The sequence below is a fragment of the Pseudomonas sp. ArH3a genome, from assembly GCF_022648765.1.
Taxonomy (GTDB): Bacteria; Pseudomonadota; Gammaproteobacteria; order Pseudomonadales; family Pseudomonadaceae; genus Aquipseudomonas.
Genome location: NZ_CP080330.1, coordinates 977887 through 1035557, shown reverse-complemented (window position 1 = coordinate 1035557; position 57671 = coordinate 977887). Strand labels below are relative to the sequence as shown.

Genomic DNA, 57671 nt, shown 5'->3' with positions numbered 1-57671 from the left:
GAGGTGTTGGGCAAAATGCAGCCTAAGCTCGCGATGCAGATAAACAGCGGCACCAGCAACGGCCACAGGGCTTCGGTGCGCAAGGCAGCAATGCCCAACAGCGACAACGCCGCCGCTACGTAGACCCACACGGTGCGCGACAGCAAAAACGCCGGGCCACGTTTGGCCAGCAACCGCGCATTGAGCTGTGCCACCAGGATAAAGCCGGCCGCGTTGGAGCCGAACAGCCAGCCATAATGCTCCGCAGGCACGCCGTAGAGCTTGATAAACACGAAAGGTGAACCGGCGATGTAGGCAAACATCCCGGCAATCGAAATGCCGCCGGTCAAGGCGTAGCCGAGGTAAACCCGGTCAGACAGCAGCGCGCCATAGCGGCGCAGCGAGCCGGACAGTGGCTGGCGCGGCTGATGGGCCGGAAAGGTTTCCGGCAAGCCGACCGCCACCGCGATGGCCGCCATCACGCTGAAGATCGACAGCGCCAGGAAAATCGACTGCCAGCCCCACAACCCGACCATCACCCCACCCGCCAACGGCGCGAGGATCGGCGCCAGGCCAGTCACCAGCATCAGTTGCGAATACACCTTGGCCGAACCCACGGCGTCGCATTTATCGCTGACCACTGCGCGCGAAATCACCATGCCCGCGCAGCCGCCGAGGGCTTGCACGAAGCGCGCGCCGATCAGCCAATCCAGCGACGGCGCATAGGCGCAGGCAAAGGATGCCACCGTAAACAGGGTCACGCCGCTGAGCAGCGGCACACGCCGACCAAAGCGGTCGGCCAGCGGGCCGTAGATCAGTTGGCCGATGGCCAGACCGCCGAAATACACCGCTAGGGTCAGCTGGATATGTTTTTCGTCGGTGGCGAACGCCGTGGCCATGGCGGGGAAGCCCGGCAGGTAGAAGTCGATCGCCAACGGCGCGAAGGCGCTCAAGGCGCCCAGAATCAGGATTATGCGGAGGTTCATCAGACACCCAAGTGAGTCGGCAGCTCGACAGTCTAGCCGCGCTTGGGTGCCATGAACATTACGTTAGCTCGCTAACTATCAGAAAACTTACGCGAGCTTGGCGCTGTAGCCTTCTTCGGTGATCAGCTCGATGACCTGCTCGGCCGACAAGTGGCTTTCAACGCCCACTTCTTTGGCCGCCAGGTTGACGTTGACGCTCGCCGCCGGGTCCTGGCTTTGCACGGCCTGGGTTACCGCTCGAACGCAATGGCCGCAGGTCATTCCTTCAACGCTGAATATTTGCATGATATGACTCCTGTATTGAGAGTGAATTGAGTCTCGACCTTGCCACGATGGCAAGGTCAAGTTTCATAAATACCGGCCGGGCTGGTATTCGGCCGCCGCGTCGGCCAAGCTTCATGCATCTTAGCTATGAACCACGGAGCATTCGCCATGCGCTGGTCGCTTTTTGCCCTTGTCAGCCTGTTGAGCTTGTCTGCCGTTGCGCCCCAGGCCAGCGCCGATCAAGACTACGCCGTGCTGATCATTTCCCGCGAACGCTTGGAAGTGCTGACCAATTGCGAGATTGGCCTGTACATTCAGGACCAGTTGGCCGGGCGCCTGTTCCAGGAACAAGCCACCTCGTTCAACTTGCCGGCAGGCAATGTGTCGCTGCGCCTGAAGCTGTTGCCGGGCCAAGCCGCCGGTTGCCTGCCGGGCATGCTGGCGCCGCCGGCGCAGAACATCACACTGAAGGCCGGTGACGTGCGCAAATTGCGTATCGCCCAGGGCCCGGATGGCATGTACCTGAAACCTGCCGCATTGGAATATTAAACCCGCGCCTGATCGTTCCCACGCTCCGCGTGGGAACGCATCCCGTGACGCGCCGCGTCACAAACCTTAAGAGCGGCATTGCGACGCAGGGCGTGGGAACGATCGCGCTTGACCTTCCCCACAGGTCAAGGTTGATTCTAGGGGCAACGTCTCCTGGAGGACTGCCCCATGAATGGATCCACCACGTTTGACCTGCCCATCAGCGGCATGACCTGCGCCAGCTGTGCCGGCCGTGTCGAGCGCGCGCTGGGCAAGGTGCCGGGGGTGCAAAGCGTCAGCGTCAACCTGGCCAACGAACGTGCCCATGTCGAAGTGCTGGGCCAGATGGACCCCGGCGTCTTGATCGCCGCCGTCGACAAAGCTGGCTACACCGCCACCCTGCCGCAAAGTGAAACCGTCACCGATGCCAACCAAGCCCAGCGCCTGCACCACGAGCGTTGGTCGCTGCTGCTGGCGATCTTGCTGGCGCTGCCCCTGGTGCTGCCGATGCTGGTGGAACCCTTCGGCCTGCACTGGATGCTCCCCGCCTGGGTGCAGTTCGCCCTGGCCACCCCCGTGCAGTTCATCTTTGGCGCGCGCTTCTATATAGCCGCGTGGAAAGCCGTCCGCGCCGGCGCCGGCAACATGGACCTGCTGGTAGCTATCGGCACCAGCGCCGGTTACGGCCTGAGTATCTACGAATGGCTCACCGCGCCCGCAGGCAGCATGCCGCACTTGTATTTCGAAGCCTCAGCGGTGGTGATCGCCCTGGTGCTGCTGGGTAAATACCTGGAAAGCCGCGCCAAGCGCCAGACCGCCAGCGCCATTCGTGCCTTGGAAGCCTTGCGCCCGGAGCGCGCGATTCGCGTGTTTGATGGCCGCGAAGAAGACGTTGCCATCAGCGCGTTGAAGCTCGATGACCTGGTGCTGGTCAAACCCGGCGAACGCTTCCCGGTCGACGGTGAAGTGGTGGACGGCCAAAGCCATGCCGACGAAGCCTTGATCAGCGGCGAAAGCCTGCCGGTGCCGAAACAACCGGGGGATAAGGTCACCGGCGGCGCCATCAACGGTGAAGGCCGCTTGCTGGTGCGCACCCAGGCCTTGGGCGCCGAAAGTGTGTTGGCGCGCATCATCCGCCTGGTGGAAGACGCCCAGGCGGCGAAAGCACCGATCCAGAAACTGGTGGATAAAGTCAGCCAGGTATTTGTGCCCGCCGTGCTGGTGCTGGCGTTGATCACGCTGGTGGGCTGGTGGCTGTACGGTGCATCGCTGGAAACCGCGATCATCAATGCGGTCGCGGTGCTGGTGATTGCTTGCCCCTGTGCCTTGGGCCTGGCCACGCCGACCGCGATCATGGCCGGCACCGGCGTCGCCGCGCGCTACGGCATCCTGATCAAAGACGCTGAAGCCTTGGAACGCGCCCATGCCGTCAGCGCCGTGGTGTTCGACAAGACCGGCACCCTCACCTCCGGCGCGCCAAAAATTGCGCACTTGGCGGCAGTGGATGGCAATGAAGCCCTACTGTTACAACAGGCCGGTGCACTGCAACGCGGCAGCGAACACCCGTTGGCCAAGGCGGTGCTGGATGCCTGCAGCGAACAAGGCCTAAACGTGGCGGATGTGACTGCTAGCCAATCCCTGACCGGGCGCGGCATCGCGGGCACGCTCGATGGCCGGCAACTGGCTTTGGGCAACCGTCGCATGCTGGAAGAGAACGGCTTGAGCGTGGGTGACTTGGCTGATTCCGCCAACGCCTGGGAAGCCGAAGGCCGCACCTTGTCCTGGCTGATCGAACAAGGTGCGCAACCGCGTGTGCTGGGGTTATTTGCCTTTGGCGACACGCTTAAACCCGGCGCACTGGAGGCCGTGGAACGGCTCAAGGCCCAGCACATCAGCAGCCACTTGCTCACCGGCGACAATCGCGGCAGCGCCCGCGTGGTGGCCGAGGCGCTGGGCATTGACGATGTACACGCCGAAGTACTGCCGGCCGACAAAGCCGCCACCGTCGCCGAGTTGAAAAAGACCGGGGTGGTGGCGATGGTCGGCGACGGTATCAACGACGCCCCGGCCCTGGCCGCCGCCGATATCGGCATCGCCATGGGCGGCGGCACCGATGTGGCAATGCACGCCGCCGGTATCACCCTGATGCGCGGCGATCCACGTTTGGTGCCGGCGGCGCTGGAGATCAGCCGCAAGACCTACGCCAAAATCCGCCAGAACCTGTTCTGGGCCTTTGTGTATAACTTGATCGGTATTCCCCTGGCGGCGTTCGGCCTGCTCAACCCGGTATTGGCGGGCGCCGCCATGGCGTTGTCCAGCGTCAGTGTGGTGAGCAATGCGTTACTGTTAAAAACCTGGAAGCCGAGCACTTGGAAACCGGAGCATTTGGAGGATAAACGCCCATGAACATCGGCCAAGCCGCCCGCCAGAGCGGGCTGAGCGCGAAGATGATTCGTTACTACGAGTCCATCAGCCTGCTCAAAGCCGCCCATCGCACCAACAGCGGCTACCGCGTGTATGGCGCCGACGACTTGCACACGCTGGCGTTTATCAAGCGCTCGCGGGATCTGGGGTTTTCCCTGGAGGAAGTCGGCAAGTTGCTGACACTGTGGCAAGACCGGCAGCGAGCCAGCGCCGACGTAAAAGCCTTGGCGCGCCAGCACATCGATGAGCTGAATCAGAAAATCCTGGAGCTTGGGCAACTGCGCGATACGTTGCAGGACTTGGTGGAACACTGCCAAGGCGATCATCGGCCGGATTGCCCGATTCTCAAGGAGTTGGCGTCGGGCAGCTGTTGCGCCTGACGCTTAAACTGATTCAACCCCAAACCAACTGTGGGAGCTGGCTTGCCTGCGATAGCATCAACGGGTGATGCCTGATACACCGAGGTGTCTGTATCGCAGCCAAGCCAACTCCCACAGGAAGCCAGCTCCTATATTTTTAGCGCTTCATGGGCCTGAAGATCATTGCATCCAAGGCGGCGGCGGAGGTTCTTCCGACGCTTTACTCGGTGGCGCATCATCCGCGGCCCGAATCGCTTGCTTACGCTCTTCATCCAACCGCGCCGCTTCGATCTCGCGGATCACACCGCCCACATCCGCCAACTCTTCCGGTTCGTCAAACTCACCAGTCAATGCACTGGCCGGATGCAGCGTGCCGGCTTCGTACAAAGCCCACATTTCCTTAGCGTACTTGGTCTTCTTCAACTCCGGAGCAAAGCGCCCGAAGTAGGAAGCCATGTTGCCCACATCCCGTTCCAACATGCTGAACGCATGGTTGTTACCTGCCGCATCCACCGCCTGAGGCAGGTCGATAATCACCGGGCCGGTCGGCGTAAGCAGCACGTTGAACTCGGACAAGTCACCGTGCACCAGACCGGTACACAGCATCAGCACGATCTGGGAAATCAGGAAGGCGTGATATTCACGTGCCTGGTCCGGGTCCAGCGTTACGTCATTCAGACGCGGCGCCGCATCGCCGTACTCGTCGGCCACCAGTTCCATCAACAGCACGCCTTCGAGGAAGTCGTACGGCTTAGGCACGCGAACGCCTGCACCGGCCAAGCGGAACAACGCCGCTACTTCGGCGTTCTGCCAGGCATCTTCGGTTTCTTTCTTACCGAATTTGGAACCCTTGGCCATGGCCCGGGCCTGGCGGCTGTTACGGACCTTACGGCCTTCCTGGTACTCGGCCGCCTGACGAAAACTTCGTTTATTCGCCTCCTTGTAAACCTTGGCGCAACGCAATTCGTTGCCGCAGCGCACCACATAAACAGCTGCTTCTTTACCACTCATAAGTGGGCGCAGCACTTCGTCGACCAGACCGTCTTCGATCAGGGGTTCAATGCGTTTAGGAGTCTTCATCAGCTTTTATTGTGGGTCCTTTATTACCAAACACGCGTATGGCACTCGTTATACGGCAATCGGCTCGCCTCGGGGAGAGGCTACCGACCTTTGGCACTTAAGAATGCATCCAATATGCCAATTTTTTTGTACATTTTTAACGTTCGATAATCGCCGTCACACCTTGGCCGCCGGCGGCGCAGATCGAAATCAGCCCACGGCCCTTGCCCGCCGCGTCCAACAGCTTGGCCAAGTTGGCGACAATACGCCCACCGGTGGCCGCAAACGGATGCCCGGCGGCCAATGAACTGCCCTTGACGTTGAGCCGGCTGCGGTCGATGGAGCCCAGCGGCGCGTCCAGCCCCAGGCGGGTCTTGCAGTATTGCGGGTCTTCCCAGGCTTTGAGCGTGCACAACACTTGGGCAGCGAAGGCTTCGTGAATCTCGTAGTAATCGAAGTCCTGCAGCGTCAGACCATTCCTAGCCAACAAGCGCGGCACTGCGTATACCGGCGCCATCAACAGGCCTTCGGCGCCGTTGACGAAATCCACCGCCGCCGCTTCGCCATCGCGCAGGTACGCCAGGATCGGCAAGCCGCGTTCCTTGGCCCAGGCTTCACTGCCCAGCAGTACCAGCGATGCACCATCGGTGAGCGGCGTGGAGTTGCCGGCGGTGAGGGTGCCCTTTTCGCTGCGCTCGAACGCCGGCTTGAGGCTGGCGAGTTTTTCCAGGGTCAGGTCGGGGCGCAGGTTGTTGTCGCGGGTCAGGCCGAGAAACGGCGTAAGCAAATCGTTGTGCCAGCCTTCGGCGTAGGACGCGGCCATTTTCTGATGGCTTTCCAGCGCCAACTGATCCTGCTCGGCGCGGGGAATCTGCCAGGTCTGCGCCATCAACTCGCAGTGCTGGCCCATGGACAGACCGGTGCGCGGCTCGCCATTGCGCGGCAGCTCCGGCTTAAGATGATGGGGACGAAGTTGTAACAGGACTTTTAATTTATCCGCCATGGATTTGCTGCGATTGGCTTGCAACAAGATCTTACGCAGCCCTTCGTTCACACCGATAGGCGCGTCAGAGGTGGTGTCGACGCCCCCGGCAATGCCGCAGTCAATCTGCCCCAAGGCAATTTTATTCGCCACCAGCAACGCCGCCTCAAGCCCAGTGCCGCACGCCTGCTGAATATCGTAAGCCGGGGTTTGCGGCGACAGCCGCGAGCCCAGCACACATTCGCGGGTGAGGTTGAAGTCGCGGGAATGCTTGAGCACGGCCCCCGCCGCCACCTCGCCAATGCGCAGGCCGTGCAGATTGTAGCGTTCGATCAGGCCCTCCAGGGCAGCGGTCAACATCGCCTGGTTACTCGCCGTAGCATAAGGACCGTTGGATCGGGCGAAGGGGATGCGATTACCGCCAATGATCGCTACACGGCGCAATTGAGTCATGGAAAGCTCCCTGATAGTTGTGGGTGGAATCATCAAGCCTAGCCTAGGCTGATCGAACGACTACCACACCGGGGTGGTCAACCGTTTGAACCCCAGCCTTTGGAGAGCGTTCCATGTCTGACCGTTATATCGACTTCGCCAACTCAAGCCTCGGCCATCGCCTGGTCGCCGCCATTGGCCTGCCGTCACCGGTACGCCTGGAGCGCTGGCAGGCCGGGCGCCTGCGCCCGGTGGAGGGTGCGCTGCTGCTAGGCGGCGGCGCCCTGGCCGCCAAGGTGCTGGCGTTTGCCAACAAGCTCACCGATGCCACTTACAGCTACGGCGCTGAGCCATTGGGGGCAGCAGCGTGGATTCCCGGGCATGGCCCCAAGCTCAAGGCCGTGGTGTTCGATGCCAGCGACTTGCAGCACACCGACCAACTCAAGCAGCTGCGCGAATTCTTTCAGCCATTGCTGAAAAATCTCGACCACAGCGCGCATTTGGTGATTCTTGGCTGGGCGCCGGAAAGCCTCAGCGACCCCTTCGCCGCCAGTGCGCAGCGAGCCCTGGAAGGTTTCAGTCGCTCCCTGGCAAAAGAGCTGCGCAGCGGCGGTGTGTTGCAATTGTTGTACGTGGGCGAAGGCGCCGAAGACCAGCTGGAGGGTGCGCTGCGGTTTTTCCTGTCGCCTAAAAGCGCCTACATCTCAGGCCAGGTGATTCGCCTGCAAGCCTGCGCCACACCGGTTGAGGATTGGACCCGCCCATTGGCCGGGCGCAAAGCGTTGGTCACTGGCGCCGCCCGTGGCATTGGCGCCTCCATCGCCGAAACCCTGGCGCGCGACGGTGCCGAGGTGATCGTGCTCGACGTGCCCCAGGCCAAGGCCGATCTCGAAGCCTTGGCGGCACGCTTGGGCGCACGCACCGTGGTGCTGGACATCTGCGCCGAAGACGCTGCCGCGCAGTTGATCGAGCACTTGCCAGACGGCATCGACATCGTGGTGCACAACGCCGGCATCACCCGCGACAAAACCTTGGCCAATATGACCCCGGAATACTGGGACGCGGTGCTGGCGGTCAACCTCAACGCGCCGCAAGTGCTGACCAAGGCGCTGCTCGACAGCGGCACCCTGCACGACAACGGCCGTGTGGTGTTGCTGGCGTCCATCAGCGGCATCGCCGGCAATCGCGGGCAAACCAACTATGCCGCGAGCAAGGCCGGGCTGATCGGCCTGGCCCAGGCCTGGGCGCCGTTGCTGGGTGAGCGTGGGATCAGCATCAACGCCGTGGCGCCGGGGTTTATCGAAACCCAGATGACCGCGCACATTCCTTTCGCCCTGCGTGAAGCTGGGCGGCGCATGAGTTCGCTGGGCCAGGGCGGCCTGCCGCAGGACGTCGCCGAGGCGGTGGCCTGGCTCGGCCAGCCGGGCTCCGGCGCGGTCAGCGGCCAAGCACTGCGGGTCTGTGGGCAAAGCCTGCTGGGAGCATAAACATGGAGTGGCTGACCTTAGGCAATACCCCGTTTCTGCCGCCGCTGTATTGGCATGCGGCGCTCAAACGCAAGATCACCGGCAGCACCTTGCCCGAGCAGGGGCTGCGCTGCCGGGTGAGCGTCAACCCCAAGGCCGTGGCCGCTTATCGCAACGTCTGCGGTTTTGCCGACAGCCTCATCCTGCCGGCGACTTACCCGCATATCCTGGCGTTCGGCCTGCAGATGCAATTGCTGACGGCGAAAAACTTTCCGTTTCCGTTGCTGGGGCTGATTCACCTGAGCAACCGTATCCGCATTCACCGCCCACTGGGCGCTGTCAGTGAGCTGACGGTGGCCGTGCACGCGCAAAATCTCAAGCCGCACGCCAAGGGCGCAACCTTTGATGTGATCACCACCGTCGAGGACTCCCTCGGCCTGCTGTGGGAAGCCGAAAGCCAATTGCTCTGCCGGGGCGTGAAGCTTGAAGGCGAGCCGGCGGATGACACCTTGCCCAGCCCCACGCAGGTCAACGAGCTGACTCGCTGGAAAGCCCCCGCCGATATCGGCCGCCGCTATGCCAGGGTGTCCGGGGACTACAACCCGATCCACTTGAGCGCGCTGACCGCCAAGTTATTCGGTTTTCCCCAGGCCATCGCCCACGGGTTATGGAATAAGGCGCATACCCTCGCCGCGCTGTGCGACCACTTGCCGGCCGCCAACATTGAAATACACGTCGAGTTCAAGAAGCCGGTACGCCTGCCCAGTGAAGTTACGTTGCTGGCCAGTGCGCCGGGTTCGAGCGGTGAGTTTCTGTTAAAGGGCTCGAGTGACATTGAACATATGGTAGGGAAGTGGCAACCCATCACCTGAAAAACACTGATTAATTGTATATATACACCTTAAGTTATAGCGGACCTGAGCAGTCCGCTTTATTTTATTTAAGTCACTGATATAAAACATATATATATTCTGACACACCCTCTCTTTATACCCTTGGCATTAGTCGCTAAGCGCTGCCAAGCGGCCAGTATATAAATCGTTAATACCAAGTTGAGCGTTGCGCGAAAGAGTGCCCGGGTCTGTGATAGCCAAACGGACAAACGTATCGCTACTACTAGAAATAGCGAGCGTTTGAAACAACCAAGGTTGTACAGGTGCAAGGGAACTGAATCATGAAAACTCAAACTCAAGTAGTGCTATGGAAAGCAAGTACCGCGCTGGCTCTGATCATGGCGATGAGCCTCGGCGGCTGCAGCAGCGGTGGTGGCGGACATCACAGTAGCGTGGCGGCATCTTCCCCTGACTCAGGGGCAGGGACCGGTGGTGGTACTGGCGGTGGAACAGGTGGCGGTACTGGCGGCGGCACCGGCGGTGGAACAGGTGGCGGCACTGGCGGCGGCACCGGTGGTGGAACAGGTGGCGGTACTGGCGGTGGCACCGGCGGTGGAACAGGTGGCGGTACTGGCGGCGGCACCGGCGGTGGAACAGGTGGCGGCACTGGCGGCGGCACCGGTGGTGGAACAGGTGGCGGCACCGGCTCGACCACTACGCCTCTGGTCACAGGCCAAATTGTCGGCACCGTGGGCACCACCGTGGGTAATGTCGGCGCAGCAGTGGGCGACCTGGGTTCGACCCTGACCACCGTGCCCATCGTCGGCGTAACCGCTGGAGGCTTGGTCACTGCGACCGGCAAAGCCGTTACCAGCATTGGCACCGGCGTCACCGCGGGCCTGGGCTCGCTGGGCACCAACAGCAATTCACTGGGCATCACCGTCGCTGGCGTAGGTGACGGCGTCTCCGACCTGGGCACCGGCGTATCGAACACCGGCAAGTCCTTGGGCACTACATTAGGCGGCATTCCGGTCGTCGGCGGGTTGACCGGCGGCGTAGGCGGTGCAGCGGGCGGCCTGGTGGACAAGGTCGGCCAAACCGTGACTATGCTCGGTGACACCCTCAGCACCGCCAGTACCACTGGCCCGCTGGGCTCCGTGACCAACACCCTCGGCGGCAAGGTGCTGGTGCCTGTGGTGTCCCTGGTGGAAAACACCACCGGCAACCTCGGCAAAGCCACGGGCCTTGGCAACCCAGTCAATGGCCTGCTGGATAAAGTCGGCTCCACCGTTACCGGCCTGGGCGGTCAAGTGGCTGGCGCCGGCGGCACCGGCAACCCTGTCACTGGTATTGTCGGCGGTGCATTGGCTGGCGTCGGCGGCGCGCTCGACAAGTCGGGCGGCTATGTCGCACCTGCCGGCGGCGCTTCGGCTTCCGGCCTGCCGGAACTGGTGGGTGGCCTGGTGGCCAATGTGGGTAACGGCTTGAACGCCGGCAACACCAACGGCACTGTCAGTGCAGCAGGTGTCACCGGTGGCGCACTGGGCAACACCGTCGCCTCCCTCGGCACTATCATCGGCGGCACCGGCGTTGCCAACACCGCCGCCACAGCACCGGTGGCAGGCTTGGCCACTAACGTCGGCGCAGCGCTGAACCCTGTGACCTCCGGTGTCAGCAGCCTGACACAAAACATCGGCACCACCACCGGTATCGGTGCGCCGGTCAACGGCCTGGTGACACAAGTGGGTGGCGCTGTCAGCGGCTTGGGTACCAACCTGACCGCCGCCAACGCCAACCCGATCACTAACACCTTGGGCACCACCGTAACGGCAGTTGGCAATACCGTGGGCGCAGTCGGTGGTTTGGTCACCGGCGGTACCAGCAGCGGTGGTGGCTTGCTCGGCGGCTTGAACGTAGGCGCCAGTGCCTCGGCCAGCGGCAGCGCAAGCACTGGCACAAGCGGCGGCCTGGGCGGTGTATTGAACGGCCTTACCGGCAAAAAATAAATTGCACCTGGCCGATTAGACGGCCTCCCCTACAGCGCCTACGCTTGGTTGAGACGAGAGACCCTATAAGTCTCTCGTCTTTTTTATGGGGTTTGTTTCAAAGAACAATGCTTGGCTCTCCCGAACCGCGTCCCAGAACCCGGCGGGCCAGAAACGCTGCTGCAGTTTGACCATGGAGTGTCCTATGCGCGTGTTAACGCCGTTGTTAGTGCTTACCCTCAGTGCCTCCTACGTCCAGGCCGAAACCCTTCCCAGCTTCCTCAATAGCAACGACACTATCCGCACCCTGCCGGTGCCCAACCTGCCCGCAGACGCCTATCGGCCGGTCACACCACAGACCCAGGTGCCGGAAGCGTCGCCGACCCAGAACCAGCCCTTGCTGATGGACACTAAAGTCACCATCCGCAAACTGCAGATCGAGGGCGGCACGATCTACCCGCTGGACGAGACGGCCAAGGCCTACGCGGCGTTGATCGGGCATGAGACCAACCTCGCACAGCTGATCGACGCCACCCGCAATATCACCCGTCGCTACCAACAGGACGGCTACCTGCTGTCCTACGCATTCCTGCCACAACAGACCTTCGAAAACGGCCTGGTGCGCGTGGTATTGGTGGAGGGCTATATCAAGGATTATCAACAGAGTGGCGACATCGGTTCCGTGTCGGCCTACGTCGACAAATTGGCGAATAAGCTGCTGGGAGAACGCCCGCTCACACGCAAGACCTTCGAGCGCTACACCACACTCATGGGCCGCATTCCTGGGGTGACGCTGCAAGCACAAGTGCCGCCGCCGGGTACCACCGATGGCGCCACGCACATGGTCATCCAGGCCAGCCGCAAGCCGTTCACCACCAGCATGAGCCTGGTCGAAAAAAACCGCGGCGGCACGCAAGCGTTGCTGACCGCGACCAGCAATTCGCAGACATCCATGGGCGAACAGCTCAACATCAGCGGCCTGTTTCCACCGGGCGATGACAAAGAGCACTACTACCGCGTGGGCTACAGCCAATTCATCAACGCCGAGGGCACCCAGTTGGCGCTGGCGGCCGAGCGTTATCGCGCAGACCCCGGCACCAACGTGCAACTCGATGGCGGCTTCCAACTCAAACCGCACCAGGCAATCGACCGCTACACCATCGGCTTCACCCACCCACTGATTGCCTCACCGAATGAATCGCTTACCCTGGGCACACGCCTGTACGCGGTGGACCAGACCACGCGATATCAACTGGTGGGCTACCCCAACCGTTTCGACATCGAAACCAACTTGCGCGCGCTCGCGTTCGAGGGCGACTGGCGCAAGTCCGACACTCGGCAATTGCGTATTCTCAGCGCCGGTTTGTACCAAGGCATCAACGGTTTGGGCGCCACGACTCGCAGTGACCTTGAAGGGACAAAACCTGACCTGGACTTCTTCCGCCTGCGCCTGTCCGGCGTGCAGAGCGACAAGTTCTTCGATAACTGGCAAGGCGTGCTGTCGGGGGCGTTCTACTGGAGCGATAACTCCTTGCCCGACAGTGAACGCGCGACCTTTGGCGGGCAGAACTTCGGCCGTGGCTACCCTGATGACCAAGGCTCGGGCGACAAGGGCTGGGGCGTGGCGTATGAGGTCAACTACAGCTTCAACCGCGCCGGCGATTGGGTGAAGGTCCTGCAACCCTACGTGGTGCTCGACCGCGCCAAGACCTGGTTCAACGAGCTGCCGGTCAAAGGCAACGACATGTCATCGGCGGCTGTCGGCCTGCGTTTTGGTGACAACAAGTACTACAACATTGCCCTTGAAGCGGCCAAGCCAATGTCGGACATCGCCCTGGACAGTTTCAATCGGCGGCCACGGTATACGCTGAGCTTCAGCTATCAACTCTGAGTGTTTGTGGCAGCTCGTTTGTTAGGGAAGGCCGTCTCCTGTGGCGAGCGGCTTTCTGTGGCGAGCGGGCTTCAAAACCTGCCAATGCGTTCTGACTGGAAAAACGCGGTGCCTGGATCAGGGCCGGCGCCCCAACGCGGGGCAAGCCCTGATGCCGTTCAGTTAAGCGAACGCAATGCCCAAAGCAGCGAAAATTAAATGTGGGAGCGGCGGTGCGACGATTCGACTTGCCCGCGATGACGTCGGCCCAGCAAACATTGATGTTGACTGACCCACTGCTTTCGCGGGCAAGTCGAATCGTCGCACCGCCGCTCCCACAGGGGGTCTGCGCTTAACTGAACGGCATTAGGGCAAGCCCGCTCGCCACAGGAAGCCCAGTGTCCACACGTAAGCCCGCCGACCACAGACAAGCCAGCGCCCACAACAAGCTCGCTTGCCACAGAAAGCTCGCGCCTAAAATCTATGTTTGGCCAGGGGGAACAGGCTGTTGAGGGTGTCGATTAACCGCACCAGATAGATGGGCTTGCGAAACAGGTCCAGCACCTGCAGGCGTAGCATGTCGCTGACGTCATCCATCTCGGCATGACCCGACATCACGATCACCGGCAAGTGTTGGCGATCGGTGTGTTCGCGCAGGCGCTTGATCAGCGAGATACCACTTTCCTCGGGCATACGCAGGTCGGTGATGACCAATGCGATGTCGGGGTTCAGGGTCAGTTCCTGCAACGCGTAGGTGACGGAGGTGGCGGTAAAACAAACGAAGCCCTCGTTCTCCAGCGACTCCGCCAGTTCTACGAGGGCATCTTCTTCGTCGTCCACCAACAGAATTTGTTGGCGAAAAGGTGCAGCTGCAGCATTCATGGGTACTACCTGGCGTTGCTAATCAATAACAAAAGTACTCACAGAATGCCGTCTACAAGGTCACGTTGGCGTAATGGCTGTCGTGATTTTTGTAAACAACGCGCTGATCTGAGGCGACAGCGTAGTGCCTGCTGCCAGTATCACCAGCGCTACAATGGCCACCAGAATGAGGTACTCAATCGCCGTTGCACCGTCTTTACGACGAAAGAGCAACTGAAGTTGAACGCAACATCTCATCAACATATCAAGGATCATAATACGGCTCCTCTGGCGCCTCAGCGCCTGATCAACAAGGTACTGCACAGTCGTCGAATGCCCTGCGAATTTACGGTGGCGTAACGGCGGTGGTGATTTTTGTGAAGAAGGCGGTGATCTGTGGTTTTAAGGTAGTGCCAGCTGCCAGTATCACCAACGCTACAATTGCCACGAGAATGAGATATTCAATGGCTGTCGCGCCTTCTTTGCGCTGGAAAAGCAATTGAAGTTGGACGTGAAGTCTAATCAGGAAATCAAGAATCATCGTACTGCTCCCTGGGCGGCCAGGCGCCCTAGCTCGGTGCTGCACAGTAATTGCGATGTGCCACTTGAGCATTGCCAACAAACCCCACACTCACAACTGTAAGAACGGATTAATCACAAAGTAGTGGGTGCATTTCCAGTGCCTCAGATCCGTGATTTCAGAGGGTACTTGGGGCTTCACGAAGAAATTTTTCTGTCAGTAATGGCATTTCGTCCTAGCTGAACTACCTTCAAATAGCGAAATAGTTAGTCCACTGTTCATAGCAGCCGGGTTGCGTAATTGGCCTGTTCGGAAGACGGGTTGTAGTGCAACAGGAAAAGGAGAGCCGTCATGAACACGCGTCTGAGCATGATTCTGGCTGGTGTGCTGTTGATCGGTGCGCTGTTTGCCGGTTATTGGGGGCTTGTCCTCAGCCGTGAACCTGCTCCGGCGCCGCCACCGCCGCCACAGGCTGCTCCTGTCGAAAAAGCCGTCGCCGTGGTGGAAGACCAAACCCGCCAACCCGTGGTGGTGCTGGCTCACGATGTGCCGCCGTTTGTTGCGCTGAATGCTGCTGACCTTAGCGTCGAAAAATTACGCACCGTGCCGGCCGGCAGCATGACCAGTGTCGACCAGGCCATCGGCCGTACACCGTGGCGCGCCCTGCAAGCCGGCACCTGGCTGAACGAAGAAAGCTTCACCCCCGGTGGCCCCCTGGCGCGCATGATTCGCCCAGACGAGCGCGCCCTGGCCGTGGCCGTGGATGAAGTGATCGGCGCGGCCGGGCAGTTGAGCCCCGGCGATTATGTGGACGTGCTTTTGTACCTGCGCCAGGACACCGCCAACCTCGAACAATCCGCCCAAGTGGTCGTCCCCGCCATGCGCCTGCTCAGTGTCGGCGATCAAATGGGCCTGACCAACGACGGCACCCCCGCCTCCCCTCCCGCGATGACCGCTGAAGAAAAAGCCCAACGCCGCGCGCCCTCGCGCACCGTGGTACTGGCGGTGCCCGAACAACTGCTGAGCCGGCTGATGCTCGCCTCCCAGGCCGGTACTTTGCGCCTGGCGGTGCGCAGCAGCGACGAACGCCTGTTGAGCCACTATTGGGCAGGCGAACGCGATACGCAGGGCAAGCTGCAAAGCGCCAACCGCGACCTCTACCAGTTCACCCAGCTGGCCTTCGCCCAAGCCCCGAAAAAGCTCGCCCAGAGCGCGCCGCGCCGCGCCGGTGTCGAGGTGATACGCGGCAACCAAGCCACCCAACAAACGCCCGACTGAACAAGGATGCTGTGCATGAGCCGACGTTTCGCACCGGTGTTCACGCTGAAAATTGCCTGTGCCCTGCTGCTGTCGAACCTGCCCGTGGGCCTGGCCGTGGCCGCCACCGGCAACTGCGCCAGCTTGGGCCAATTGCCCGCAGCGCTCTCGGTAGGCGAAGGCCTGCAACAGGAGCTGCAATCGCCGGTAGCGATCACGCGACTGGCAATCGGCGACCCAAAAATCGCCGACGTCCACCTCAATGGCGACCGCGGCTTCCTGCTGACCGGCATCGCTTCCGGTACGACAAGCCTGATGGTCTGGACTGCCTGCTCCACCACGCCGCGCCAGAGCATGGTGTTCGTCAAGGGCAAGGCCACGTCAGCCCTGACCAGCCTGTCCTTGGCGCCAGCGGATGACCCTTCACTGCCCAGCCAGGTGCAGACCGACATCCGCTTTGTCGAGGTCAGCCGCACCAAGCTGAAGGAAGCCAGCACCAAAATCCTCGGCATGGGTAAGAACTTTTTCCTTGGCAGCCCCAACCTGTTGTTCCCCACACCCAGCACCTTCAAGCTGCCGGTGAGCGCTGAGCAGTTCAATATCGGCTTCGGCGGCGGACGTGTTTCCGCGATGATCAACGCCCTGGAAAGCAGCGGTTTTGCCTACACCCTGGCGCGTCCAAGCCTGGTCGCCATGAGCGGGCAAAGCGCGACCTTCCTGGCCGGTGGCGAGATACCGATCCCGGTGCCCAGCAGCGGCAGTGACACTATTTCCATCGAGTACAAAGAGTTCGGCATTCGCCTGACCCTGACCCCCACCGTGATCGACCGCAATCGCATCTCCCTCAAGGTGGCACCGGAAGTCAGTGAGCTGGACTACACCAACGCCGTGGTGATTCAAAACATCCAGGTGCCGGCCCTGACCATCCGCCGCACTGACACCAGCGTGTCCCTGGCCGATGGCGAAAGCTTTGTGATCAGCGGCCTGATCAGCAGCAACAACACCACCAGCATCAGCAAGTTTCCAGGCCTGGGGGACATCCCGATCCTGGGCGCGTTCTTTCGCGATTCCTCGGTCAACCGCCAAGACAAAGAACTGTTGATGATCGTCACGCCGCACCTGGTGCAGCCGCTGGCCGCCAACGCCCAGCTGCCGTCGTTGCCCGGCGAGAACCTGCGCAACTATGACCCGAATTGGTACCGCCTGTACTTCCTGGAAAACGGCAATTTCGACCGCAACAACGGGTTATCCCAATGAGCGATAGCCTGAGCCAGACCTACCTGGCAATCACCCGTAATACCACTGACCTTGAGTGGCTACAGGGCGCGCTGGCACCGCTTGGCCAAGTCGTCAGCGCCGGCAGCGGCACGCTGGATGAGTTGCTGGCGTTGGTCGATGTGACCTTCGCCACCCTAGTGTTTGTCGGCCTCGACCGCGAGCATGTGGTGGCCCAAAGCGCGTTGATCGAAGGCGCGCTGGAAGCCAAGCCGATGCTGGCCATCGTCGCCCTCGGTGACGGCATGGACAACCAGCTGGTACTCAATGCAATGCGCGCCGGGGCGCGGGATTTTGTCGCCTACGGCTCGCGCTCCAGCGAAGTGGCCGGGCTGGTGCGCCGCCTGAGCAAACGCCTGCCGCCGGTGACCACCAACACCCAGCTCGGCGGCCTCACCGTGCTGTTCGGCACTCAAAGCAATGCCGACGGCGCACTGCTCGCCAGCCACCTGGCGCTGGTCGTACAAAAAAGCGGCCAGCAAACCCTGCTGCTGGACCTGGGCCTGCCAAGGGGTGACAGCCTGGCACTGCTGGGGCTTGAAAGCTCATTCAATTTCGGTGATGCCCTGCGTCACCTGCGCCGGCTCGACGCGACCCTGATCAACAGTGCCTTTACCTCTGCCGAGGATGGCCTGCGCATCCTCGCCTACGCTTCCAGCGATGAGCCCTTGGAGCAGACCAGCGCCGCCGAGCTGTACATGCTGCTCAGCGCCTTGCGCCAGCACTTCCAGCACATCGTGGTGAACCTCGCCGGCCAGCCGGACAGCGAAGCGCTGCGCACCTTTGTCAGCCATTGCGACAAGCTGCTGTGGTGCACCGATCAAAGCGTGCTGGACTGCCGCCGCAACCTCGCGGTGCTGAACCAGTGGCGCGAAAAAGGCATGAAGCTGGAGCACGCCAAGCTGTTGGTCGATCGCTACATCAAAGGCTGCGCGCCCGACGCCGAGGCCTTGGGCAAGAGCTTTGGGCTGGAGGTGATTGCCGTGTTGCCGTTGAGCCCGGAGGTGCGCCTGAATGCAAAAAACCAAGGGCAGACCTTGTTCAGCCTGGCCCCGCGGGAAGCTCTCACGCAAGGCATGAAAACCCTGGGCGAACGCCTGGCAAAACGCTCGGAAGGCATGAAAAAACCTTCTCACACCTGGTTTGAACGCCTGCTGGGAAGCGGCAAATGAACGGCGAAAAACTCTTTGGCGCACCCGCGCGCAGTGTCGGTGGTAACACCGACCACGATGGGCTGAAGCTGGTGCTGCATCGCTACATCATCGATGCCATCGAAGAGTCGGGAAAGAACTTGCTGGAAGGTTCGCGCCCGCTGCTGGCGCAATTTGTCATCGACAAAGTCGCCGAATACATCAACCGCATGCACCTGGCGATTTCCCGTTACGAGATGGAGCGCCTGGCCGAAGAAATCGTCGACGAGCTGACCGGTTTCGGCCCGCTGGAAGTGCTGCTGCGCGACCCGTCGGTGACGGAGATTCTGGTCAACGGCCCGCACCGGGTGTTTATCGAACGTGATGGTCTTCTGCACCAAAGTGACCTGCGTTTTATCGATGCTCACCACGTGGAGCGCGTGATGCAACGCATTCTGGCGCCGCTGGGCCGGCGCCTGGACGAGTCGTCGCCGATGGTCGATGCGCGCCTGCCGGATGGCAGCCGGGTCAACGCGATCATTCCGCCAATTGCTTTGGATGGGCCATGCCTGTCGATCCGAAAGTTTCGCAAGGACATGCTCAAAAGCAGCGACCTGGTGGCGATGCAGACCATCGACCAGAACATCTTCGATTTCTTCCAGGAAGCGGTGGGCAAGCGTTGCAACATCCTCATCAGCGGCGGCACCGGCACCGGTAAAACCACGCTGCTGAATATCCTCAGCCAATTGATCAACCCGCATGAGCGTCTGGTGACCATCGAAGACGTGGCCGAACTGCAACTGGGCCACCCTCACGTCGTGCGCCTGGAAACCCGCCCGCCGAATGCCGAGGGCCATGGTGAGGTCAAGGCCAGCGACCTGATCCGCAACGCCCTGCGGATGCGCCCGGACCGCATCATTCTCGGCGAGATCCGAGGCGTGGAAGTACTCGATGTGCTCACCGCAATGAACACCGGCCACGACGGCTCCATGAGTACCGTGCACGCCAACAACGCCGCCGATGCGCTGCTGCGCCTGGAAACCCTGGTGGGCTTGACCGGCCGCGTGGTGGCGGAAAAAACCTTGCGGCAAATGATCTGCGCGGCGCTGGACGTGGTGATTCAACTGACCCGCCTGCCGGACGGCCGTCGCTGCGTGAGCGAAGTGGTCGAGGTGGTAGGCATCCGTGAAGACGTGTACGTGACCAACACCCTGTTCCGACACGACCGGCGTACCGGCTTCGGCTTTCTGCGCGAGGCGGTCAACCCGGCCGGTGAAAAACTGCGCCGCGAACCGTTACTGCCTTGAAGGAGACGCAAGCATGACCGGGGCTATCCTGCTGCTCATCTGCCTGATCCTGATCGGCCTGTCGATTCGCTCCTTCCAGAACGGTTTGCGCCGCGCCCAGACCGAGCGTGTGCTAGGCCGCCTTGCCGAAGGCCAGCCGCAGCTCGTCGAGGCGAACAGCCAGTGGAGCGGCATGGAACGCATGTTCCTGCGCGCAGGCCTGGGCAAACCCAGTGATCACCTCGGCCTATGGCTTGCAGCCTGGGCCCTCGGCGCGGTGCTGGGGTTGCTGGTTGCCAGTTGGATTGGCCTGCTGGTGATGCTGGTATTGCCGCCCTTGGTGCTGCGCCTATACATCGCCTGGCGCTATCAACGGCGCATCAAGCGCATGATCGAACAACTGCCGCAATTGCTCGACCACACCGTGCGCAGCCTCAAGGCCGGGCGCACGCTGGCTGACGCGGTGCTGGGCGGCATCGAGATCACCGAAGACCCGCTGCAACAAGCCATGGGCCGTATCCGCCGTAACGTGCAGTTGGGCGTGAGCCTGCCGGAGTCGGCCCACGACTTTGCCGAGTTCTATGAGCGTGACGAGTTTCGCCTGTTCGCCCTGGGCTTGAAGGTCAACCACCGCTACGGCGGCAACGCCAGCGAACTGCTGGAAAACCTGATCAAGATGATCCGCGAGCGCGAGCAAGCCGCCCGCCAACTGCGTGCCTTGACCGGCGAAACCCGGGTGACCGCCTATGTGCTCACCGCCCTGCCGATCTCGATGATCGGCTACTTCCTGGCCGTGAACCCCGCGTACCTGATGACCATGTGGAACGACGGCACCGGGCGCATCCTGTTGTTCGTAGCGCTGGTGATGCAGCTGTTGGGCTGCTTCACCTTGTGGCGCATGTTGCGGAGCGTATGAGATGGCGATTGCACTGCTGATCAGCGCTGTACTGTTCATCGCCGCCCTGGGGTTGGTGCTGGCCAACCTGATGAAGCACCGGCGCGGCCAGCGCCTGGTTGCCCAACGCTTGCAGGGGCAGATGGCGCGCGAACACACATTCGGCACGCTGATGCGGCAACTGGGCAGCAGCCCACTCGCGCAACGCTCGGTGAGCCTGGACAACGAAACCCAAATCCTGCTCAACCGGGTCGGCTGGCGCAAAGCCAACCAGCGCTCGATGTTCGCCGCCTTCCAGGTCGGCACGCCGTTGTTGCTGTTGGTCATTACCTTAGCGGCCCAAGAGTTCCTGTTTCCTAACGTAGGCTCGCCGTGGCTGGCGCCTTTGCTGGCCCTGGGCATCGGCTATCTGTTGCCCAAGCGCATCCTCGCCAGGGCCGCCAAGGCTCGCCAGCAACGCATCTCCCACGAGGTATCGACCTTCATTCCGCTGCTGCGCATTCTGTTCGAGTCCGGCATGGCGGTCGAACAAGCGCTGCGCGTGCTGAGCATTGAAGCGCAGCGCCTGCTGCCGGCGCTGACTCATGAACTGCGCCTGATCCTGACCCGCGTCGACTCCGGCCTGGAGCTGAGCGAGGAAATGGGCAAGACCGCCAGGCTGTTGGCCGTGGATGAGTTCACCGACACCTGCACCATCCTCCAGCAGTTGGTACAGCAAGGCGGCGGCGCGATGAAATCGCTGCTGTCGCTCAAGCAATTGCTCGACGACCGACGCCTCACGCGGATCCAGGAATTCGTGTCGAAGATGTCGGCAAAAATGTCGGTGGTGATGATGGTGTTTTTGTTTCCAGCCTTGCTGATCGTGCTCGGGGGGCCTGCCTTTATCGGCATCACCCGGGCCTTGAGTAACTTATGAGGAGCGCCCGATGAAAGCCTTGATAGCCGGTTTTAGCCTGTTGCTGCTGGGCGGTTGCGCCACCAACGGCCAAACCCCGTGGGGCGCGTTGACGGGCACCGGCAGTTGCGCCAAACCCAGCTCCGACCAGGAGCTGGCGTTGAACCTGGCCGATGAAATGGCCGGCGACGGCAAGCTGCACGCCAGCCTCGCCAACCTGCAAAGCTTGCCGGCCAATTTGCCCCAGGTGCGCCTGCGGCAGGCCAAGGCTTATCGCCTGCTCGGGCGCAGTGAAGCCGAGCCGTTGTTCCGCAGCCTGCTCGGCACCTGCATGGCCGCCGAAGGTGAGCACGGCCTGGGGCAAATCGCCTCGGCCAAGGGCGATAACGCGCAAGCCGTGGCCCACTTGCAACGCGCGGCGCGGCTGGCACCCACCGATGAGAAAATCCGCAATGACCTGGGCGTGGTGTACCTCAACCAACTGCGCCTGGAAGACGCGCGTTTCGAGTTCATGACCGCCATGGAGCTCAAGCAGAGCGACCCGCTGGCGGCAGTCAACCTGGTGACGCTGTTGATCTATCAGGACAACTGGAAACAAGCCGCACAACTGGTCAGCCAGATGGGCCTGAGCCCTGAGCAAGTCACCGAAGCCCAGGCGCGGGCCGAGAAACTCAAAGGCTCAAGTGCAGCCGCCACCAAAGCCAAAGACCAGATCGCCACGGTCAGTGATGCCGCAAGCAACCCGAGGAATTGATGATGAAAATGCCTTATCTCGCAAGCCTGGCCATGCTGGCGCTGCCCATGGGCGTCATGGCCATCGAACCCGGCCCCTCGTCACCGCAGCAGGCGCAGACCGAACAATGGCTGACGCTGCAGTCCACCGGCAGCGCCGCGTCTAAGACCCCACAGAAGGCCTCAGCGGCCGAACGCGACAAAGCTCATCAGCGGTTGTTGGAAAGCTACAAGTACCCGATTCCGGAGTATTTTGAGCAGAAGGTGGGGGGGAAAACTGGAGGGAGTAATTAAGAAAATACCCGCCAGGTCTCTATCAAAATGTGGGAGCGGGCTTGCCCGCGATGACGGAGTGTCAGCCAATACATCTGTGACTGATACACCGCTATCGCGAGCAAGCCCGCTCCCACATGTTTGACTGCATCCAAACAGACAGATCAGTGCGCCGTCACGCGCTGACGCATCACCGAGTTGTTCGGCGACAACGCCAACGCCAGTTGCGTACGGTTGTGCATGTGCGTCAGGCGCAGCACTTGGGACACGTACAGCTTCACGGTGTTTTCTGTGATGCCCAATTCGCAGGCGATCTGATAGTTGGTCTGCCCCTTCCCCACCAGCCGTGCGACATCCAATTGGCGCGGGGAAAGCTGGTTGAAGATCGCCGGAATTTCAACCGGCCCGGCCTCCTCGGCCGACACTTCTTCGCCGTCCAGGCCTGGCCGACTGCTGCGCACTTTGTCGAGGTCCTGGTACAGGTCGTTGATGGACTCGGAAAGAAATTGCAGCTTCTGGTTCAGGTCGCCCAGTTGCAGATCCTTTTTGCGTTCTTGCAACGCAGCTTCCTGGCGCAGCAAGCCTTCGAGCAACTCGTCGAGGTTGATGGGTTTCTGGTAGTAGTCGGCGATCCCGGCGCGCAGGGCCTTGATCACGTCCTGCTTGTCGGCGCGGCCGGTCAACATGATCGCCTCAAAGACCCGCTGCTTACCGGCGACCTTTTGCAGGGCCTGCACCAACTCAATGCCATCCATGTCCGGCATGTGCAGGTCGCACAGCACCAGGCCGATCTCGGGTTCTTCGCTGAAGCGCTTCAGGGCCTGTTGGCTGGATTCACAGGGGACACAGCGGAAACCGCTGCTTTCAAGAAATTCACAGAGCTCTTCTACGATCAGTGGTTGATCATCGACAACGAGCACTTTTACCGCAGAGATAAGCTTGTTCACGCGCTACTCCATGCATTGCAAGCCAAAAGATTGACCATCCCTTTACGACACATATTTCCTGTACATCCGTTTATTAAACGTAGACGTACTTTATGACTATGTACATAGCGTTAATACACTCATACGACTAGTGGATCCAACGCCAAGCAAGGGCGAAACCTACCAGCAAAAACGGAGCAAATGGCATCTTTTTTGACTCTCCCGGCGCCAGATACACCATGTGCTCTCTAAGGCCTTGATTCATATGCGGCCAAAGCTTTGGCGCGATGATGAGCCAGAGCACATTGGCGATCGCAGCCCCTACAAACGACCCCAGTAAGTACTCGACATCCGAGGCCAACGCCAACGCCGCGAGCAGCTTCACATCGCCTGCACCCAGGCGGCCAAGGGCGTAACCGGGCAAAGTCAGCAGCAGCGCCAGTAAAAACGCTAGCAACCCCTGCCCGGCCGGCGCACCGAGCCACGTGGTGCCGGTCCAGAACAGGTAGATCAACGCCAACAGGGCCGCGCCCAGTGTCAGGCGATTGGCGAGCAGCCGCTGCCGAACGTCCTGCACCGCACACAGCCCTAACCACACCAACACCACTGCGCCATGGATCACTAAAAAACATCCCTTTTTGCTGATTGATTCTATGCTGATATTAAGTAGTAGCTGTCAGGGTAAACGCGGTGATGAAAACAAGCCTCCCGAATAAGCAAAAAGGCGCGGCAGCCCTCGAGTTCATTGCCGTGTTCGTGATTTTTTTCGCGGTGTTCTACGGCATGGTCAGTTATAGCCTGCCGTTGCTGCTGTTGCAGTCGTTCAACCAGGCGACGGCTGAAGCCGTGCGCCTGAGTGTAGCGCTGGACCCAAACATGGCCGGCTATACAGCCGCCGTGCAAAGCACCGCCAAAGCCGCCGTCACCAACCGCTTGGTGTGGATTCCCCCGGCGTACAACTTCAACGCCAGCCAAGTCAGCACCACCTTCGTCGGTGGCCTGCTGTCAGTACAGATCACCTACCCCACGGCCAATCTCCAGGCGGTGATGCCGCTTATTGTGCTGCCCGGCATCGGCACCGTGCCGCAGCTGCCGGCGACACTGCAGGCCACCTCGAGCCTGCAGTTTTGACCTCGGGGGACAAACTCTTCGGGCGCCTGCTCGGCAGAAGCAGCGCGCTGGCCATCGACAGGCCGGCAGCGCCTTGCGCCGGGCTGCACGTGCACTTGGACGCGCAAGGCCGCGTGCTCGACATCAGCGGCAGGCTACGCCCACAACTGGCGCAATACGCTGATTCGGCGCCCCTGCAAGACCTGCTGTGCGCGCACAGCGCGGTGACGGTTGAAGGCGTGCCGGCCGATTGGCAGCGCCACAGCCTGGACCTGGATTTCCAAGGCACCGCCGGGCAAATCCTGCACACCCGCGGCACCCTTGAGGCGGAGGATAACGGCTGGCTGCTGCATGCCGTGGACATCGGCGACTTGCTCAGCGGCCGGCACCTGGCCGAGCAGCGTGAACAGAATCAGCAATTGGTCAGCCTGGTGAGTGAACACCTGCGCGTGTGCAGCCTCAGCCGACTGCCCGAGGTGTTCAACGAACAGCTGTGCAGCGTGGCGCAGCGCTGGCGCATCCCGTGTGTGGCCCTTGCGTTGCTTGATCAAGAGGACCAGGCCTGGGTGATCTACAGCCAGTACGCCAACCACGACGCGCCGCTGTTCTGGCACACCGGGCAGCGCCTCGGCACCTGCCTGGACAGCCTCAACGGCACCACCGCGCTGAGCCTGCAAGCGCCTTATGGACGCGGAGAGCATCCGCGTTTGCACAGTGTGTTCGGCAATGCCGACGGTTTTCTGGTGCCGTATCGCGACGGCCAAGGCGTGGCGGCGTGGCTATTGTGCGGCGCCTATAACGGCCAACCACACACCCGCGAGCGCGACTGGCTGAACCTCGCCGCCGCCCTCGCAGCGCCCCTGCTCAGCCGCCTGCGCGAACAACGCCACCATCAACAACTGGAGCGCCTGGAAGCCCTGCAAGGCCTGCTGGGCACCGGCTGGTTTGAGTTGTTGCCCGCCAGCGGCGAGATCCAACTGGCGCCGCAACTGATGCGCAACCTCGGCCCGGAGGAAGGTCCCACTCGGCAAGCCCTCGACACGTGGCTGGCGCTCATCCACCCCGCCGACCGCCAGGAACTGCACAGCCGCCTACGCGACCTGCAAGCCCTCGGCAAACCGCTGCTCGCCAGCGTACGCCTCAACCGTGGCGACAGCGCCCAGCCGCCGACCTGGTACCGCGTACAAGGCCAAGTGCTAGAAAGCGGTGAACAACGGCGCTGGGTCGGCTTCATGCTCGACATCAGCGACATCAAAAACCAGCAACTACAGGCCGACGCCGCCCACGCGCGCCTGGATAACCTGATTGCCAGCTCACCGGCGGTCATCTACGTGCAACGCTACGTAAACGGCGCCTTGCTGCCGGTGTTTTTCAGTGACAGCCTGCTGCCGCTGCTGGGCCGTACCCTGGCCGAATGCAGCCACGACAGCCTGGTGCAGTGGGTACATCCCGACGACCGCGACCTGTACTTCCAGCGCACGCGCCAACTGCTGCGCGAAGGCAGCGTGCGCAGCCGTTACCGTGTGCAAGACAAACAGGGCGATTACCACTGGCTGCTCGACGAAGCCAAACTGCTGCGCGACGACCTCGGTGTGCCGGTGGAAGCAATTGGCCTATGGCTGGACGTGACCGACGCGACGCTGGCCGCACAACAGGTCAAAGACAGCGAAGAGCGCTACCGCATCCTGGTGGAAGACTCCCCGGCGATGATCTGCCGCTACCGCCCGGACCTGACCCTGACGTTCGGCAACACGCCGTTGGCCAACTACCTCGAATGCCGGCCCGCACAGTTGCGCGGGCTGAACCTGGGCGACTGGCTGTCAGCCGAACAGCGCGAAGCGTTTGTGCAGCGCATCCGGCAACTGACGCCGGAGTTTCCGGTCAGCACCGCCGAGATCAGCCTGCAACTGCCTGGGCGCGAACATGCCTGGTGGGTGTGGTCGGACCGTGGCGTATTCGATGAGCACGGTGCGTTGGTCGAGGTGCAGGCCGTGGGCCGCGACAACACTGAAGTGCGCCGCTCCCAGCAACAACTGACGCAAAGCGCAAAAATGGCCACCCTCGGCGAAATGGCCACGGGCCTGGCCCACGAGATCAACCAGCCGCTGAACGTGATGCGCATGGCCATCGTCAATGTGCTCAAGCGCCTGGGCAACGGTGATGCGCAGATCGATTACCTGACCGAGAAACTCCAGCGCATCGACGCCCAGGTCCAACGCGCGGCCCGTGTGGTGGACCATATGCGCGTGTTCGGCCGCCGCTCGGAGGTCGAGCAGCAACCTTTCGACCCGGCGCAGGCGGTCGAGGGCACCTTGTCGTTGCTCAGCGAAGGCTTGCGCGGTAAAGGCGTGGACGTGCGCCTGACCCAGGCGGACATTCCCGTGCAGGTCAAAGGCTATGTCGACCAGCTTGAGCAAGTGTTGATCAACCTGATGGTCAACGCCCGCGACGCACTGCTGGGCCAACGTGAAAAAAACCCAGAGCTGCGCCCGTGGATCGCCGTACACACCGAACACGACAGCCGTCACGTGCGCATCTGGGTCGAGGACAACGGCGGCGGCATCGACCCACGCTTGCTGGAGCGCATCTTCGAACCGTTTTTCACCACCAAGCCGATTGGCGTGGGCACCGGGCTGGGCCTGTCGGTGAGCTACGGCATTGTGGAAAACATGGGCGGGCGCCTCAGTGTCAGCAACGGCGAACACGGCGCACGGTTTTGTGTGGAACTGCCCAGGGCCATCGACGCTTAGATCACCAAGTAGGCTTCGCCGGTCTGGCCGCAGGTCAGGTTGGCGCCGACATTCACATTCGCCAGGCTGACGCCGAGCATGTTCAGCAGGTTGTTGAGGATCGGGTTGAGCAGCGGGCCCAGCAGGTTATCCACCACTGGCGTGACGATGGCGCTGACGCTGCCGAGCAGCGACACGACGGTCGGAGCCAGCGCGCCCAATGGGTTTCCGCCCACCGGCTGGTAAGCGGTGATGCCTACGCCATTGAGCGTGGTCGACAGGCTGCTCACCACATTGGTCGCCGGGGTGGCGGCCTGATAGGTCGGTGTGAGCCCCACGTTTGGCGGCGTGGCGAACGGCGTGGTGCTGGAAAACACCAGGGTTTGATCGCTAGCCGCAATCGGGCTTTGCACCTTGATCGCCACGCCACCGCCGGTAAACGGCACGCGAGCGCCACAGGTGCCGACCCCCAGGATCTGATGACAGGTCTTGGTGCCGATATCGATCAGCGCCAAAGGTGCCACGGTCATCGGCAACGTGGAGGAAAACGCATTGGTGATATTGCCCACATTCAGCGAAGCCAACGAGGTCGTGGTGTACGCCGTCAGGCTCTTGGTGCCCGCGCTGCCGGTCGGGCAGCTGTAGGCCTTGACGTAGCTGCTGGCGCCCCCGGCATCCAGCACAATATTGAGCGGCAGATTGCCCGGTAGCGCCAACAAATCCAACTGTTGGCAGCCGGCCCCCAGCAGGCATAACGCCGAATTCAGCGTGGTTACCAGGTTTAAGCTCAGCAGCCCATTGATCACCGGCGTCAGCGGCCCCACCAGGTTATTCACTGCCGTCGTCAGCCCCGACAAGCTGCTCAACACCGGCAGGCTGACCGTCACCTGGGTGCGCACCTGGGCGGTACGCACGTAAATCGCATTCGGCCCGGTAGGGTTGGCGACAGCCAGCGCCGGATTGCCGATGGCCGACAACTGCGGCGGCTGGATCACCTTCACTTGGGTGGTGATATTGGCCAGGCCCAGCAGGCTCACGGGCAAGGTCGCTGCCGCCGCGCTCTGGCTGTTGGAGAGTTGCACCACACCCTGAATCAGCTGGAACACCTGCAGGTTGGCATTCAACGCCGCAGCGGTGGTGCCGGTTTGCAGTTGCAGGATCTGCCCAAGGGTCAGCGGGGTCGGGTTGATCGCGGCGATTTTCAGGTTGCCCAAGGCGGTTAATACGTCGGCTGTTGCGCCGTTGGCGGTGAGCACGGTGATCGCGGCCTGGATCAATTGCGAGGCGGTGACGTTGGTGCTGAGCAGTTGGGTGTAGTTACCGGCGGTCACGCCCAGGTTAATCGCCAGTTGGTCGAGGTAACTGAGCAGGCTGATGTTGGTATTGAGCAGGCCATTCCAGCCGGCGAGCGCCAGGTTGAGGTTGCCGCCGAGCAAGCCGCTGAACAGCGGGTTCAACAGGCTGGCACTCGCGGTGTCGACGCTGGCCAGGGTGCTGTTGATGGTCAGCTGGGCCAAGGTTGGCGTGGGTTTGGCCGCCACTGCCGTGGCCGTCAATACGGTGTTGAGGCTGACCGAGTTGCCGGAAAACAACGACCAGACGCCACCGGCCACGCTGGTGGTAACGGTTTTGCTGGCCACCACTTGGATGGCTGTCGAGACCGCAGGGTTTGCGCTAAAGGTGCGCCGGCCCGAGGCGGGAGTGGTGACGGTGCCACAGGTGGTGACCAGGGTGTTGCCGTTACCTACCACGAAATGGTTGCGCGCCACACTTTGCCCCGCGTAAGCCGCCGCGCTCAAGCCGGTCAGGCAGGTGCCGTTGCGGCTGACGGCTTCCAGTGCCGCGGTGTCGGCCACGCCTTGCAGCTTGCGCTTTTCCAGGTACAAGCGGCCGCTGTCGATCACCAATAAGGTAAAGGCTAAGACCACCGCCAATACGCCGACGGCCATCAAGCCGATAGCGCCACGCTGCTTGCACTGAAATCGGGGAGACATCGAGCACTCCTGTGCCGGCGAGTTGCCGAGCGCTTACTCTCCTGGGGTGTAGATGAGTGTAGACAAGGGCTGAAGGTGATGAAGATCAAATGTGGGAGCGGGCTTGCCCGCGATGGCGGTGGGTCAGTCACAGCATAATTGACTGACACTCCGCTATCGGGGGCAAGCCCCCTCCCACAGTGGTTTTTGGGTGGGGATTGGGAGTGGACTTGGGTTAGTGCGGTGGGTAGTTGGAGAGGATTTTGCTGACGGTGGTGCGGATGGCGTTGTTGCGGTCTTGTGGGTTTGGGCTGCTGGCCATCATTTGCTCGTCACTGCCACGCCATACCAGCTTGCCGTCTTTGCCGTCCAGCAGGTCAATCTGGAGTGTTGCCACTTTGTAGGTGATGTTGCGCGTTTCGTTGTACATCGGCCCGCCCCAATAGCCATTCCAGGGGCCACCCCAGGCGCCGCCGTAGTTGGTGGTGACTTGTTGCTGGCGGTCTTCGACGATCAGGTAGGCCTGCACATTCAGGTCGGCCTTGGTGCCGGCCGCTGCAGGGCGCAGGCCGCGCTGGTCAAGTTGTTCGCCCACGGCCTGGCGGATGCGCTGCTCGGTGAGGTCACTCTTGATGCGTGGATCATCCGGGCGGTATTGCAGCGCCGGGTCTTTCCAGGCCCAGTTGCGGTAGGCGCCAAAGTCGCGGCTGGCGTCAAAATCGTGGTTGACCTGGTTGGTCTGGCAACCGCCCAGCAACACGACAACAGCAAGTGCAGCAATGCGACGAAACATGGTCTATCTCCAAAAGACAATTCAGCCTGAGATGAGAATAGCGGCTAACTGGGTGGGTAAGCGCTCATTGCTTTTTGCATCGCCGCGCGCAATGCATCGGCCCGTTCGCTCAGGCTGCCCTGGCTGGCGGTTTCGGCGCTGGTACTCCAGACCGGCTGGCGGGTGCGGGCGTCGAACAGGCTGATACGCGCCACCGCGACCGTCACTTCATAGGTGCGCACCACCGGCACCGTGTTGTACATGCCGTAGCCGTTGCCATAGCGGTTATAGCCGCCGTAACCGTTGCGATAGTCTTCCTGCACTTGGCGCAGGCGCTTTTCCAGGCGCACATCCGCACTCACCAGCAGGTCGGGTGGGCGGTTGTCATGCAAGGGGCGCAAGCCACGCTGGTCGAGGGCGCCGCTGACCGCTTCGGCGATCTGCGCCGAGTCGGCCCAGACGGTGCCCGGCGGTAGTTGGCCGTTGAGCCAGCCCCAGCTGCGGTACGCGCCATAGTCGCGCACCGGCGCCGGGTAGGCGCTGGCGTCAAAGGTGCTGGCCGCCTGGGCCGGAGCCGGCGGCATCGGGGCCGAGGCGGCCACGTAGGGATTGGGGCTGGAGCAGGCGCTCAAGCCTACTGAAAACAAGATCAAACAGAGACGACGCATTTCGACCTCCGCAGACTGGGCCGCTTAAACCGGACGGCAGATCCAGTGCAAATAACGCCCAAGTCCGGCAAAGCTTGGGTGACGACGGTGAGCAAGTTCCATCTCCAACAAATCCTGTAAATCGACGCGGGCCTGGAATTCCACCGGCATATAGTCGTGGAACACCCGAACGCCACTTTGGCTTTCGACCTGCCAAAGCCCCTCGAGTTGCGCCGCCAACTCACGTGGGTCGAGCGGCTGTTGCGGGGTGAGGCTCTGTTTCTCGCCGGCCATGTCGTTCTTGCGCATTTTGCGGAAGTGGCCTTTGAGCAGGTTGCGGTAAATCAGCGCATCGCGGTTATAGAACGCCAGCGACAGCCAGCCACCGGGCACCGTGAGCTGGTGCAGCACCGGCAGGATCGCATGGGGTTCGGCCAGCCATTCCAGCACGGCGTGGCACAGCACCAGGTCGTAAGGTTCGGTGAGTTGGCCGAGCAGCTCTTGCCAGGGCGCATGGATAAAGGTCGCGGTCTGGCCGGCGTCGGCGAAGCGTTGGCGCGCGCCGTCGAGCATTGGCTCGGCGGGCTCGGCCAGGGTCACCTGATGGCCGCGTTCGGCCAGCCACAGCGACATATGCCCCAGGCCCGCGCCGATATCCAGCACACGCAACGGGCGGTCTGGCAGGGCTTCGGCGAGGTCGGCCTGCAGCACTGCCAGGCGGATTGCACCTTTGGCACCGCCGTAGATTTTTTCAGCGAAGCGCGTGGCCAACTGGTCAAAATGACGGTCACTCATGGGCAAACCGCCGTTCGCTGTCGGCCAGTTTGGCGCGCACCACCTCGTTCATGTCCAGGCCCAGCTCACTGCACAGCAACAGCAGGTACAACACGATATCGCCGACTTCCTGCCCGGCGTGGGCGAGTGTGTCGGCGGGCAGCTGGCGCGATTGGTCTTCGGTCAGCCATTGGAAGATTTCCACCAGCTCGGACATTTCCACGCTGGCAGCCATGGCCAGGTTTTTCGGGCTGTGGAACTGCTTCCAGTCGTTGTTATCGCGGATGCGGTGCAGGCGTTCGGTGAGGTGTTCGAGGTTCATGCGGGGGCTCCTGAAGGTGTATAGCTTCGGGGGGATCAGGGATGAAGGCAAGTGAATCCCGGTGGTGTGTTTGAGGACGCCTTCGGGAGCAAGCCCCTTCCCACCTTTGAATCGGTGCAGATCAAATTGGGGAGGAGTTGCTACGGGCGCTATCGCAGGCAAGCCAGCTCCCACATTTGATATGTGTTCGCAGGCAGGGGCGATGCTTGGCTAGTCGACGACGCTGAATTCGAGGCGGGCGGTTTGGCCGGCTTCGTCGAGGACGCTGAGCTGGTAGCGGCCGAGCTGTTCGAAGCTGGCGTTGATGCTGTCCTGGTTGGCGCTGTCGCCCAGTGGCGCGCCGTTGAGGAACCACCAACGTCGGCCACTGCCGCCGAGGGCGGAGATTTTCAGGCGCAGGGTTTGTTGGCTGGCGGCGGGCAGGCGCAGTTGATCGCCTTCGCGTACGCCGACGATGGACAGTGGTGATGAGGCGGCCAGCGCCGGCGGTGGGCAATCGGGGTCGGCGGGCGGAATGCGTGCTTCACGGCGCTCCACCCTTGGCAGCCAGGGCTCCAGCGGTGCAGGCCACAGGGCGATGTTTTTTGACACGGCGCCAGGGCAATGCGCGTCCACCCGCAGGCCTTTGGCATTGACCCACACGCTTTCCATCAAGCCCACACTTAACGGCTGATCCAATGCCTGCAAGGTCGGTGGCGTGGTGTTGTCCAGCGTCCAGGCAAAGCGTTGACGACGGCAATTGGGGTCGCTGCGGCTCATGGGCTGGCCCAGCGGCCAACAGATCGCCGCCACGCCGACATTGGCGGGCACCGGTTTGACGGGCGCGCTGATCCCGCGCTGGCTGTCGCGGTTGGTCAGCACGTCGTGCACCTGCAACATCAACGGCGCTGCCGAGGCCAGGCCGAACTGCCCCGGCACCGGCGTGCCGTCAGGTCGGCCGATCCACACGCCGATCAAGTAGCGCGGCCCCACGCCAATTGCCCAGGCATCGCGAAAGCCGTAGCTGGTGCCGGTTTTCCAGGCCAGCACCGGGCGCTGCACCAGCTCGGCGCGCGGGTCGCGGTCGGGCCGCGCTTGCCCGCTGAGGATGCGCCGCACAATCCAGGCGGACCCTGGCGACAGTAAAGGCCGTTCTTTAAGCGTATCGTCCGGCTGTAATCGAATAGCAGCACTCCTGCCGTCGCGGGCAAACGCGCTGTAACCGCTGACCAAGTCTTCCAGGCGGCTGCCCGCGCCGCCCAGAATCAGCGCCAGGTTCGGTTCGGCCAGCGCGGGCAGCGCCAAGGGCACGCCGCCGATGCGCATCTCGGCGGCAAACCGCTTCGGCCCGTAGGCTTCCAGCAGCTGCACCGCCGGCAGATTCAGCGAACTGGACAGCGCCGTGCTCGCCGGCACCGCGCCGCTGAAGCCCATCGAAAAGTTGCCCGGCCGGTAATCGCCATAGCGCCGAGGCACGTCCTGCAACAGCGACTCGGAGTGGATCAACCCATCGTCCAGCGCCATGCCATAAAGAAAGGGTTTCAAGGTGGAGCCGGGCGAGCGCAGCGCACTGATCATGTCCACATGGCCGAAGCGCTTGGCGTCATTGATATCCACCGAACCGAGGTAGGCGCGCACGGCCATGGTTTCTTCCTCCACCACCAGAATGGCAGCGGAGGTGTGTTCCGGCAGCCGCGCGCGCCAGCCCAGCAGCAAGTCTTCAAGACGGCGTTGCAGGGTGGCATCCAGGGTGGTGCGGATCAGCGGCGGGCTGTCGGGGCGGTTCAGACGGCGGGCGAGCAAGGGCGCCAGGCTCGGTTCCAGGCGCGGGGCCAGCAGCAACGGTTCTTCCAGGGCTTCATCCACGGCCGATTGCGGCCACACCTGAAATTCAGCAAGGCGGCGCAGCACTTTGTCGCGGGCCTGCTGGGCGCGTTGCGGGTGGCGATCCGGGCGCAGGCGGCTCGGCGCCTGGGGCAACACGGCGAGCAACGCAGCTTCGGCGTGGGTCAGTTGGGCTGGAGACTTGCCCAAATACGCCCAACTGGCCGCCGCCACGCCTTGCAACGTGCCACCAAACGGCGCGCGGTTCAGGTACAGGTTAAGAATCTCGTCCTTGGACAAATGCCATTCCAACTGCGCGGTGCGCCACAGCTGACGCAGCTTGCCGTGAAAGGTCCGCGAATGCGGGTCGAGCAACCGCGCCACCTGCATCGACAAGGTGCTACCGCCCGACACCACGCGCGCGCCGGTCAGGTTCTGCCACGTCGCCCGCACCAGCGCCAGCGGGTTCACGCCGGGGTGCTCATAGAACCAACGATCCTCGTAAGTGAGCAGCGCATCCAGGTAATACGGCGACACCTCACTCGTCTGCACCGGGTAGCGCCACACACCATTGGCATCAGCAAAGCGCCACAACGGCGTGCCATCCTCAGCCAGCACCACCCGAGCCAAATCATCCTTGGGCAGCGGCAACGGCCAAATCCGATCAGCCAGCCACAACAGCACAATCAGCAACAACACAAAACCCACGGCCACGCGCAGTAAATGTGGGAGCTGGCTTGTCGGGTCGCCGCATCGCTGCGATGACGGCCTATCAGTCAACTCACTCACAACTGCCCCGCCACGGCCACAACAAATCGCAAATTCAACACCGCAAACCTCTATGCTTCATGGAACTAGCCGCGACCCATCGCGACCAAAGGCTCAGTGTTGGCAATTTCGTCCACTTATTCATCGAGACACACCTATGCAAGCAGACTTTTTCGGATGGCTGGGTAACACAATCGGCTTGATCATCCACTACATCGTCGAGTTCTTCAGCGGGCTGTTCAACATGCTCACCAACGCCGGCGGCAACTTCGTCGAAGGCATGTCCCGCGCACTGGGCATGGACACCTCGATCATCAGCATCATCACCTTGATCGTTGGCCTGCTCTTCCTGTACTCAGCCGTACGCGCCTTCATGCGCGCCTCGATCATCGCAGGCGTCATCTGGCTAATGCTCGGCCTGTGGCTACTCAGCTGGGTAGTCCACTAACCTCACAACCCACCCCGATCCCCTGTGGGAGCTGGCTTGCCTGCGATAGCGGTACATCAGGAACCCAATGTGCTGGCTGGCCCACCACTATCGCCGGCAAGCCAGCGCCCACATTTGAACCCAGTTCCTTCAGCCAGACCTCAGCGGCCTTTAATCACCAAATCCGCCGGCGTCTCCCCCACCGCCTGCCAGTTCGGCCGGTACATCGACTCCACCTGCGGCGGCGGTACCCGATAAGTGCCCGGCGTCACCGCCCGCGCCAGGTACAACAGGTGCGTGGTGCCAGAGCCATCCAGATTCATCGCCGCCACATACCGATCATCGCGAAACTCCTGGTGCTTGAGCGAGGCGTTCTGCATCGACTCGCGCCATTCCTTCACCTGGCTGCTGGCGTTTTCCAGGCTGGCCGCGCTTTGCGCCAGGTTCTGGTTTTCCAATTCCAAGCCCGCAGGCAACAGGTCCACCACCAAGGCATCCGGCACACGCTGCTTGGCGCTGACGGCCAAATGCACCAGTACCAAATCACCGCTATTGACGTTACGCAGGTTCAGCGGCTGGCCGTTCATGCCCAGGTATTCGCGCCGAATGCTCAGGTTGTCACCGCCAGCTGCCGGTGGCACCTGTGGATAACCCGAGATCGTCAGCTGCTGGTACACCGGCGCCTCGCTTTGATTGCTCAAGGTCAGGTCGCTGGACAGCAACTTGCCTTCCAGCGCCAGCGTCGACTGTTGGTTATTCAACTCATGCACACCGCCGCTGCCATCGAGCAGCACCTTCCAATCGGCCTCAGGCTGCGCAAACCCAAGACGCCCGGCCAGGAACAGCGAGTTGCGCTCTTGAGTCGAGAGATACGGGCTGGCCGCCAACTGGTCCGACAGCGTGAACAAACGATCCTCGCGCTTACCCTTGGCCAAGTCGTTCTCTTCAAGCAGTGCCAGGATCATCGCCTGATCGCGCAACGGGCTGCCGTAGTCGGCCAGCCACTCTTTGGCGTTGCGCTGCGCCGCGAGCCCAGCGAGCAAGGCTTGATCAGCACGTGGCTGGTCGCCCATTTTTTGCAGGGCGATGGACAGCTGCACCAACGGCAACCCGGAACGCGCATCGCTGCGACGCTCGAAAATACTGCGCAACGCCCCCAGTGGCGCCTGCTGACTGCGCGCCAACACCATGCCGGCGTAGGCCTGCACGGCAAAGCGGGTGTGGTCGGCGTTGTCGCTGTAATCCACCTCGATCAGGTTGCGCTCCTGCACGTAACGCAGCAGGCGCTCACTGGCTTTCTTCAGCGCCTCGGGCGGCACGGCAAAGCCTTGGTCACGGGCGCGCAGCAGGAAGTCGGTGACGTAGGCAGTCAGCCAATATTCCTCTTCGCCATCGGCGCCCCACAAACCAAAGCTGCCGTTGTAGCGCTGCATACCCAGCAAGCGTTCGATGCCCAGTTCGATCTTGCGTTTGCGCTCGCTGTCCGACTCGCCCTTGACGCCCAGGCGCTTGAGCAATGCAGCGTCGGCATACAACGACGGGTACAGGCCGCTGGCGGTCTGCTCCAGGCAACCATAAGGGTAAGCCTTGAGCGCACTGATCTGCGCGCCGAGGTTCAGCGGTGGCCGGCTCGACAGGCTCAGCAGCGCTTCACGCCCCGAGGTATCGAACTGATCCAAGGTGCCGACCGGCAGGCTCCACGGCTGATCCTTGAGTACCGCGCGGTAATGCTTGAGCAACGCCGGGTAGGCCGGGCGCACGCCCAAGGTCCATTCGCGGCTGAACGGCGGCAGGTTTTCACCCGGCAGATCCAGGCCATTCACCGTGACCTTGACCTTGCCCTGCCCCAGTCCGCCCCAGGCCTTAACGGGGATGCGCAAGGTGGTGCGCTGGCCTTGTTTCAACTCAACGGATTGCGCACCACTGTTGACCAACTCCAACTGCCCTTCGGCGCTCAGTTGCACGTCGAGTTTCTGTGCTTTGCCCGATAGGTTGGACAGGTCCAGCGCTAACGTCGTCTGGTCACCACCGGCCAGGAAGCGCGGCGCCGACAGCTCGGCAATCAGCGGCGCGGCAATTACCGTCTTGCCTTCGGCCATGCCATAACGATCATCACTCCAGGCCTGGGCCATCAGGCGCAATTCGCCATTGAAGTCCGGGATATTGACGCTGACTTCGCCCTCGCCCTGTTCATTGAGTGTCACCGGCGCGCTTTGCAGCGCAACAATAGTCACGCTGGTATCCGGGCGTTTACCGCCCTTGGCCAGCGCAGCATCACCACCGAAAGCCAGGCTGGCCAAACGGCCCTGGCCAGCTTCGATCAACTGGCCGTAGATATCGAATTGATCAACGCCATACGCCTTGCGGCCAAACAGGCTGGAGTACGGGTCCGGCGTGGGGTATTCGGTGATATTGAGGATGCCCACGTCTACGGCCGCCAACAGCACATGCACCTGTTTCGGCACGCTGCCGTCGGCATTCTTGGCGACGATCTTCACCGTCAGCGGTTGTTTGGGGCGCATTTTTTCCGGCGCGGTAAGGGTCAGGCCAAGTTTGCGCTGGGTACGGTCCAACGGCAGGTGCAGCAGGCCCACGGCACGTTTTGGGGTGATATTGGCTTTGCGCTCACCCGGGCGAATCACCAGGGCGCTGACGTACAGGTCATGGCGCGACCATTTCGGGTCGAGCTTCACGGCGAAGCTTTTGCCTTCGGCCGGCACCTCGATTTCCTGCCACCAAAGCGGCCCTTCGCTGGATTCCACCAGCAAGTAGCCTTTACCGGCTGCAGGCGGCGTGACGGTGACGTTGGCGGTGTCGCCGTCGCCATAGGCAGGTTTATCCAACGCCAGCTTGACCTGATCCGGGCGCACGGCGCCGCCTTCGGTGTTGTCCTGGGCCTGGTAACCGGCCCAGAACCGCAGGCTGCTGACCAACCCGGTTTGCGGGTCTTCGACCTCGACGCGGTACGGGCCCCACTCCACCTGGAAGCTGACCTTGGCAGTGTCGCCGGCCTTGATGTTCAGGGTCTGTTCGTCGAGGTTGAGGAATTTCTCGTTGAAGTGATAGCTCCAGCCATCACTCTCCGAGTAGTTCCAGTAGTAGTCGCGGCGCTCACGCACCAGGCGCACTTTGAGGTTCTGCGCGGCGAGTTTTTGCCCGTCCTGGTTGGCCACCAGCACTTCGAACTCCGCCGGGCCGTCGCCATTGGTTTCCTTGCCGTCGAACAAGCCACGCAAGCCCGGCAGTTGCTCAGCCGGCCAGATCGGCTGCACCAGGCGCCGAGTGATCGGCCGCCCGCCCGACTCTTGCAGGCTGGCTTGCACGATCAATTGCAGCGGTGATTTGGCGTCGGCCCATTTGCTTTCCAGGGTCAGTGCTTCCTGGCCCTTGGCGTCGAGTACGCTTTCGTCCAGCTCGAAATCCTGGCTCAGCTCTTCTTCGGTCACGGAGCCGAACTGATAACCCGGCAGTGATTTGACCGCTTCACGCAACGGGCGCACGTAGACTTGCCCACTGACCCGGTTACCCGACGCCGGCGCACCGTAGAGGTAGCGGCCGTTGACGTGGATCACCGGGTTATCCGCCGGGCTCAAAGCCGTGTCGCTGCCCTTGAGTTCCAGCGCCAGGCGCTCGGGCAGGAAGTCTTCGACGAGGAATTCATACAGCTGTGGTTTGCCATCGCCCAGGTCGAACACCAACTGCCAGCGCCCGGTCGGGGCTTCAGCGGCCAGTTGCAATTGATATTGATAGAGGCCGGACGCATCGGCATCCCACACGAACTTACGGCTTACTTGCTCATCCGGGCGACGCACTTCGACGCTCACCGGCTGCGGCTTGACGGCGTTGCCATCCTTGTCGCGCAGCAGGGCGTTGAGCAGCACGGTTTCGCCGGGGCGATACAGGTCACGTGGGCCGAACACAAAGAACTGCAGCGGGTGCGCCGGCTGGCCGCCGATATCGAACTCGGCCAAATCCAGCGCCGCACTGTCCAGGCGCAGCATGCTGGTTTGGTCGCCAAGTTTTGCCAGCAACACCTGGGCTTTTTTCGGTAGCGGCAACTCAGCATGGCCGCCCTTCTCAGTCTTGCCCTGGCCCAGCACACGGCCTTCGGCATCCAGCACTTCGAGGTCAACGCCATCCAGCGCTTTGCCGCCTTCAAGCGCCTGGGTAAACACATCCAGGCGATTGGCGTAACGGTGCACCGACAGGCCGATATCACTCAAGGTGAACAGCGTGGCCGGTTGCGAATAATTGTAGGTGCCCGAGGCGCGCATCACCGCCAGGTACACGCCCGGCTGTTGCAATTGCTTGAGGCCGGCGATCGGCAGCAACAGGGTTTCGCGCGTGTTGCGCGCCGGGTTCAGGTCGAAACGGCCGCCGTAGACCAGGTCAGCCATCGGCAGCAGCTCGCGGGATTCGTAGCTTTGCAGGCTGGTATTGCGCCCCCACTGAGCGAGGAATGACGGCAGGGATTCGGGTTTGATCCGGAAGAATTCGACGTCGATCTTGTCGACGTTCAGCGCGATCACCGGCAAGCCTTCAGCCAGACGCGTCGGCAGCAAGGTGCCGCGGCTGGCAAAGCCGACGGTGGCTTGCAGGTCGCGGGTTTCCAGGCGCGTGCTGTATTCGGCGGCAAGCTTATTATCGTTGACCGCCTTCACACCGGCGTCGACGGTCAGCACCAGCTTGCGCTGCGGTTCGAGGTGGCGCAGGCGCAATTCCATCAAGTTATCGGAAAGCTCCCAGGCGCCATCGACCTTGCCGGACTTGCTGTCGACCAGATGGAGTTTATCGGCGAACTTTTGATCGGGACTCAACGGAATGGAAAAACTCACCGACAAGGTGCTGGCCCCGTCCAACTGGACTTCGGACACGTCCACCACGCTCAACTCACGGCCGGCATAACGCTGCTTCAACGCCGCCACATCCACCGCCGCCTTGACCGGTTTCGGCGCGCTCGACACCGTTGGAGTAGGCGGTGCAGCCGGTTTGTCGGAGGAATCGCAAGCGCTCAGCAGCGCCAGCGCACAGGCAAGGAACAGTCCTTTGTTAAGCATTGGGGCACTCGTAGTGAGAGGGATCCGAGGGGTGAACTATATATCAGCCCGAGTGGGGCCGATGGGGTACTGGTCACATTGACCGACGGAGGGTGGTTTGGTTCTGGGCCCTCTCTTATCCCAGCCAAATCCCACAGCCATTGGAGATCAACATGTGGGAGCTGGCTTGCCTGCGATAGCGGTGTATCAGCTATCACAACGTTGACTGAACGGCCGCCATCGCAGGCAAGCCAGCTCCCACATTGATTCTGCTGCGTGGCTGATGGGTGGGTACAATGCCGCTCCCCAAAGGAGCCCAAATGACAACCCTGCTCACCGACTGGCGCCACCGCCCCACCCACCGCCGCGTCTGGGCCCTGGCCGCGCCGATGATCCTGTCCAACATCTCGGTGCCGCTGGTAGCCCTGGTGGACAGCATGGTCATCGGCCACCTGCCCCACGCCCACCAACTGGGTGCCGTGGCCGTCGGTGCCAGCCTGTATACCTTCCTCGCCTGGGCCATGGGCTTTCTGCGTATGGGCTCCACCGGGTTCGCCGCCCAAGCCGCCGGGCGAGATGATGGCGCCGCACTGCGGCAAATCCTGCTGCAAGGTTTGCTGCTGGCGCTGGGCCTGGCGATGTTGCTGGGCACGGTCGGCATCCCCCTGAGCCATCTGGCCCTGGAGTGGATGCAGCCTTCCCCCGAACTGAATCAACTGACCCGCGATTTTTTCCACACGCGCCTGTTCGGCTTGCCCGCCGCCTTGGCCAGCTACGCCTTGGTCGGCTGGTTCCTGGGCACACAAAACGCCCGCGCGCCGCTGGCGATTCTGCTGACCACCAACCTGGTCAACATCGCCTTGAACCTGTGGTTCGTCCTCGGCCTGGATTGGGGGGTGGTCGGCTCCGCGCGCGCCTCCGTCATCGCCGAATGGACCGGCGCCCTGCTCGGCCTGGCGCTCACACAAAAAGCCCTGCGCGCCTATCCCGGGCACATCGCCTGGGCGGCGTTAACGCTGTGGCAAAGCTGGCGCCCGCTGCTGGCGGTGAACCGCGACATTTTTATCCGCAGCCTTGCCCTGCAATCGGTGTTTTTCATGATCACGGTGCAAGGCGCACGCCTGGGCGATGCCACCGTGGCGGCCAATGCGCTGCTGCTCAACGGCCTGCTGCTGACTGCCCACGCTCTGGACGGTTTGGCCCACGCCGTTGAGGCGCTGTGCGGGCATGCCATTGGCGCACATGACCGTCAGGCGCTGCGCCGTTCATTGGTGGTCGCGTGCGGCTGGTCGCTGATCGCCAGTGTCGGCTTCGCGCTGTTGTTCACCTTCGCCGGCCACCTGTTTATCGCCATGCAAACCGACATCCCCAGCGTGCGCGAAACCGCCGACATGTACTTGCCCTATCTGGCCGTGCTGCCTTTGATTGCGGTGTGGAGTTACCTGTTGGACGGCCTGTTCATCGGCGCCACCCGCGCGCGGGAAATGCGCAACGGCATGCTGCTGACGGTGCTGTTGGTGCTGCCGTTCGCCTGGGCGCTGCAGAGCCTGGGCAACCACGGCCTGTGGATAACCTTTCTGCTGTTCATGGCCTTGCGCAGTCTTACGCTGTGGGTGATCGCTTGGCGATTGAGCAAAAGGAACGAATGGCTTGGCGCTTCGACCTGTTAGTTCTCACAGGTTACAAAAGCCCGTCATCGGCGTTGAATGGAGGTGGGCCCTGAAGAGCGATAAATTCAGGCCCCAACCTTCTTGCAACCCAGGGACGAACCCACATGGGCGGCAATAGCACCGAGACCTCAACGGTGTACAGCCTGTACCGTCAAAAATATCGAGAAAAATAAGCAACGCAGACATCTATCCTTTCAGGAAGGACCCGACATGGATCGCAAAAGCCCCGCCGTTTTCACCGCCGTTTTGGTCAGCGTTTTCATGCAAGTGGCCAACGCCGACTCCGCACCGACGCAAAACGTGCCCGATGGGCAAGTTTTCATAGCGCCCGTACAGGCACCCGAAACCCCTGCTACAACCGTTGTCCTCAAACCGGTGGAAGTACGAAATAACAGCACGTTCGTGGTCTCTGTATTCCAAAAAGGCAAGAAGGAAACCCTCCAGCCTAACGGCATATTGACCATGGACTTGAGCAATGGCGTCATCACGCTGTCCACCACAACCAAAACGGACGCCGTGAAGTTCATAACACTGTCAGGCAAAACCGGTGCCTGCCAACAGGAAAACTGCCTGACGTTACAATAAGCCTTGGCGTTATCGGATCAATCGCCCGGCGTGAACCTGATAAATGCGGTTACCCGATCCAGCACCGGCGCCAGCCATCGTAAGGGCCGGGAGATCGACGCCACCAACGTCGCGTGGTTGGTCTTGGTGAAGTAAAACTCTTCAACCGGCACATCTGCCGCGCGCAACTTCTTCGCCAGCCCGCCGGTATTGCGCGTGGGGTTGACCAGGCTGTCGGACGTCGAGGCAATCAACAGGCTCGGCGGTGCTCCGGCACTGACATGGTTGATCGGCTGGGAATCGGGCGGTGAGTCGGGAAAGAAAAACACCGGTTTCACGTCAGGGTTGTCAATCGGCAGGAAGTCATACGGCCCGGCCAGGCCGACCCAGCCTTTGAGCATCGATGGCGACATATTCACTTCGCCAAGCCAGCGCGCATCCAGCGCCAACATCGACGCGTTGTAAGCACCCGAGCTGTGGCCCATCAGGTAGAGCTGCTTGGGGTCGGCGCCGTAGTCGGCGATGTGCTGATAGGTCCAGGCGACGGCCTGGGCGTTGTCCTGTAGGAACAGTGGGTAACGCACTTGCGGGTAGAGCCGGTAATCGGCAATCACCACCACGATGCCGCGTGAAGCCAGGGCTTCGCCGACAAAACCGTAGTCATCCTTGGCGCCGCTGTTCCAGCTGCCGCCGTAGAAAAACACCACGACAGGGGCGTTGGGCGAGGCCTTGATCGGACGGTAGATATCGAGTTTTTGGCGCGGGTCATCGCCGTAGGCAATGGAGGCGGTTTTGGTGAAGGTGCTGGAGGGCGTCAGTGCATTGAGCACTTTGATTGGGGAGCACGCGGCAAGCAGCGCGGCGAATGCCAGGGTGAAGGCTTGCAGGAATTTACTCGACATCGTTCAGACCTCACACAGAAGGTACTACCAAACGAAGATCAAAATGTGGGAGCCGGGCTTGCCCTAATGCCGTTCAGTTAAGCGCAGATCCCCTGTGGGAGCGGCGGTGCGACGATTCGACTTGCCCGCGAAAGCGGTGGGTCAGTCAACATCCATGTTTGCTGGGCCGACGTCATCGCGGGCAAGCCCGCTCCCACATTTAATTTTCGCTGCTTTGGGCATTGCGTTCGCTTAACTGAACGGCATTAGGGCTTGCCCGCGATGCAGGCACCGCGATCGATCAAACGGTCCGCGGTGATGCTATCGCAGGCAAGCCAGCTCCCACACAAGCCCGGCTCCAACATTAGAGCCGGGTCACTTCAGTTACGACGACAGGTACGAAGACCGCGTCAAACCCAACCGCAACGCATCCAGAAACTGCGTACGCTCCGCCGCACTGATCTTCGCGCTCGCGCACTTGTCACGGTAATGCGTCATCAACTCCTCCGGCGACAAGTGCACATAGCGCAGCATGTCTTCGATGGTGTCGTGGGTTTCGATCCCGGCGCTGTACACAGACCCGTCTTCACGCTGGTAGATGTTCACCGAGTCGGTGTCACCGAACAGGTTGTGCATGTCGCCGAGGATTTCCTGGTAAGCGCCGACCAGGAAGATGCCCAGCAAGTAGTCTTCACCGTCGTTCAAGGCGTGTACCGGCAGGCTGGTCTCGATGCTCTGCTCGTCGACGTATTGCTTGATCTTGCCGTCGGAGTCGCAGGTCAGGTCCTGCAATACCGCACGGCGCAGCGGCTCTTCGTCGAGACGGTGCAACGGCAGAATAGGCAATACCTGGCCGATGGCCCAGGTGTCCGGCAGGCTCTGGAACACCGAGAAGTTGCAGATGTACTTGTCGGCCAGCTTGTCATTGAGTTCGTCCAGCACCTGGCGGTGCGAGCGCTGGCGGGCTTTCAACGAGTTGTGCAGGCGGCGGCACACGGCGAAGTAGCACTGTTCGGCGAGGGCTTTTTCCGCCAGGGTCAGTTTGCCGTCGGCGTACTGGGTGGCCACGTCGCTCATGTAGTGCGTGGCGCGCCAGTAGGTCTCGGTGACCATTTCAATGTCGGTCGGGCCCAGCAGGTCCACCAGCCATTGCACGGTTTCCGGCAGGTTTTCCTTGTTCTCGATCAGCGGGATTTCGTCGTTGTGCTTCTCGACGTCGGTGACTTGCACCACCAGCATGGCGTGGTGGGCGGTCAGGGAGCGGCCGCTTTCGGAGAAAATGTTCGGGTGCGGCAGGCTCTGCGCGTCGCAGAATTCCTTGAGCATGCCCACGACCACACCGGCGTAGTCGTCCATGTCGTAGTTGATCGAGCTGGCGTTACGCGAGTGCGTACCGTCGTAGTCCACGCCCAAGCCGCCACCGACGTCGATGTGGTCCACCGGCAGGCCGAGGTTGCGCAGTTCGCCGTAGTAACGAATGGCTTCCTTGAACCCGTGCTGGTAGTCGGCCAGGTTGGCGATCTGCGAGCCCATGTGGAAGTGCAGCAGGCGGATGCCCTGGTCGAGGCCGGCGTCGCGGAAGCGCTCGACCACCGACAGCAGTTGCGCCGCCGACAAACCGAACTTGGACTTCTCACCACCGGTGTCCGCCCATTTGCTCGACGCCAGGGACGACAAGCGCACGCGCAGGCCGACCTGTGGCTTGACCTTGAGGTTGGCGGCCTCTTCGATCACCAACGCCACTTCGGATTCTTTCTCGATCACGATGAACACGTTGTGGCCGAGCTTCTGGCCCATCAGCGCGAGGCGGATGAACTCACGGTCTTTGTAACCGTTGCAAACGATGGTGCCGCCCTTCGGCGCCAGGGCCAGCACGGCCAGCAGCTCAGGCTTGGAGCCGGCTTCCAGGCCGATGGACACGTCTTGGGTGGCAATGATGTTCTCGATCACCGCTTCCTGCTGGTTCACCTTGATCGGGTACAGCGCGGTGTACTTGCTCTGGTATTCCAGGCGCTCGATGTTGGCGTCGAATGCACCGGTCAGCTGGCGCACGCGGTCTTGCAGGATATCGGGGAAGCGCACCAGCAACGGCAAGGACAGGCCGCTCTTGCGCAGCTCGTCGACTTGCTCGTACAGATCGACAGGCGTGCTGTTCGGGCCGTTCGGACGGACTTCAACGCGACCGGCTTCATTGATCGCGAAATACCCGGCCCCCCAATGGCGAATCCCGTAAACACTGCGGCTGTCCGCAACTGTCCATTGGCTGCCATCGTCTTTGCGTGTGCGTCGTACGGACATCGAAGTCCCCTATAAATGAAGGCGAAGGCGCCGCCCCTGGTTTGAGGCTGGCGCAGTCTAAAGAATGAAAATGACGATTTGCCTGTGAGCAAGGTAAGACCTCACTCGCAGGACAGAGTTTAGACACAGGTTGGGAAGAGGCTTTCAGCCGCCGGACTTCTTGGCCTTGTACCCGAGCTTGATCAGCTCGGCCAACAGCAACTCGACGTGATCGCCCTGAATCTCGATGACCCCGTCTTTCAACGCGCCACCGGTGCCACAGCGCTTTTTCAGCGTGGTGGCCAATTCCTTGAGAGCGTCTTCTGCAAGCGGCGCGCCGGTGATGGTGGTCACCGTCTTGCCGCCACGGCCTTTACTCTCGCGTCGCACGCGGGCAATGCCGTCGCCTTCAGGGATCAGGGTTTGTTTGCAGGTGCACGAATCCACGGGCTGACGACAGTCCGGGCAGTGTCGACCTGCGTCGGTGGAAAATACCAGGCCACCAAGGGCGGCGAAGGATGCGGCTTTTTTGGCCACCGGCAATCCTCTTGGGAGGACAAAGACTGATCGGTGCTCGCAATGAGGATCACCGACCGCGAAGCCCCACTCAGGCAGGGGCAGCGCTACCGAACCGCAAAGGTGGTTCGGGGGAAAAGTCGCGCAGTGTAACGGCAAAAAGCCGACTTGCTAAGAGCCAAATAGCGCCAATTTATGCAACTTTAGCGACGCGAGGCCAGATAGCGCCGCAAGCCCTCTTGAGCGTCCGGGCAGTAAGGCTTTTGCTCAGCTTCCTGTAGGACAATTTCTATGGGTAAAAAGCGCGCCTCCATGACTTCCTCCGGCTGCAGGTGCAACGGGCCATCCCAGACCGCCGAGTAGGATTTGCACCAGAGCCGACTGTCGCCATCCTCAAAGTAGAAATGGTCATGCTCGGTCAATTGCACACCCGCCACCCCAAGCTCTTCTTCCAGCTCGCGGGCTGCCGAATCAGCGTAGCTCTCGCCTGCCGCGACCATCCCACCCGCCGCCGTGTCCCAGAAGCCGGGGTACATGGCTTTGCTCAGGGTGCGCCGATGCACACACAGCTCACCGGCTGAATTGAACAGGAAAATAAAGGTGCAACGGCCGATAAGGCCGCGCTGGCGAAGGTCGGACCTGACGAGGGTGCCGAGCAGGTTGTCCTGCTCGTCGACCCAATCGATCAGTTCAGCATCAGAGGCCGCGCGGTGCGCGGCCTCGTTGTGACTAGCGTCCATCATCAACCCTGGTTGAGGAGCTGACGCAAGTCGATCACTGCGGCGTTTGCCCGGGAAATATAGTTGGCCATGACCAGCGAGTGGTTGGCGAGGATGCCAAAGCCACTGCCGTTAAGAATCATAGGACTCCAAACCGGCTCCTGCGAGGCCTCCAGCTCACGAATGATCTGGCGCACGCTGACGGTGGCGTTTTTCTTGGCCAGCACGTCGGCAAAGTCGACTTCGATGGCGCGCAACAGGTGGGACAGTGCCCACGCCTGGCCACGGGCTTCGTAGAACACGTTGTCGATCTGCATCCATGGGGTTTCCACCACTTCCTCATCGAGCTGCGGCACTTCACCCGGCGCCAGGGCTTCGGTTTTCAGCGCGGTGTTCAGTTTCACCCGGCCAACACTGGCCGACAGGCGTTGCGACAACGAACCTAAGCGGGTAGCGACGTCCCCCAGCCAGTTGTTCAGGTTGTCGGCGCGGGCATAGAACAGCGCGCCGCGTTGGTTCGGGTCTGACAGGCGTGCTTCGTAGCGGCTCAGGGAGTTAATGCCTTCCTGGTACTCCGACTCGCTGGACGGCAGCACCCAGCTCTTGTTGTCGAAGTTGAAACGCGGCTCGGCCTTGGCCAAGTCGGCGTCTTCAGCCGACTGCGACTGGGAACGGGCGAAGTCTTTACGCAGCGCACGGGTCAGGTCACGCACCTGCACCAACACGCCATATTCCCAGCTCGGCATGTTGTCCATCCACAAGCCTGGCGGGAAACGGTCGTTGGAAATGTAGCCACCAGGCTTGTTCAGCAAGGTGCTGACCACGGTCTTGAGGGTTTCGACGGTGGTGTAGCCCACCACCATCTGCTTGCCTTCCTTCTCGGCGGCAAGCTGGGCATTTTGCTGGACCGGGAACAGCGCGGGCTCTTCGCTCCAGTACCAACCCAGGCCGCCGGTGACCAACAGGTACAAACCCAGCACGCTGAGCACGGCTCGGCTCATCACCAGGTTGCGAACGTAGCTACGGTTGGCCGACTTGGGCTCAGGGGCGGGGCCTTTGGCAGTGCCTGCGCGGTTTTTCCAGTCCAGCATGGCGATATCCTTTCAATCACTTGAGTTCATGCACGTCATTTATCCGGGTGCGTTCAAACACTCCGACCACAACCCTACCCCATCGTGCCCATCGGCGCGGGGCTTTTAACCGAAAGCGGCGCATGGGAGGAAGTAGGACTATAAAGGATGCACGTTTTTTACGCTGCGCGACCATCAAGTCAAAAATTGAATGGCACAGACTTGTACTTAATTGACGTATGACACTCATGTAAGAGAAAAGAGGTGCTAGCATAGAGCCATCAGTCGACCTCAGCATGCAGCCTAACTAGTAGTCAGGATATGACCGAGTCAGAAGACCCGAGCCGTGAGCGTCTCAAGCACCATTTTGCCCAGCGGGTAATTCATCAGGCACGTCAAATTCTTGAGATCTGGCAGCGCCTGCAACGCAGCGAATGGTCGAACACCGATTTGTCCGAACTCAGCGAAGCCAACCTGCGCCTGCTGCGCTTTGCCGAGCGTTTCGAACAGCCAGAGCATGGCCAACTGGCGCGGCATATTGGCGAATCGCTCAAGGTGGTCGATGAAAATCGCGGCCGCCTGAGCAGCCAAGTGATCACCGAGCTCAACCGCCTGATGCAGCGCCTGTCCCGCACCGGCCTGCGCCAGGGCGACCAGCTGGAACAAACCTTCCTGCCGCCGATGCGCAAACCGATCTACGTGATGCTGGCCGATCACGACCGCGCCGAACGTCTGGCCAAGCAGCTGGAATTCTTTGGCATGAGCGCCCAGCCCCTCGACAGCGTGGCGGCGTTTCGCGCCTCCCTGGCCGAGCGCCTGCCCTCTGTGATCGTAATGGATGTGGATTTCTGCGGCCCTGGCCTGGGCCTCACGCTCGCCGCCGAAGCCCAGGAAGGCCTGGAACAAAAGCTGCCGCTGCTGTTTTTCAGCCTGCATGAAACCGACACGCCGACGCGCTTGGCCGCCGTGCGCGCCGGCGGTCAGGAATTTCTCACCGGCACCCTCGAGGCTTCGAGCCTGCTGGAAAAAATCGAAGTGCTGACCTGCGTCGCTCAGTACGAGCCGTATAGAGTGCTGATCATCGACGACTCGCGCGCCCAGGCCCTGCACACCGAGCGCCTGCTCAACAGCGCCGGCATCGTCACGCGCACCTTGATCGAGCCGATCCAGGCGATGGCCGAGCTGGCGGACTTCCAGCCGGACCTGATTATCCTCGACATGTACATGCCCGCCTGTACCGGCACCGAACTGGCCAAGGTAATTCGCCACAACGACCGTTACGTCAGCGTGCCAATCATCTACCTGTCGGCCGAAGACGACCTGGATAAGCAGTTGGATGCCATGAGCGAAGGCGGCGACGACTTCCTCACCAAGCCGATCAAGCCGCGCCACTTGATCACCACCGTGCGCAACCGCGCCGCCCGCGCACGCAACCTCAAGGCGCGGATGGTCCGTGACAGCCTGACCGGGCTGTACAACCACACCCATATCCTGCAATTGCTCGAAGACTGCAGCTTCCGCGCACGCCGCGAGAACAAGCCGTTGAGCTTTGCCATGCTCGACATCGACCACTTCAAGCGGGTCAATGACAGCCACGGCCACCCGATGGGCGACCGTGTGATCAAGAGCCTGGCGCTGTTTCTCAAACAGCGTTTGCGCAAGACCGACTACATCGGCCGCTACGGCGGTGAAGAATTCGCCATCGTGATGCCCGACACCGACCTGGAATCGGCCTGCAAGGTGCTGGACGAAATCCGCGGGCGTTTTGCCGAAATTCATTACCCGGCCCAGCCGCAGGATTTGTGGTGCACCTTCAGCGCCGGGCTGGTGGAGCTGTGCGACGGCTCCGACAGTTTGATGATGGCCGCCCAGGCGGATGAGGCGCTATACCGAGCCAAGAACGCCGGACGTAACCGCGTGCAAGCCGCGCGCACGTCAAAGCAAAGTGCCACCTTTTCACCGGAATCCACTGAATCCGTCATAACTCTGTAATGGAAACGCAATAACTTCAGGCACTTATCTTTTGCTGTCGGTTGAAACCACGCATGCGCCTGAAGCTGCTGACCAATCTGAATACCCTCCTTCTGGTGGCCGTGTGCCTGGCGCTTGGAGCGACGCTGTGGTGGTCGCAACGGGCGCTGGAGCGGCCTTATTTGCTGATGGAACGCTACCTGGGCCTGTCGCAAACCTTTCAGAACCAAGCCGCGCGCAACATCGACGACTATTTGGCCAGCGGCGATGCCCTGCGCTTGAGCAGTGCCGGCCAGAGCCTCGAAAGCCTGTTGCAGCACTTGGACGAACTGCCCGCAGAGCTGGGGCAAAACCTGCGTCCCAGCCTGGTAGACCTCGATACCTTCAGCAAAACCGACCTGCTGGCCGCCGGCAAACTGGCCGGCGACCCGCAAGCCCTGCTGTTGCAAGCCGAACGCGAATTGGGCGCGAACCTGGAGCAACTGAGCCAGTACGCCATGGGCGTCAACTCGCCCGAGGCCTCGCGTTATCTGCCGCCGTTGCTGGCCGCGTCCCAGCACTTGGGCAAGCTGTCCCTGGCCCGCGACAAGCTGGTGAGCAGCGGGCGCGCGGAACTGGCGGATGATGTGGAGCGCGAAGTCGCCAGCATCCGCACCCAGGCGGACCTCTTGGCGCAGCTGCCGTTGCTCGGCGTTAAGGCCAGTGCCGAGTCCAACACTGATGACTTTTCCGCCATGATGGGCCTGGAAAACACCGAGAAAACCGAAGCCCAAGACACTGGCGTCGACCTCAAGCGCGAACTCAACAGCCTGCTGACCCGCTACCCCGCCGAACTCAAACGCACCCGCGACCAGATCCAACTGCGCACCGCGCTGGCCGACAGCACCCATGTGAAAATCGCTACCGTGCAGCAAGCCATCGCTGGCCTGGAGCCGGTAGTGCGCGCGCAACACGCCAAGATCCAGGGCGAAGTGCGCCTGATGCAAGGCGTGATGATCGGCCTGATTCTGCTGATCGCGCTGCTGATCGACACGCTACAAAGGAAGCTGGCGCGCGTACTCACCAACCTCGCACCCGCCTTGTCGACCTGGGCCGAAGGCGACTTCAGCCGACCGATTGCCTTGGGCAAGACCAACCGCGAGCTGCACGATATCGAAGCCTCGCTCAACCGCCTGCGCGCTTATCTGGTCGATTTGGTCGGCACCATTCGCGGCAATGCCGAAGAAGTGGCCGGTAGCAGCCGCGCCCTCGCCGAGCTGAGCAGCGGTCTGCACGACGGTGCCGAGCGCCAGGCCGGGGACACCGCGCAGATCCGTGATTCGCTGGGTGAACTGGAGGCGACCATCCAGCAAGTGGCCGGTGATGCCAGCCAGGCCGCCGGTGCCAGCCGCAGTGCGGGCCAGGCCGTGGAACAGGGCCAACGCGTGATCGGCCTGAGCCTGACCGGGCTGCATGCCCTGGTGGGCGAAGTGCAGCAAAACGCGCAGATGATCGAAAAACTCGCCGAAGAATCCGCCACCATTGGCGGTGTGCTGACGGTGATTCGCGCGATTGCCGACCAGACCAACCTGCTGGCGCTCAACGCCGCCATCGAAGCTGCGCGTGCCGGTGAGGCCGGGCGCGGGTTTGCCGTGGTCGCCGATGAAGTGCGCTCGCTGGCGCAACGCACCGCCGGCGCCACGGCCGAAATCCAGACGCTGATCGCCGGCCTGCAAACCGCCGCCCACCAATCGGTGCAAGGCATGCGCACCCAGGTCGAACACGCCGAAGCCACTGCCCAGCAAGCCCAGGCGGCGGACGGTGCCTTGGATGAAATCGTCGGGGCTATCCAAACCATTTCCGACACGGCGGTGCGCATCGCCGATGTAACCGCACAGCAAAGTGGCGCCGTCAGTGAGATTCGCGATAACAGCGAGCGGATTCACCAGCTGGGTGAGGACAATTTGCTGCGCATTGGCCAGGGCCGTCGCCAAGGCGAACACCTGCTGGTGCTGGGCGGGCAGCTCAACACGGCCGTGCAAGCCTTCCGCGTCTGACCCAATCGCCCGTCATGCGGAGATTAAAATGTGGGAGCGGGCTTGCCTGCGATAGCGGTATGCCTGTGCAAGATAGGCTGGCTGACCTGCCGCTATCGCAGGCAAGCCCGCTACCACAGTGGATCCGCGCCGATTTCGGGCCGTCTTACCAATGACCGGAATCTGACCCGCAGTCACAAATTTTGCGCAATCCTCGCTAATCGTGCCGCCTACTGCATAGAACTGGACAGTCACAAACGCTTTGCGGCATAGTCGCCGAGTTCTGCCGTACCCACATCAATAACAAGGAACAGCCGATGGCGACCTTATTGGTTCTTCACGGGCCCAACCTGAACCTGCTCGGCACCCGCGAACCGGGCGTCTACGGGGCAGTGACCCTGGAACAGATCAACCTCGATCTGGAACAGAGGGCTCGTGATGCCGGCCACCATTTGCTCTACCTGCAAAGCAATGCCGAGTACGAATTGATTGATCGCATCCATGCCGCGCGCGGCGAAGGCGTGGACTTTATCCTGATCAATCCCGCCGCTTTTACGCACACGAGTGTTGCATTACGTGACGCGCTGCTGGCGGTGAGCATCCCATTCATCGAAGTGCATTTGTCCAACGTGTACAAACGCGAACCTTTCCGCCATCACTCTTACTTCTCCGACGTAGCGGTAGGAGTGATCTGCGGCCTTGGCGCCAGCGGTTACCGACTGGCCCTGGAGGCCGCCCTGGAACAGCTTGAACAACCGGCCAAGCGCCCCTGACCGACCCTTGGGAGTTGATGATTCATGGATATCCGTAAAGTTAAGAAACTGATCGAACTGCTGGAAGAATCCGGTATCGACGAGCTGGAAATCAAGGAAGGCGAGGAGTCCGTACGGATCAGCCGTCACAGCAAGACCCCAGCCCAACAGTTCTACGCACCGCAAATGCAAGCACCGGCTCCAGCGGCTGCTCCAGCCGCCGCACCTGCTGCTGCAGCGCCTGCCGCACCGGCTGCGCCTGTACTGAACGGCTTCGTGGTCAAGTCGCCAATGGTCGGTACGTTCTACCGCACCCCGGCACCAACCTCGCCAGCCTTCGTTGAAGTCGGCAAGACCGTGAAAGTGGGCGACACCATCTGCATCGTTGAAGCGATGAAAATGATGAACCACATCACGGCTGAAAAAGCCGGCGTCATCGAATCCATCCTGGTAGAAAACGGTCAGCCGGTTGAGTACGACCAGCCGCTGTTCACCATCGTTTGAACCGCGGAGCGCCTTCGATGTTGAAACCTGCGAAGAAACTGCAAAAAGTCCTGATCGCCAACCGCGGCGAGATCGCGCTGCGTATCCTGCGCGCCTGTAAGGAAGAGGGCATCAAGACCGTCGCTGTTTACTCGACGGCCGACACCGAATTGATGCACGTGAAGCTGGCCGACGAGGGCATCTGCATCGGCCCGCCACTGGCGACCAACTCGTACCTGAAAGTCTCCAACATCATCGCGGCCGCTGAAGTGACCGGCGCTGATGGCATCCACCCGGGCTACGGCTTCCTCGCGGAAAACGCCGATTTCGCCGAACAGGTGGAAAAATCCGGGTTTGCCTTCATCGGCCCGAAAGCCGACACCATTCGCCTGATGGGCGACAAGGTATCGGCCAAGGACGCCATGATCGCCGCCGGCGTACCCACCGTTCCAGGTTCCGACGGCCCACTGCCTGAAGACGAAGAAACGGCTCTGCGCATTGGTCGTGAAGTCGGCTACCCGGTGATCATCAAGGCCGCCGGTGGCGGTGGTGGTCGCGGCATGCGCGTGGTGCACAAGGAAGAAGAGCTGATCGAAGCCGCCAAACAGACTCGCTCTGAAGCGGCTGCCTGGTTCGGCAACCCGATGGTCTACCTGGAGAAGTACCTGACTAACCCACGTCACGTGGAAGTGCAGGTTCTGTCCGACGGCCAAGGCCACGCCATCCACCTGGGCGACCGCGATTGCTCGCTGCAACGTCGTCACCAGAAGGTACTGGAAGAAGCACCGGCACCGGGCCTGGATGAAACCGCGCGCCAGGAAGTTCTGGCTCGTTGCGTCAAGGCCTGCATCGACATCAACTACCGTGGCGCCGGTACTTTCGAGTTCCTCTACGAGAACGGCCGTTTCTACTTCATCGAGATGAACACTCGTGTGCAGGTAGAGCACCCGGTGTCGGAGATGGTCACCGGTATCGACATCGTCAAGGAGATGCTGAGCATCGCCGCCGGCAATGTGCTGTCCTTTACCCAGGACGACGTAAAGATCCACGGCCACTCCCTGGAGTGCCGGATCAACGCCGAAGACCCGAAAACCTTTATCCCAAGTCCAGGCCTGGTCAAGCATTTCCATGCTCCAGGCGGCAACGGCGTTCGCGTCGATTCGCACCTGTACAGCGGCTACAAGGTTCCGTCCAACTACGACTCGCTGATCGGCAAGCTGATCACCTGGGGCGCTACCCGCGACGAGGCCATGGCCCGTATGCGTAACGCCCTGGACGAAATCGTGGTTGACGGCATCAAAACCAACATCCCACTGCATCGGGATCTGGTTCGTGATGAAGGCTTCTGCGAAGGTGGTGTGAACATTCACTACCTGGAACACAAGCTGGCTAACCAGTAAGTGTTCCCCCAACAAAGCCGCCTTCGGGCGGCTTTGTTGTTTCTGGGCTATCAAGAACAGCACAAAATCCTGTGGGCGCTGGCTTGTGTGGGAGCTGGCTTGCCTGCGATAGCATCGCACCGGTACCAGGAAAGACCGAGGCGCCTGCATCGCAGGCAAGCCCGGCGCCCACATAAGCCCTTCCCACATTTGGACTGAGTGTGCAGTCAGCACAGTCGTCTTCTGCACGCCGCTCGCGTAAACTTGCGCCCTTTCGCGACCCAGCCGGTCGCACACTCATTTTTTCAAAGGTGCCCGCCATGCCTTGGCTGCAAGTCCGTCTCGCCATCAGCCCAGAACAAGCCGAAACCTACGAAGACGCGTTCCTCGAAGTGGGCGCCGTGTCGGTGACCTTCATGGACGCCGAAGACCAACCGATCTTCGAACCCGAACTCAACACCACGCCGCTGTGGTCCCACACCCACTTGCTGGCCCTGTTCGAAGACGGCACCGATGCCGCCGCCGTCCTGGCCCATATGCAACTGCTCACCGGTAGCCCGCTGCCCGAGCATCACAGCGAAGTGATCGAAGACCAGGACTGGGAGCGCAGTTGGATGGACAACTTCCAGCCGATGCGTTTCGGCCAGCGCCTGTGGATCGTGCCGAGCTGGCACGCCGCGCCTGAGCCAGAGGCGGTCAACCTGCTGCTCGACCCGGGCCTGGCGTTCGGCACCGGCACCCACCCCACCACCGCGCTGTGCCTGGAATGGCTCGACGGCCAGGACCTGGCCGACTGCAACGTGCTCGATTTCGGCTGCGGCTCAGGGATCCTGGCGATTGCCGCCCTGCTGCTGGGCGCCAAGCAAGCCGTAGGCACGGACATCGACGTGCAAGCCCTGGAAGCCTCCCGCGATAACGCTGGGCGCAACCACATCCCTGAGGGCAAATTCCCACTCTACCTGCCGGAGCAACTGCCCCAGGTGCAGGCCGATGTGTTGGTGGCCAACATCCTCGCAGGGCCACTGGTAGCCCTGGCGCCGCAGCTGTCGAGCCTGGTCAAGCCAGGTGGCCGCCTGGCGCTGTCGGGCATCCTCGCCGAGCAAGGCGAAGATGTGGCGGCGGCCTATGCTAAGGACTTCGAGCTGGACCCGATCGCCAACCGCGATGGCTGGGTACGCATCAGTGGGCGTCGGCGCTAGAATGAGCGCTTGCCTGAATCGGATGGCCGCATGACCGACAGTTTCGTCACCCAGTGCCCACATTGCCAAGCGCGTTTTCGCGTCAGCCACGCTCAATTGAACGTGGCCCGTGGCGTGGTACGTTGCGGCTCGTGCCTGCAAGTGTTCAACGCGATTCGCCAGTTGCTGGAGCAGCGTGCCGGGGCATCAGCGTCGAAACCTGAACAGCCAGCTGCGGTTGAACCAGCGGTTCAACCGACGCCCAAGGCAGCCCCCGCAATACCAAGGGCCATCAGCCAGAAACAGTGGGCCGCCGAAGACCTGGACCTCGACAACCTGGACCTCGACGAAGAACTGGCCAAGCTGGAACGCCGTCAGGCAAACGTCGACCGCCGGCAACCTGAGGACTCACTCAGCGCCACCCGCGGCACCGTTAAGGCCGACGAAGAAAAATGGGCCGCCAGCCTGTTCAGCGAACCGCCTGAAGAACGCCCCCAAGCGCCCGAAGACGAGCCTGAACCGGCGGCTGCGACCAAGCAGCGCACCGAGCCATCGATGTCGTTTCACACGGGCGATATCGACAAAGAGCCGCTGTTGCGCTCCTCCCCTGACGATGACGACTTCGACCCGCCGTTCACGCCCCTGACCCATGCCGTGGACGAGCCCGAGCCTGAAGAACGCCCTCAGCCGCGTCGCAAGCGCCCGCGCCCCGATGCCGGCCTTCACGACGCCGTCCTCCAGGACCTGGAAGACGACCCACTGCATCTTTACGCGCAGAAACGTCCGTCCGGCTGGGGCCGTCGCCTTATCTGGATCATCCTGGTTTTGTTGGCTGCTGCGGGCCTCGCAGGCCAGTACATCGCCTATCAATTCGACGAACTGGCCCGCCAGGACGCCTACCGCCCATGGTTCCAGCAACTGTGCCCCACACTGGGCTGCACCGTGCCATCACGGGTCGATATCGCACATATCAAGAGCAGCAACCTGGTGGTGCGCAGCAACCCGGAGTTCGCCGGAGCGCTGGTGGTGGATGCAATCCTCTATAACCGCGCGACGTTCTCCCAGCCCTTCCCGCTGCTGGAACTGCGCTTCGCCGATTTGAACGGCGGACTGATTGCCAGTCGTCGCTTCAAACCGGCCGAATACCTGAGTGGTGAGCTTGCCGGAGTGAGCGAAATGCCTTCGCAGACACCGATCCATATCTCCTTGGACATACTCGATCCAGGCAATAAAGCCGTGAATTACAGCCTGAGTTTCCACTCGCCCGAGTGAGGCGCCACACGCGTCGAGGTTTGACGGCAGATTATTGACTGGGCTGCGCAACCAAACCAGCGGCGATAAAGAAATAACTGTTCAGATTTTATCCAATTCAGCCTTTATCCAGTCATCGAGAGCGGGTATCATGCCAACCCTTTTTCGAACTCTAATGATCCGGCCCCACAACAGGGAAGTCCTATGTCGGCGGTACGCATCGGCCCATACACATTGCCAAACGGCTTGATCCTCGCCCCGATGGCGGGCGTCACCGACCAGCCCTTTCGTCAGCTGTGCAAGCGTTTGGGCGCGGGTCTAGTAGTCTCTGAAATGGTCACCAGCGACATGAGCTTGTGGAACACCCGCAAATCGCGGATGCGCATGATCCACGAAGGTGATCCCGAGCCCCGCTCGGTCCAGATCGCCGGTGGTGATGCACAGATGCTGGCGGCTGCGGCCCGGGCCAACGTGGAGTTGGGCGCACAGATCATCGATATCAACATGGGCTGCCCGGCCAAGAAGGTCTGCAACAAGGCCGCCGGTTCCGCCCTGTTGAAAGATGAGCAATTGGTAGCCGAGATCCTGCAGGCCGTTGTCGCGGCAGTGGATGTGCCGGTCACCCTGAAGATTCGTACCGGCTGGGACCGGGACAACAAGAACGGCCTGACGGTGGCGAAGATCGCCGAACAGGCAGGCATTACAGCGCTGGCGGTGCATGGCCGCACCCGCGCCGACCTTTACACCGGTGAAGCCGAGTACGACACCATTGCCGCGATCAAGCAGGCGGTGTCGATTCCGGTGTTTGCCAATGGCGATATCGATTCAGCCGAGAAAGCCCGGCGCGTGCTGCACGCAACCGGTGCCGATGGCTTGTTGATAGGCCGGGCCGCCCAGGGGCGGCCATGGATTTTTCGTGAGATCGAGCATTTTCTGCGTACCGGCGAAGTCTTGCCGGCACCGGAGCTGACCGAGGTGGAACGTATTCTGCTAGAGCATCTGGCCGCCCTGCACGCCTTCTATGGAGACGTGATGGGAGTACGCATTGCTCGCAAGCATGTCGGCTGGTATCTCGCAACCTTGCCGGGCGCCAGGGAGTTTCGCGCCCAGTTCAATCGTTTGGATGATACGCAAGCACAGGTCGCCACCGTTCGAGAGTTTTTCAGCGAGCGCGAAAAGAGCCTGGGGACAGGGGACGGAGAGGGGGTGGCCGCATGACGATGATGACCGAGACTTTAGTGAGTGGAACAACACCCGTGAGCGACAACGTCAATTTGAAACAGCACCTCAACACGCCGAGCGAAGAAGGCCAGACCCTTCGCGGGAGTGTCGAGAAGGCGCTGCACAATTATTTCGCCCACCTTGAG

General features: G+C 61.7%; 50 protein-coding genes (2 of these 50 only partly in view). 29 read left to right on the top strand and 21 right to left on the bottom strand.

Annotation, left to right across the window (positions count from 1 at the left end; genetic code table 11):
• Together K0P33_RS04495 and K0P33_RS04490 are read right to left on the bottom strand one after the other, a co-directional pair.
• Positions 1 to 965: the 5' portion of a multidrug effflux MFS transporter gene (locus K0P33_RS04495; protein WP_094951761.1), read on the bottom strand. The gene continues 229 nt to the left of window position 1, outside the view; only the first 965 of its 1194 coding nucleotides appear in the window; it begins with the start codon at positions 963 to 965; its stop codon lies off the left edge, out of view.
• A gap of 87 nt (positions 966 to 1052) precedes the next feature.
• Complete coding sequence (locus K0P33_RS04490) at positions 1053 to 1250, bottom strand: cation transporter (RefSeq protein WP_094951760.1); 198 nt, start codon at positions 1248 to 1250, stop codon at positions 1053 to 1055.
• 147 nt (positions 1251 to 1397) lie between these two features.
• Here K0P33_RS04490 and K0P33_RS04485 point away from each other — a divergent pair, with 147 nt between their 5' ends.
• The 3 genes from K0P33_RS04485 to cueR all read left to right on the top strand — a co-directional run bounded on the left by K0P33_RS04485 (position 1398) and on the right by cueR (position 4561).
• On the top strand, positions 1398 to 1778 hold the full coding sequence (locus tag K0P33_RS04485) for a hypothetical protein (RefSeq protein WP_094951759.1): 381 nt from the start codon (positions 1398 to 1400) through the stop codon (positions 1776 to 1778).
• A 168-nt stretch (positions 1779 to 1946) separates the two neighbouring features.
• Positions 1947 to 4163, top strand: coding sequence for a heavy metal translocating P-type ATPase (locus K0P33_RS04480; RefSeq protein ID WP_094951758.1), 2217 nt, complete (start codon positions 1947 to 1949; stop codon positions 4161 to 4163).
• Entirely contained in the window at positions 4160 to 4561 is a 402-nt protein-coding gene (gene cueR, locus K0P33_RS04475) for a Cu(I)-responsive transcriptional regulator (RefSeq protein ID WP_094951757.1), read from the top strand. Before K0P33_RS04480 ends, cueR begins: the two co-directional genes overlap by 4 nt.
• A gap of 159 nt (positions 4562 to 4720) precedes the next feature.
• On the opposite strand, the gene K0P33_RS04470 is transcribed toward cueR, so the two are convergent.
• A complete protein-coding gene (locus K0P33_RS04470; RefSeq protein ID WP_094951756.1) occupies positions 4721 to 5620 on the bottom strand; it encodes a PA4780 family RIO1-like protein kinase in 900 nt (299 codons plus the stop codon).
• A gap of 136 nt (positions 5621 to 5756) precedes the next feature.
• A complete protein-coding gene (locus K0P33_RS04465; RefSeq protein WP_242154216.1) occupies positions 5757 to 7034 on the bottom strand; it encodes an acetyl-CoA C-acetyltransferase in 1278 nt (425 codons plus the stop codon).
• A gap of 113 nt (positions 7035 to 7147) precedes the next feature.
• Here K0P33_RS04465 and K0P33_RS04460 point away from each other — a divergent pair, with 113 nt between their 5' ends.
• From K0P33_RS04460 to K0P33_RS04445, 4 genes are all read left to right on the top strand, one after another.
• On the top strand, positions 7148 to 8500 hold the full coding sequence (locus K0P33_RS04460; protein WP_242154214.1) for a 3-oxoacyl-ACP reductase: 1353 nt from the start codon (positions 7148 to 7150) through the stop codon (positions 8498 to 8500).
• A gap of 2 nt (positions 8501 to 8502) precedes the next feature.
• Positions 8503 to 9351, top strand: a complete 849-nt coding sequence (locus tag K0P33_RS04455) for a MaoC/PaaZ C-terminal domain-containing protein (protein WP_242154212.1) — start codon at positions 8503 to 8505, stop codon at positions 9349 to 9351.
• 302 nt (positions 9352 to 9653) lie between these two features.
• Positions 9654 to 11318 (top strand): collagen-like triple helix repeat-containing protein, encoded by a 1665-nt coding sequence (locus tag K0P33_RS04450; RefSeq protein ID WP_242154210.1) that lies wholly within the window; start codon positions 9654 to 9656, stop codon positions 11316 to 11318.
• Positions 11319 to 11502: 184 nt separating this feature from the next.
• Positions 11503 to 13188, top strand: a complete 1686-nt coding sequence (locus tag K0P33_RS04445) for a POTRA domain-containing protein (RefSeq protein ID WP_242154208.1) — start codon at positions 11503 to 11505, stop codon at positions 13186 to 13188.
• 453 nt (positions 13189 to 13641) lie between these two features.
• Here the strand turns inward: K0P33_RS04445 and K0P33_RS04440 are convergent, their stop codons facing one another.
• From K0P33_RS04440 to K0P33_RS04430, 3 genes are all read right to left on the bottom strand, one after another.
• A complete protein-coding gene (locus K0P33_RS04440; protein ID WP_083355439.1) occupies positions 13642 to 14049 on the bottom strand; it encodes a response regulator in 408 nt (135 codons plus the stop codon).
• Positions 14050 to 14109: 60 nt separating this feature from the next.
• Positions 14110 to 14304, bottom strand: coding sequence for a Flp family type IVb pilin (locus K0P33_RS04435; protein ID WP_094951749.1), 195 nt, complete (start codon positions 14302 to 14304; stop codon positions 14110 to 14112).
• Between the two features lie 70 nt (positions 14305 to 14374).
• Positions 14375 to 14569: a Flp family type IVb pilin gene (locus K0P33_RS04430; RefSeq protein WP_094951748.1), complete on the bottom strand. Its 195-nt coding sequence runs from the start codon at positions 14567 to 14569 to the stop codon at positions 14375 to 14377.
• Positions 14570 to 14899: 330 nt separating this feature from the next.
• Between K0P33_RS04430 and cpaB the strand changes: the two genes are divergently transcribed.
• The 8 genes from cpaB to K0P33_RS04390 are packed head-to-tail and all read left to right on the top strand — an operon-like array spanning position 14900 to position 22312.
• Complete coding sequence (gene cpaB / locus K0P33_RS04425) at positions 14900 to 15826, top strand: Flp pilus assembly protein CpaB (RefSeq protein WP_094951747.1); 927 nt, start codon at positions 14900 to 14902, stop codon at positions 15824 to 15826.
• A 15-nt stretch (positions 15827 to 15841) separates the two neighbouring features.
• Positions 15842 to 17062, top strand: coding sequence for a type II and III secretion system protein family protein (locus tag K0P33_RS04420; protein WP_094951746.1), 1221 nt, complete (start codon positions 15842 to 15844; stop codon positions 17060 to 17062).
• A complete protein-coding gene (locus K0P33_RS04415) occupies positions 17059 to 18252 on the top strand; it encodes a pilus assembly protein (RefSeq protein ID WP_094951745.1) in 1194 nt (397 codons plus the stop codon). Before K0P33_RS04420 ends, K0P33_RS04415 begins: the two co-directional genes overlap by 4 nt.
• Positions 18249 to 19517 carry a CpaF family protein gene (locus K0P33_RS04410; RefSeq protein WP_094951744.1) on the top strand — a complete coding sequence of 423 codons (1269 nt, stop codon included), beginning with the start codon at positions 18249 to 18251 and terminating at the stop codon, positions 19515 to 19517. Before K0P33_RS04415 ends, K0P33_RS04410 begins: the two co-directional genes overlap by 4 nt.
• A 13-nt stretch (positions 19518 to 19530) precedes the next feature.
• Complete coding sequence (locus tag K0P33_RS04405) at positions 19531 to 20412, top strand: type II secretion system F family protein (RefSeq protein ID WP_094951743.1); 882 nt, start codon at positions 19531 to 19533, stop codon at positions 20410 to 20412.
• 1 nt (position 20413) lies between these two features.
• On the top strand, positions 20414 to 21307 hold the full coding sequence (locus K0P33_RS04400; protein ID WP_242154206.1) for a type II secretion system F family protein: 894 nt from the start codon (positions 20414 to 20416) through the stop codon (positions 21305 to 21307).
• A 10-nt stretch (positions 21308 to 21317) separates the two neighbouring features.
• Complete coding sequence (locus K0P33_RS04395; protein ID WP_242154204.1) at positions 21318 to 22040, top strand: tetratricopeptide repeat protein; 723 nt, start codon at positions 21318 to 21320, stop codon at positions 22038 to 22040.
• A gap of 2 nt (positions 22041 to 22042) precedes the next feature.
• A complete protein-coding gene (locus tag K0P33_RS04390; protein ID WP_242154202.1) occupies positions 22043 to 22312 on the top strand; it encodes a DUF3613 domain-containing protein in 270 nt (89 codons plus the stop codon).
• A 143-nt stretch (positions 22313 to 22455) separates the two neighbouring features.
• On the opposite strand, the gene K0P33_RS04385 is transcribed toward K0P33_RS04390, so the two are convergent.
• The gene (locus K0P33_RS04385; protein WP_094949818.1) at positions 22456 to 23238 is read right to left on the bottom strand and encodes a response regulator transcription factor; all 783 of its coding nucleotides are present in this window, start codon (positions 23236 to 23238) and stop codon (positions 22456 to 22458) included.
• Positions 23239 to 23365: 127 nt separating this feature from the next.
• A complete protein-coding gene (locus K0P33_RS04380) occupies positions 23366 to 23836 on the bottom strand; it encodes a prepilin peptidase (protein ID WP_242155992.1) in 471 nt (156 codons plus the stop codon).
• 74 nt (positions 23837 to 23910) lie between these two features.
• Here K0P33_RS04380 and K0P33_RS04375 point away from each other — a divergent pair, with 74 nt between their 5' ends.
• Complete coding sequence (locus K0P33_RS04375; protein WP_242154200.1) at positions 23911 to 24348, top strand: TadE/TadG family type IV pilus assembly protein; 438 nt, start codon at positions 23911 to 23913, stop codon at positions 24346 to 24348.
• Complete coding sequence (locus tag K0P33_RS04370; protein ID WP_242154197.1) at positions 24345 to 27077, top strand: ATP-binding protein; 2733 nt, start codon at positions 24345 to 24347, stop codon at positions 27075 to 27077. The genes K0P33_RS04375 and K0P33_RS04370 overlap by 4 nt, the downstream gene beginning before the upstream one ends.
• Here the strand turns inward: K0P33_RS04370 and K0P33_RS04365 are convergent.
• From K0P33_RS04365 to pbpC, 6 genes are all read right to left on the bottom strand, one after another.
• Positions 27074 to 29050: a pilus assembly protein TadG-related protein gene (locus tag K0P33_RS04365; RefSeq protein ID WP_242154195.1), complete on the bottom strand. Its 1977-nt coding sequence runs from the start codon at positions 29048 to 29050 to the stop codon at positions 27074 to 27076. The genes K0P33_RS04370 and K0P33_RS04365 overlap by 4 nt on opposite strands.
• A 214-nt stretch (positions 29051 to 29264) precedes the next feature.
• Positions 29265 to 29822 carry a DUF4136 domain-containing protein gene (locus K0P33_RS04360; RefSeq protein WP_094949813.1) on the bottom strand — a complete coding sequence of 186 codons (558 nt, stop codon included), beginning with the start codon at positions 29820 to 29822 and terminating at the stop codon, positions 29265 to 29267.
• 44 nt (positions 29823 to 29866) lie between these two features.
• Positions 29867 to 30469, bottom strand: coding sequence for a DUF4136 domain-containing protein (locus tag K0P33_RS04355; RefSeq protein WP_242154193.1), 603 nt, complete (start codon positions 30467 to 30469; stop codon positions 29867 to 29869).
• Positions 30470 to 30493: 24 nt separating this feature from the next.
• Positions 30494 to 31243, bottom strand: coding sequence for a methyltransferase (locus K0P33_RS04350; RefSeq protein WP_094949811.1), 750 nt, complete (start codon positions 31241 to 31243; stop codon positions 30494 to 30496).
• Positions 31236 to 31544 (bottom strand): MazG-like family protein, encoded by a 309-nt coding sequence (locus K0P33_RS04345; protein ID WP_083355457.1) that lies wholly within the window; start codon positions 31542 to 31544, stop codon positions 31236 to 31238. The genes K0P33_RS04350 and K0P33_RS04345 overlap by 8 nt, the downstream gene beginning before the upstream one ends.
• A 210-nt stretch (positions 31545 to 31754) precedes the next feature.
• On the bottom strand, positions 31755 to 34067 hold the full coding sequence (pbpC, locus tag K0P33_RS04340; protein ID WP_277933794.1) for a peptidoglycan glycosyltransferase PbpC: 2313 nt from the start codon (positions 34065 to 34067) through the stop codon (positions 31755 to 31757).
• A gap of 205 nt (positions 34068 to 34272) precedes the next feature.
• On the opposite strand from pbpC, the gene K0P33_RS04335 reads away from it, so the two are divergent.
• Positions 34273 to 34563 carry a hypothetical protein gene (locus K0P33_RS04335; protein ID WP_094949809.1) on the top strand — a complete coding sequence of 97 codons (291 nt, stop codon included), beginning with the start codon at positions 34273 to 34275 and terminating at the stop codon, positions 34561 to 34563.
• A gap of 140 nt (positions 34564 to 34703) precedes the next feature.
• Here K0P33_RS04335 and K0P33_RS04330 read toward each other — a convergent pair whose 3' ends face one another.
• Positions 34704 to 39599: an alpha-2-macroglobulin gene (locus K0P33_RS04330; RefSeq protein ID WP_242154191.1), complete on the bottom strand. Its 4896-nt coding sequence runs from the start codon at positions 39597 to 39599 to the stop codon at positions 34704 to 34706.
• Between the two features lie 299 nt (positions 39600 to 39898).
• On the opposite strand from K0P33_RS04330, the gene K0P33_RS04325 reads away from it, so the two are divergent.
• Both K0P33_RS04325 and K0P33_RS04320 read left to right on the top strand, forming a co-directional pair.
• On the top strand, positions 39899 to 41248 hold the full coding sequence (locus K0P33_RS04325) for an MATE family efflux transporter (RefSeq protein ID WP_094949807.1): 1350 nt from the start codon (positions 39899 to 39901) through the stop codon (positions 41246 to 41248).
• Positions 41249 to 41458: 210 nt separating this feature from the next.
• Entirely contained in the window at positions 41459 to 41833 is a 375-nt protein-coding gene (locus K0P33_RS04320; protein WP_094949806.1) for a hypothetical protein, read from the top strand.
• A 17-nt stretch (positions 41834 to 41850) separates the two neighbouring features.
• Here K0P33_RS04320 and K0P33_RS04315 read toward each other — a convergent pair whose 3' ends face one another.
• The 5 genes from K0P33_RS04315 to K0P33_RS04295 form a co-directional block, all read right to left on the bottom strand.
• Entirely contained in the window at positions 41851 to 42714 is an 864-nt protein-coding gene (locus K0P33_RS04315; RefSeq protein WP_242154188.1) for an alpha/beta hydrolase, read from the bottom strand.
• Positions 42715 to 43077: 363 nt separating this feature from the next.
• A complete protein-coding gene (gene speA, locus K0P33_RS04310) occupies positions 43078 to 44991 on the bottom strand; it encodes an arginine decarboxylase (protein WP_094949804.1) in 1914 nt (637 codons plus the stop codon).
• A 144-nt stretch (positions 44992 to 45135) separates the two neighbouring features.
• A complete protein-coding gene (locus K0P33_RS04305) occupies positions 45136 to 45507 on the bottom strand; it encodes a translation initiation factor Sui1 (RefSeq protein ID WP_094949803.1) in 372 nt (123 codons plus the stop codon).
• Positions 45508 to 45689: 182 nt separating this feature from the next.
• The gene (locus tag K0P33_RS04300) at positions 45690 to 46226 is read right to left on the bottom strand and encodes an NUDIX hydrolase (RefSeq protein ID WP_094949802.1); all 537 of its coding nucleotides are present in this window, start codon (positions 46224 to 46226) and stop codon (positions 45690 to 45692) included.
• 2 nt (positions 46227 to 46228) lie between these two features.
• The gene (locus K0P33_RS04295; RefSeq protein ID WP_094949801.1) at positions 46229 to 47296 is read right to left on the bottom strand and encodes a DUF2333 family protein; all 1068 of its coding nucleotides are present in this window, start codon (positions 47294 to 47296) and stop codon (positions 46229 to 46231) included.
• Positions 47297 to 47596: 300 nt separating this feature from the next.
• Between K0P33_RS04295 and K0P33_RS04290 the strand changes: the two genes are divergently transcribed.
• From K0P33_RS04290 to fis, 9 genes are all read left to right on the top strand, one after another.
• Positions 47597 to 49267 (top strand): PleD family two-component system response regulator, encoded by a 1671-nt coding sequence (locus K0P33_RS04290; RefSeq protein WP_094949800.1) that lies wholly within the window; start codon positions 47597 to 47599, stop codon positions 49265 to 49267.
• 53 nt (positions 49268 to 49320) lie between these two features.
• A complete protein-coding gene (locus K0P33_RS04285) occupies positions 49321 to 51282 on the top strand; it encodes a methyl-accepting chemotaxis protein (protein WP_242154186.1) in 1962 nt (653 codons plus the stop codon).
• Positions 51283 to 51578: 296 nt separating this feature from the next.
• The gene (gene aroQ / locus K0P33_RS04280; protein WP_094949798.1) at positions 51579 to 52034 is read left to right on the top strand and encodes a type II 3-dehydroquinate dehydratase; all 456 of its coding nucleotides are present in this window, start codon (positions 51579 to 51581) and stop codon (positions 52032 to 52034) included.
• A 24-nt stretch (positions 52035 to 52058) separates the two neighbouring features.
• On the top strand, positions 52059 to 52517 hold the full coding sequence (gene accB, locus K0P33_RS04275) for an acetyl-CoA carboxylase biotin carboxyl carrier protein (RefSeq protein WP_094949797.1): 459 nt from the start codon (positions 52059 to 52061) through the stop codon (positions 52515 to 52517).
• 17 nt (positions 52518 to 52534) lie between these two features.
• The gene (gene accC / locus K0P33_RS04270) at positions 52535 to 53896 is read left to right on the top strand and encodes an acetyl-CoA carboxylase biotin carboxylase subunit (RefSeq protein WP_094949796.1); all 1362 of its coding nucleotides are present in this window, start codon (positions 52535 to 52537) and stop codon (positions 53894 to 53896) included.
• A gap of 299 nt (positions 53897 to 54195) precedes the next feature.
• Positions 54196 to 55074 carry a 50S ribosomal protein L11 methyltransferase gene (gene prmA / locus K0P33_RS04265; RefSeq protein ID WP_094949795.1) on the top strand — a complete coding sequence of 293 codons (879 nt, stop codon included), beginning with the start codon at positions 54196 to 54198 and terminating at the stop codon, positions 55072 to 55074.
• Positions 55075 to 55104: 30 nt separating this feature from the next.
• Positions 55105 to 56325, top strand: a complete 1221-nt coding sequence (locus K0P33_RS04260; protein WP_094949794.1) for a DUF3426 domain-containing protein — start codon at positions 55105 to 55107, stop codon at positions 56323 to 56325.
• A gap of 183 nt (positions 56326 to 56508) precedes the next feature.
• Positions 56509 to 57522: a tRNA dihydrouridine synthase DusB gene (gene dusB / locus K0P33_RS04255; protein ID WP_242154184.1), complete on the top strand. Its 1014-nt coding sequence runs from the start codon at positions 56509 to 56511 to the stop codon at positions 57520 to 57522.
• Positions 57519 to 57671, top strand: the 5' end (the start) of a protein-coding gene (fis, locus tag K0P33_RS04250; RefSeq protein ID WP_002555375.1) for a DNA-binding transcriptional regulator Fis. Its footprint extends 168 nt past the window's final position; 153 of the gene's 321 nt are visible here — the first part of the coding sequence; the start codon lies at positions 57519 to 57521; its stop codon lies beyond the right edge, outside the window. Before dusB ends, fis begins: the two co-directional genes overlap by 4 nt.

Excerpts from the sequence above, each read along its gene's own strand:
- K0P33_RS04300 (WP_094949802.1), bottom strand. The coding sequence starts at position 46,226 with ATGGACGCTAGTCACAACGAGGCCGCGCACCGCGCGGCCTCTGATGCT.
- K0P33_RS04465 (WP_242154216.1), bottom strand. The coding sequence starts at position 7,034 with ATGACTCAATTGCGCCGTGTAGCGATCATTGGCGGTAATCGCATCCCC.
- K0P33_RS04290 (WP_094949800.1), top strand. The coding sequence starts at position 47,597 with ATGACCGAGTCAGAAGACCCGAGCCGTGAGCGTCTCAAGCACCATTTT.
- K0P33_RS04390 (WP_242154202.1), top strand. The coding sequence starts at position 22,043 with ATGAAAATGCCTTATCTCGCAAGCCTGGCCATGCTGGCGCTGCCCATG.
- K0P33_RS04450 (WP_242154210.1), top strand. The coding sequence starts at position 9,654 with ATGAAAACTCAAACTCAAGTAGTGCTATGGAAAGCAAGTACCGCGCTG.
- K0P33_RS04445 (WP_242154208.1), top strand. The coding sequence starts at position 11,503 with ATGCGCGTGTTAACGCCGTTGTTAGTGCTTACCCTCAGTGCCTCCTAC.
- dusB (WP_242154184.1), top strand. The coding sequence starts at position 56,509 with ATGTCGGCGGTACGCATCGGCCCATACACATTGCCAAACGGCTTGATC.
- K0P33_RS04365 (WP_242154195.1), bottom strand. The coding sequence starts at position 29,050 with ATGTCTCCCCGATTTCAGTGCAAGCAGCGTGGCGCTATCGGCTTGATG.
- K0P33_RS04345 (WP_083355457.1), bottom strand. The coding sequence starts at position 31,544 with ATGAACCTCGAACACCTCACCGAACGCCTGCACCGCATCCGCGATAAC.
- K0P33_RS04400 (WP_242154206.1), top strand. The coding sequence starts at position 20,414 with ATGGCGATTGCACTGCTGATCAGCGCTGTACTGTTCATCGCCGCCCTG.
- K0P33_RS04470 (WP_094951756.1), bottom strand. The coding sequence starts at position 5,620 with ATGAAGACTCCTAAACGCATTGAACCCCTGATCGAAGACGGTCTGGTC.
- K0P33_RS04355 (WP_242154193.1), bottom strand. The coding sequence starts at position 30,469 with ATGCGTCGTCTCTGTTTGATCTTGTTTTCAGTAGGCTTGAGCGCCTGC.
- K0P33_RS04260 (WP_094949794.1), top strand. The coding sequence starts at position 55,105 with ATGACCGACAGTTTCGTCACCCAGTGCCCACATTGCCAAGCGCGTTTT.
- K0P33_RS04350 (WP_094949811.1), bottom strand. The coding sequence starts at position 31,243 with ATGAGTGACCGTCATTTTGACCAGTTGGCCACGCGCTTCGCTGAAAAA.
- K0P33_RS04285 (WP_242154186.1), top strand. The coding sequence starts at position 49,321 with ATGCGCCTGAAGCTGCTGACCAATCTGAATACCCTCCTTCTGGTGGCC.
- K0P33_RS04360 (WP_094949813.1), bottom strand. The coding sequence starts at position 29,822 with ATGTTTCGTCGCATTGCTGCACTTGCTGTTGTCGTGTTGCTGGGCGGT.
- accC (WP_094949796.1), top strand. The coding sequence starts at position 52,535 with ATGTTGAAACCTGCGAAGAAACTGCAAAAAGTCCTGATCGCCAACCGC.
- K0P33_RS04485 (WP_094951759.1), top strand. The coding sequence starts at position 1,398 with ATGCGCTGGTCGCTTTTTGCCCTTGTCAGCCTGTTGAGCTTGTCTGCC.
- K0P33_RS04435 (WP_094951749.1), bottom strand. The coding sequence starts at position 14,304 with ATGATCCTTGATATGTTGATGAGATGTTGCGTTCAACTTCAGTTGCTC.
- K0P33_RS04455 (WP_242154212.1), top strand. The coding sequence starts at position 8,503 with ATGGAGTGGCTGACCTTAGGCAATACCCCGTTTCTGCCGCCGCTGTAT.
- K0P33_RS04410 (WP_094951744.1), top strand. The coding sequence starts at position 18,249 with ATGAACGGCGAAAAACTCTTTGGCGCACCCGCGCGCAGTGTCGGTGGT.
- cueR (WP_094951757.1), top strand. The coding sequence starts at position 4,160 with ATGAACATCGGCCAAGCCGCCCGCCAGAGCGGGCTGAGCGCGAAGATG.
- K0P33_RS04315 (WP_242154188.1), bottom strand. The coding sequence starts at position 42,714 with ATGTCGAGTAAATTCCTGCAAGCCTTCACCCTGGCATTCGCCGCGCTG.
- K0P33_RS04420 (WP_094951746.1), top strand. The coding sequence starts at position 15,842 with ATGAGCCGACGTTTCGCACCGGTGTTCACGCTGAAAATTGCCTGTGCC.
- cpaB (WP_094951747.1), top strand. The coding sequence starts at position 14,900 with ATGAACACGCGTCTGAGCATGATTCTGGCTGGTGTGCTGTTGATCGGT.
- K0P33_RS04375 (WP_242154200.1), top strand. The coding sequence starts at position 23,911 with ATGAAAACAAGCCTCCCGAATAAGCAAAAAGGCGCGGCAGCCCTCGAG.
- speA (WP_094949804.1), bottom strand. The coding sequence starts at position 44,991 with ATGTCCGTACGACGCACACGCAAAGACGATGGCAGCCAATGGACAGTT.
- K0P33_RS04395 (WP_242154204.1), top strand. The coding sequence starts at position 21,318 with ATGAAAGCCTTGATAGCCGGTTTTAGCCTGTTGCTGCTGGGCGGTTGC.
- accB (WP_094949797.1), top strand. The coding sequence starts at position 52,059 with ATGGATATCCGTAAAGTTAAGAAACTGATCGAACTGCTGGAAGAATCC.
- K0P33_RS04490 (WP_094951760.1), bottom strand. The coding sequence starts at position 1,250 with ATGCAAATATTCAGCGTTGAAGGAATGACCTGCGGCCATTGCGTTCGA.
- prmA (WP_094949795.1), top strand. The coding sequence starts at position 54,196 with ATGCCTTGGCTGCAAGTCCGTCTCGCCATCAGCCCAGAACAAGCCGAA.
- aroQ (WP_094949798.1), top strand. The coding sequence starts at position 51,579 with ATGGCGACCTTATTGGTTCTTCACGGGCCCAACCTGAACCTGCTCGGC.
- K0P33_RS04320 (WP_094949806.1), top strand. The coding sequence starts at position 41,459 with ATGGATCGCAAAAGCCCCGCCGTTTTCACCGCCGTTTTGGTCAGCGTT.
- K0P33_RS04415 (WP_094951745.1), top strand. The coding sequence starts at position 17,059 with ATGAGCGATAGCCTGAGCCAGACCTACCTGGCAATCACCCGTAATACC.
- K0P33_RS04330 (WP_242154191.1), bottom strand. The coding sequence starts at position 39,599 with ATGCTTAACAAAGGACTGTTCCTTGCCTGTGCGCTGGCGCTGCTGAGC.
- K0P33_RS04440 (WP_083355439.1), bottom strand. The coding sequence starts at position 14,049 with ATGAATGCTGCAGCTGCACCTTTTCGCCAACAAATTCTGTTGGTGGAC.
- K0P33_RS04460 (WP_242154214.1), top strand. The coding sequence starts at position 7,148 with ATGTCTGACCGTTATATCGACTTCGCCAACTCAAGCCTCGGCCATCGC.
- K0P33_RS04480 (WP_094951758.1), top strand. The coding sequence starts at position 1,947 with ATGAATGGATCCACCACGTTTGACCTGCCCATCAGCGGCATGACCTGC.
- K0P33_RS04295 (WP_094949801.1), bottom strand. The coding sequence starts at position 47,296 with ATGCTGGACTGGAAAAACCGCGCAGGCACTGCCAAAGGCCCCGCCCCT.
- K0P33_RS04430 (WP_094951748.1), bottom strand. The coding sequence starts at position 14,569 with ATGATTCTTGATTTCCTGATTAGACTTCACGTCCAACTTCAATTGCTT.
- K0P33_RS04335 (WP_094949809.1), top strand. The coding sequence starts at position 34,273 with ATGCAAGCAGACTTTTTCGGATGGCTGGGTAACACAATCGGCTTGATC.
- K0P33_RS04325 (WP_094949807.1), top strand. The coding sequence starts at position 39,899 with ATGACAACCCTGCTCACCGACTGGCGCCACCGCCCCACCCACCGCCGC.
- K0P33_RS04405 (WP_094951743.1), top strand. The coding sequence starts at position 19,531 with ATGACCGGGGCTATCCTGCTGCTCATCTGCCTGATCCTGATCGGCCTG.